A 57,531-nucleotide genomic window follows, 5' to 3' on the forward strand; every position below is an offset into this window, starting at 1 on the left:
CCATCTTGCCCAGCGCCAGGTCGACGTAGCCCAGGCCGTTGCGGCGGCTGGAGATATGGATATGGGTCATGCCCAGGTAGTTGTCGAGGGTCAGTCTGGCCTCGGCCATCGGGTGGCCCTGGCGCAGGGCGCAGACGTAGCGGTCCTGCATCAGCTTGACGTGGCGCACCTGTGGGTCAGTGTTCAGCGGGGCGTCGACAGCGAAGTCCAGGCGCCCGGCGGCCAGCTCCTTGGTGGTTTCGCGGCGCTTGCACAGAAAGCTTTCTATCAGCACTGCCGGCGCCAGGCGGCGCAAACGCTGGAACAGCGGCGGCAAGATCACCGCTTCAGTGAGGTCGGTCATGCTGATGCGGAACGTCTTGTTGGCCTGCTGCGGGTTGAAGATGCGGCTTTCCTGCACTGACGTGCGCAGTAGCGCCAGGGCGTTGCGCACCGGGCCGATGATGTTCTGCGCCATGGGCGTGGGCACCATGCCTTGGGCAGTACGCACGAACAGCGGGTCGTTGAAGGTTTCGCGCAGCCGCGACAGTGCATTGGACACCGCTGGCTGGGTGATGCCGACGATCTGCCCGGCGCGGGTGAGGTTGGCTTCGGTGTAGATCGCATCGAAGACGATGAACAGGTTGAGGTCGACCTTGCTGAGGTTCATGGGCGTCGCTCTTTGTTGGAATTATGGCCCGATCATATATCGGTTATGAATGTTTATACACACGGAAAATAGACTAGGTAGATTGAGGCGCGCTGCTCTAGGCTCTGCCCATGTACTTCGAACCGTGAAGGTAGCCCCGATGGATTTCGCCTATTCGCCCAAGGTCCAGGCGCTGCGTGAGCGCGTCACCGCGTTCATGGACGCCCATGTCTATCCCGCAGAGCCGGTGTTCGAGCGCCAGGTTGCCGAGGGCGACCGCTGGCAGCCCACCGCAATCATGGAGGAACTCAAGGCCAAGGCCCGCGCCGAAGGGCTGTGGAACCTGTTCTTGCCCGAGTCGGAGTACGGCGCGGGCCTGAGCAACCTGGAATACGCGCCACTGGCCGAAATCATGGGCCGCTCGCTGCTGGGGCCGGAGCCGTTCAACTGCTCGGCCCCGGACACCGGCAACATGGAAGTGCTGGTGCGCTATGGCAGCGAGGCGCAGAAGCGCCAGTGGCTGGAGCCACTGCTGCGCGGCGAGATTCGCTCGGCCTTCGCCATGACCGAGCCGGACGTGGCCTCTTCGGACGCCACCAACATGGCCGCCACGGCCGTGCGTGACGGCGACGAGTGGGTAATCAACGGCCGCAAGTGGTGGACCTCCGGCGCCTGCGACCCGCGCTGCAAGGTGATGATCTTCATGGGCCTGTCCAACCCCGAAGGCCCGCGCCACCAACAGCACTCGATGGTGCTGGTACCGACCGATGCGCCAGGGGTGAAGATCGTCCGGCCGTTGCCGGTGTTCGGCTACGACGATGCCCCGCATGGTCACGCCGAAGTGCTGTTCGAGAACGTGCGCGTGCCCTATGAAAACGTGATTCTCGGCGAGGGTCGCGGTTTCGAGATCGCTCAAGGGCGACTCGGCCCAGGGCGTATCCACCACTGCATGCGTTCGGTGGGCATGGCCGAACGGGCGCTGGAGCTGATGTGCAAGCGCTCCGTCGAGCGCACCGCGTTCGGCCGGCCGCTGGCGCGCCTGGGCGGCAACGTCGACAAGATTGCCGACTCGCGCATGGAAATCGACATGGCCCGGCTGCTGACCCTGAAGGCGGCCTACATGATGGACACGGTCGGCAACAAGGTCGCGCGCAGCGAGATCGCTCAGATCAAGGTGGTGGCACCGAACGTGGCCTTGAAGGTGATCGACCGGGCCATCCAGATGCACGGTGGGGCAGGGGTAAGTGGCGATTTCCCGCTGGCGTACATGTATGCCATGCAGCGCACCCTGCGTTTGGCCGATGGGCCGGATGAAGTGCACCGGGCGGCGATCGGCAAGTTTGAGATCGGCAAGTATGTGCCGGAGCAGATGCTGCGCAGCAGCCGATAAAAGCGCGCGCATAGAACGATCCTACGCGCTGCGTGGCCCTCTAACCGACATAAGCAACGTTTAGAGTCAGAACAGGAGCGCTGCCAGGCTCCTTGTCCGGCTAATTACTCGGGGCAGCGCATGAAGGCAATGGACACAGCTACAGCCAGACGCAAAGGGGTCACGCTGCGTGCGACGGTCATCTACCGCAAGGACGGGGAGGTGCTGTTTGTGCGCAAGCGCAATTCAAAGTGGAACTTGCCGGCTGGTAGAGTCGAGCGAAACGAGACGCCACTGCGAAGGCATATGGAGCGGCTTGAAGTCGCTCCTGCAGCCGGGCCACATACGGCTCTGAGGCTGGATGATGAGGTCGAACAGCTCCAGTACTGCAAGGTATTGGGCTTAACTTCAAACCCGCAATTTGGGGTCTTCCTCCGTTTTAATACCCTTGCTTTCACCAGGAACCACCTGCTCCAGATGCGCTTCACCTACCGCTGGCTTCTCCCCCCGCGTCCTGACCAGCGACACCAACACCCCACCTAGCAACAGACCAAACGTCACTCCCAACGACAACAACGCCGGCACTTTGCCCACCATGCCGTGGTAGAAGATCTTGCACCCAATGAAGATCAGCACCAGCGCCAACGCATACTTGAGATAAACAAACCGGTGCATCAATGACGACAAGGCAAAGTACAACGACCGCAGCCCCAGAATGGCAAAGATGTTCGAGGTGTAGACAATGAATGGGTCCTGGGTAATGGCAAAGATCGCCGGCACGCTATCAACGGCAAACACCAGATCAGCCAGCTCGATCAGCACCAGCGCCAGAAACAGCGGTGTGGCGTAACGCAGGGCCTTGCTCTCGCCCGGCGGCGTGAGGCGCACGAAAAAGTGTGAGCCATGAATCTGGTCGGTCACGCGCATGTGCCGCCTGACGAATTTCAATACCGGGTTGTTGGCCAGGTCGACGTGGCTGTCTTCTTTCGACAGGGCCATCTTTACCCCGGTGAACAGCAGGAAGGCGCCGAAGATGTACAACACCCATTCGAAGTTCTGCACCAATGTCGCGCCCACGCCGATCATGATTGCGCGCAGCAGCACCACGCCGAGGATGCCCCAGAACAACACCCGGTGCTGGTAGCGGCGGGGGATGGCGAAAAAGCCGAAGATCATCGCCATGACGAACACGTTGTCCATCGACAGCGATTGCTCGACCAGGAACCCGGTGTAGAACTCCAGTGCCGATTGCGCGCCCAGCTGGTACCAGACCCATGCGCCGAACAGCACGCCCACGCTGAAATAGCCTGAGTAAAGCAGCAGGCTCTCACGCATTTCGATTTCGCGGTCCTGGCGGTGCAGCACCCCCAGGTCGAGTACCAGCAGGCCGATGACGATGGCCATGAACACCAGCCACAACCAGGTGCTGGTGCCGAGAAAGGGCGTTGTGAGGAATGTGTGTAGAGCCGTCATGAGCCCCTCCTTGATTGTCGACGTTGCATGGCAACAGTGATCCGACATGGCGGCGCGGTAGCCGTCAGAGGGGCCCGGTATCACATGGGTTTGAGCCTAGACCCATTTCCCGGTGGTGCCGAATGGCGCGCTGTTACAAAATTTTGCTCGGCCTCAATATACCCACACCTCCACCCGGCGGTTGCGCAAGCGCCCCTGTTCCAGGTCGTTGCCCGCCACCGGTAGTTCATCCCCCATGCCGGCCACCTCTAGCACTTCGACACCACCGCGCGCCAGTTCACGGCGCACTGCCTGGGCCCGCAGGCGCGAGAGCAGGGCGGCGCGGCCTGGTGTTTCCTTAGGGTCGCCAAAGCCCACCAGCACTGCCTTGCGCTGCAGCTTGCCGGCCTGGCGCAGGTAGTCGGCCACACGCTGTACGTCGCGCAGCGCTTTGTTGTCGAGGTTGGCGCTGCCTTCTTGAAAGCGGAAGTTGACGCTCAGGCGTTGCGCCCGCTGCGCGAGGTTGCGATAGCGCGGTGGCATGTCGGCCTGCGCGGGCACCGGCAGCGACTTGATCTGCTGCGAAACGAACCCTTGCTCGGCGACGATGGCCTGGCCGGCCGGGCTTTGCGCGAACTCGGCCAGGGCCTTGGCCTGGGGTTTGGCATTGGTGGGCAGATAGAAGTAAAGCCGCCGCGACAGCGGGTAGTCCTCGCTGGCCACCCTTGGGCGCTCTGGCAGCATGGCGGGGGCGTCGCCTTCGGCAATTGCCAGTACCTTGGCGCCGTGTACCGCCGCCAGGCTGCTGAAACCGATGCCCTGGCGATCCGCGCCGACCTGCTCGGCCAACGCTTCGCTGGATTCGAAGCGCTGCGCCCGTTCTGCCAGTTCGCCATCGTGCGGTTCCAGTACCAACGCCTTGAAGGTTTCAAAGGTGCCGGAGCGGTCATCGCGGGCATACAGGTGGATCGCGCCACCCACCACGCCCAACTGTTCCCACTGCTGGATCTGCCCGGAGAAGATCTGCGCCAGCTGTTCGGTGGTCAGCTGCGGCAAGGAGTTGTCGGGGTGGACGATCACCGCCACGCCATCCAGGCCGATGACCTGCTCGGCACTGGCCGCGCGCAGGTCACCCAGCGCCTTGAGCTGGCGCACTTCGGCCTCGCTGATGGGGCGTGAGGCGGCGGCCAGGTCGGCCTCGCCACGGCCAAGCGCGGCAAAGCCGGTGCTCGACCCGTGCGCCGCGATGTCGATACGCAGTGGTTGGCCCTTGGCATCCACGGCGGTGATCACGGTCTCGTTGGCCACCGCGCCGGGGTTCTGCTCGATGGCGGTTGCATGCTGCGCCCACAGTTGCCCTTTTACCAGCGCAGGCAGCAGGGCCGCGCCGATGGTGTTGGAGCCTTGCACGCGCAGGTGCACCGGCTCGGCGAAGGCCGCAAGGGGGAACAGGGGAAGCAGCAGGAGCAGCAGGCGGAGCATGCCGGGTAACCTTTGGCATAGAAGTGCCCGGCAGATTACGACGGTAGCGTGACCGAAATGTGACGGTCAGGCAGCGCCCAGTACATCGACAATGGCCTGCCCGACTGCCTGCGTCGAACGGCTGCCGCCCATGTCGGGGGTGGTTTCACCTTTGGCGATGACTGCCTCGATGGCCCGCAGGATGTCATCGTGCGCCGCCTGGTAGCGGTTGTCGGGCGCCGCCTTGCCAAGGAACTCGAGCATCATCGCACCGGACCAGATCATGCCGATCGGGTTGGCGATGTGCTTGCCGGCGATGTCCGGTGCCGAGCCGTGCACCGGCTCGAACAGCGACGGGAACCTGCGCGAGGGGTTGAGGTTGGCTGAGGGCGCAATGCCGATAGTGCCGGTGCAGGCGGGGCCCAGGTCGGAGAGAATGTCGCCGAACAGGTTCGACGCCACCACCACGTCGAAGCGCTCCGGCTGCAGCACGAAGCGTGCGCAGAGGATGTCGATGTGCTGCTTGTCCCAGCTGATCTCCGGGTAGTGCCGGGCCACGGCGGCCGTGCGCTCATCCCAGTACGGCATGCTCACGGCCATGCCGTTGGATTTGGTGGCCGACGTGACATGCTTGCGCGGGCGGCTTTGCGCGAGCTCGAAGGCGTATTCGAGAATGCGGTCGACACCGCGACGGGTGAACACCGATTCCTGCAGGACGATTTCGTTGTCGGTGCCTTCGAACATGCGCCCACCCAACGACGAGTACTCACCCTCGGTGTTTTCCCGCACCACCACGAAGTCGATGTCACCCGGCTGTTTGCCCGCCAGCGGGCAGGGCACACCGGGGAACAGGCGCACCGGACGGATGTTCACGTACTGGTCGAAGTCGCGGCGGAACTTCAGCAGCGAACCCCACAGGGAAATATGGTCGGGCACCTTGTCCGGCCAGCCCACGGCGCCGAAGTACAATGCGTCAAAGCCCTTGAGTTGGTCGAACCAATCGTCCGGCATCATCTGGCCGTGGGCCAGGTAGTAGTCGCAACTGGCCCATTCGAAAAATTCGAACGCCAGGTCCAGGCCGTGCTTGCGCGCTGCGGCCTCGAGCACGCGGATGCCTTCGGGCAGTACTTCGTTGCCGATGCCGTCACCGGGGATGGCGGCGATTTTGAATGTCTTGGTCATGGGCCTACCTTGTGTCTGGGGTGCTGAGGTAGCCCATGCTATAAGGCTGCAATTCAGAGATAATCATCGGCTTCATGGATTCTTAGTGTACGTAATGTGAATAATCTGCCCAGCCTCGACGATCTCGAAATCTTCCTGCAGGTGGCCCGGCGCGCCAGCTTTGCGGCGGTGGCCGAAGCGCGCGGCATGTCGGCCGCATTCGTCAGCAAGCGTATTCGCCAGCTCGAAGCGGACCTGGGCGTGCGCCTGCTGCATCGCACCACCCGGCGGGTGACGGTGAGCGAGGAGGGAGAGCGCGTCTACCAATGGGCGCAGCAGATGTTCGAGGCGCTGCAACGCATGGGCGATGACTTGGACGCCGGCCAGCGCGAGCCGGCCGGGCAGTTGCGCATCGCCAGCAGCCTGGGCCTGGGCCGGCGCATGGTGGCGCCGGCGTTGTCGGAACTGGCGGCGCGTTACCCACGGCTGGACATTCGCCTGGATGTGCATGATCGCCTGGTAGACCTGGTTGCCGAGGGCATCGACCTGGACATCCGCGTGGGCGATACCATCGCGCCGAACCTGATCGCCAAGCGCCTGGCGCGTAACCGGCGAGTCTTGTGCGCGTCGCCTGATTATCTGGCCCGGCGCGGCACGCCCAAAACCCTGGCCGACCTGGCTGGCCACGACTGCCTGGTGATCAAGGAACGTGATCACCCCTTCGGGTTATGGCATCTGCAAGGGCCGGAGGGGGAGGAGAGCGTGCGGGTAACTGGCGCGTTGTCGAGCAACCACGGCGAGGTGGTGCACCAGTGGTGCCTGGACGGGCGCGGGATCGTGCTGCGGTCGTGGTGGGATATTAACGACAGCCTCGGCGATGGCCGGCTGGTGCAGGTGCTGGAGGGGTATCAGCAGGCGGCGGACATCTGGGCGGTGTACACCGCACCGCTGGCGGGCTCTGCCAAGGTGCGGGTGGCGGTGGCATTCTTCCGGCAGTATTTCGCCGACCGGTATCGCTTGCCAGAAGGCTGAACCCCCTCGCTGCAGGGTAGCCCTAGGTGTGCGGAACCTGCTTGGGCAACGCGCCACCGGCGTACTGCGGCTTCAGGTGCCCTTGCTCATCCAGCAGGTAGGCATCCATCACCTCGCGCACAACAGGCCCCGCCACACGGCCGCCGGCCTCGCCGTTCTCGATCATCACCGCCACCACCACGCTGGGGTGGTCGGCGGGGGCGAAGCCGACGAACAGGGCGTTGTCGCGGTGGCGCTCCAGGGTCTTGTTGCGGTTGTAGCGTTCACCCTGCTTGATTGCCACCACCTGCGCCGTGCCGCTCTTGCCGGCAATGCGGTACTGGGCGCCAGCGGCGGCGGCACGGGCGATGCCGCGCGGGTCGTGCATGACCATCTGCATGCCTTGGTTGACCTGGTCCCAGGCATGCCGGTCATGCAGCACGATGTCGGGCATCGGGTTGGGGTCGACCGGGGTCTCGCCACCCACGGTCATGGCCAGGTGCGGGCGGTGCCACACACCTTTGCTGGCCAGCAGGCTGGTGGCCTGGGCCAGCTGAAGCGGGGTGACCTGCATGTAGCCCTGGCCAATGCCGAGGATCAACGTTTCGCCTGGGAACCACGCCTGACGGCGGGTGGCGCGCTTCCATTGGGCCGAGGGCATCAGCCCGGCGGCCTCTTCGTTCATGTCCAGCGAGACCTTTTGGCCGAGGCCGAATTCAGCCATGTAGTCGTGCAGCCGGTCGATGCCCAGCTTGTGCGCCAGGTCGTAGAAGTAGGTGTCGTTGGAGCGCATGATGGCGGTGTACATGTCCACCCAGCCATCGCCGCTGCGGTTCCAGTTGCGGTACTTGTGCGCGTAGTTGGGCAGCTCGTAGTAGCCGGGGTCGAACACCCGGTTGGCGGGGGTGATCACGCCGCTGTCGAGGCCGGCGATAGCCACTTCCGGCTTGACCGTCGAGCCCGGCGCGTACAGCCCGCGCAGTACGCGGTTGAACAGCGGCCGGTCGATCGAGTCGCGCAGGGCGGCATACTGCTTGAAGCTGATGCCTTTTACGAACAGGTTGGGGTCGAAGCTTGGGTTGCTGACCATTGCCAGCACGTCGCCGTTGGCCGGGTCGAGCACCACCACCGAGCCACGGCGGTCACCTAGGGCCTTCTCGGCGGCCACCTGCAGGTGGCTGTCGATGCTGAGGATGATGTCCTTGCCAGGGATCGGGTCCTGGTGGTTGAGCACGCGCATCACCCGGCCCTGGGCGTTGGTCTCGACTTCTTCATAGCCGACATGGCCATGCAGCTGGGCTTCGTAAAAATGTTCGATGCCGGTCTTGCCGATCGACTGGGTGCCGCGGTACTCGGTGCTGTCGAGGGTCTTGGCTTCTTTTTCGTTGATACGCCCCACATAGCCGACCGAATGGGCGAAGTGCTCGGCCAGCGGGTACTCGCGAATGAACTGCGGCTCGACGTCCAGGCCGGGCAGGCGGAACTGGTTGACCGCCACCAGGGCGATCTGCTCCTCGGTCAGGCCAACCATCAGGGTGACCGGTTCAAAGGGCTTGCGGCCGCGGCGCAGGTCCTTGTCGAACTGCTTGCGGTCGTCTTCGTTCAGTCCAAGGACCTGCGCCAGGGTATCGAGTACCTTGGCCGAGTCGCCGGCGCGCTCGCGGGTCATGGTCAGGTCGAAGCTGGGTTTGTTGTCGGCCAGCACCACGCCATTGCGGTCGTAGATCAGCCCGCGCTCGGGGGCGATGGGCAGCACGTGTACACGGTTGTTTTCCGATACCGCAGTCTGCTGATCGTGTTGCAGCACCTGCAGCACGTACAGTCGGCCGACCAGGACGGCGACCAGGCTGAAGACCAGGGCGGCGCAGGCCAATAGCCGGCGGTTGACCAGGTTCTTTTCCTTTTCGTGGTCCTTGAGGGGGATCGGTTGCGGCATGGGCAGCTCTGAAGGGTGGCGGTGTTGCCCCGCGAATGGGCTGCGCAGCGGCCCCAGGGGCCGGCGATGCTACGCAACCTGGCACCCACCCTCAAGGCGAGTACTACTGGGCGACCTGCAAGGTTGGCCCCTTCGCCCCGCCATCAGTGCGTCCACAGCCAACATGAAGATTTGTTCATGCGCCTTCAGGCCAAGGTAAGGAAAGGCATTCGCGCTTCGCCATGGCAATCGGCTGCAGACAACGCAAAAGCAATCGACGTGTACTAGGGTAAAGCAGTGCTCCGTGCACTGCGCTGTTCGATCGCGCTCCTGAGGCCTGGGCACCCACAGGTTCGATTGAGCGGTAATAGGGCTACCTGGAGAATCCGATGGTACCTATTCCTGTCAAACGGGACTTCAACCGTGCGCTGCTGGACGTATTCATTCGTGCCGGTTTGATCGCCGCGCTGGTGGTCACCTGCTACGAAGTCTTCCGCCCGTTCCTTGGCCTGATGCTCTGGGCCGTTATCCTGGCGATCACGTTCTATCCCTTGCACGGCCGCTTGCGCCAGCGGCTCGGGCTCAAGGCCGGGCATGCTGCCAGCCTGATCGTGGTGGTCACTTTGCTGATCCTCATGGTGCCTATCTACTTGCTGGCGGTGTCCATCGGTGAGTCGGTGGGCGCGGGTTTCGAGCTTTTTGAGAGTGGCGCGTGGCACATTCCGCCTGCCAACCCCGAGGTGCAGACCTGGCCGCTGATCGGGCCGCGGCTGTTTACCCTGTGGCAGCAGGCCACGACCGATGCAACCGGCCTGGTGCAAGGGGTGGCGCCCCACCTCAAAGGCGTTGGCATGGTCGTGCTGAGCAAGCTGGCCGGGGTGGGCACGGGCTTTCTGCTGTTTGTCGGCGCGCTGATCCTGTCGGGGGTCGTCATGGCCTATGGCGACAACGGCGAGCGCAGCGCCATGCGCATCGGCACGCGCATATCCGGCCCGGAGCGCGGCCCGCAGATCGCCGCGTTGTGTACCGCAACCATCCGCGCGGTGGCCCAGGGCGTGGTGGGCATCGCCTTCGTGCAGATGGTGCTGGTGGGCGTCGGTTTCGTGGTCATGGGCATCCCCGGTGCGGGGTTGCTGGCCATCGTGGTGCTGTTGCTGGGCATCATGCAGCTGCCGGTACTGCTGATTACCTTGCCGGTGGTGTGTTTCGTGTTCTTCACCGAAGGCGTCAGCGTCGCCAGCGTGGTCTTCGCGGTGTACAGCGTGCTGGCGGGCATGGCTGACAACGTGCTCAAACCGTTGCTGCTGGGGCGTGGGGTGAACGTGCCGATGCCAGTGGTGCTGATCGGTGCCCTGGGTGGCATGGTCGCCGGCGGCTTCATCGGTTTGTTCATCGGGCCGGTGATCCTGGCGGTGGGTTACATGCTGTTCTGGCAGTGGGTCAATGACGGGCCTGGCGACAGCCCGCGAGTGGGTGCGCCATGAGTGCCACTGATGACGGGCGCACAGGGCACAGGAACGATGACGTGATCATTTGTGAATACTGCGATGCCGTCTATCAGCGTGCACCTCTGCAACGCCGCCAGCGTGCGGTGTGCCTGCGCTGCGGTGGCGTGCTGTACCGCCACAACCCGTTGACCGTGCAACAGCGGCTGGCCCTGTGCGTGACCGGGGGCGTGCTGCTGGCATTCGCCAACGCGTACCCGGTAATGACCATCAGCATGGGTGGCTTGAGCAATTCGGCAACCTTGTGGGACTCGGTGCTGGTCCTCAGTCACGGCAGCATCACGTTCATTGCCCTGGTGCTGGCGCTGGCGATCATCTTCGCCCCGGTGCTGCAGATTGCCCTGTTGTGCTGGGTGCTCGGGTTCGCCGTGGGCGGGCGCCGCGCACCCGGGTTTGCCAGCTGCATGCGGGCGCTGGAAGGTCTGCGGCCCTGGAGCATGCTGGAGGTGTGCCTGCTCGGTGCGATGGTTGCGGTGATCAAGCTGGCCGGCCTGCTCGATGTGATTCCGGGTATCGGGCTGATCGCTCTGGCGGCGCTCAGCGTGTTGCTGCTCTTCATCGCTGGCCGCGATATCCGCGATTTGTGGGCGCAGGTATGAGCGCCCCGGCGCTGGCCGACGAGCTGAACCTGTGCCTGTGCCATGGTTGCGGGCAGGCCTGTGACTTGCGCCGTGGCCAACACCACTGCGAGCGCTGTGGCGCGCCATTGCACCGGCGCAAGGCCAACCCCATTGCCCGTGGCTGGGCCTTCCTGGTTGCCGCACTGATCTTCTACATACCGGCCAATGCGCTGCCGGTGATGAACACCGAGATGCTCGGACAGGGCAGTGACAGCACCATCGTTGGGGGCGTGCTGGAGTTCTGGGAGGCCGGCGCCTGGGACATTGCCCTGATCATCTTCATCGCCAGCATCGGCGTGCCGGCGATCAAGTTCGTGTCTCTCGCGCTGTTGCTGTTCACCGCCCAGCGTCGCAGCCAATGGGCACGGCGGCAGCGTTCGCAGTTGTTTCGCTGTGTCGAGCTGATCGGCTACTGGTCGATGCTCGATGTCATGGTGGTGGCGCTGGTGGCTGCGCTGGTGCAACTGCGCGGGCTGGGCACCATCGAGCCGCGCTCCGGCATTCTGTTCTTCGGGCTGGTGGTGGTGCTGACCATGCTTTCGGCCATGAGCTTCGACCCACGTCTGATCTGGGACGACCATTCACACCACGGGGAGCATGGCGATGGCGCTGGAGACTGAAAACCCTGCCGGGCCCGGCCAGGCCCAGGTGCGCACACGGCGCTTCAGCGTCTCGCTGGTGTGGATCGTGCCGGTGCTGGCGCTGCTGGTCGGCGCTTCGCTGGTGGTGCGCAACTGGATGGAGCAAGGGCCGGTGATCACCATTTCGTTTCGCAGCGGCGAGGGCCTGGTGGCGCACAAGACCCAGGTGCGTTACCGCAGTGTGGTGATCGGCGAAGTGACCACGGTGGAGTTGACCGAAGATCGCAAGGGCGTGGTGGCCAAGGTCGAATTGTCGAAAGAGGCAGAGTCGTTCGCCACCGATGGCGCGCGCTACTGGGTGGTGCGCCCGCGTATCGGCGCCGGTGGCATCTCGGGGATCGACACGTTGCTGTCGGGCAGCTTCATCGGCGCCGATGCCGGTGAGTCGAAAAAGCCTGAAAAAAACTTTGTCGGGCTCGAGTCGCCGCCGCCCATTACCTATGGCGAGAAAGGCAAGCGCTTCGTGCTCAGCGCCAACGACCTGGGCTCCCTGGATATTGGCTCATCGATCTATTTCCGCCGCATCCCGGTGGGCGAGGTGGTGTCCTATGCGATCAAGCCCGATGGCAAGGGCGTGGACATCGATATCTTCGTGCAAGCGCCCTACGACGCGTTCGTCACGCTCGACTCGCGGTTCTGGAACGCCAGCGGCATCGACATGCAGATCGGTGCAAACGGGCTGAAGGTCGAGACACAGTCGCTGTCGTCGATCCTGATGGGCGGCCTGGCTTTTGGCACGCCTGAATATGCCGCGCCAGCGGAACCCGCCGTCGATCAGCAGGCTTTCGAGCTGTTCGCCGACCGCGATGCGGCCCTGGCTCCGCCGACCGGCAGCCCACAGTACTTGCGCCTGCGCTTCGACCAGTCGATGCGGGGGTTGTCGGTGGGGGCACCGGTCGAGTTCAAGGGCGTAGAGTTCGGCCGGGTGACGTCGATCACGCTGGATTACGACCCGAAGAAACAGATTTTCCCGGTGGTGGTCGATGCGGCTATCTACCCGCAGCGCCTGGGCCCGGTGCACCAGAAAATGCTCAAGGTGTTCAAGCACACCGAGGGCGACGCGGCGGGCGCCCGGCAGCTGATCGGCACGTTCGTCGAGCACGGCCTGCGTGCCCAGGCGCGCAGTGGCAACCTGATCACCGGGCAGATGTTCATTTCGCTGGACTTCTACCCGGATGCGCCCAAGGTCACCTTCGACATGAGTGCCGACCCCATCGTCATCCCTACCGTGCCCGGCAGCCTGGAAAAACTCCAGGAACAGTTGCAGGGGGTGCTTGATCGCATCGGCAAGCTGCCGCTCGAAAGCATCGCCGGCAACCTGGACGGCACGTTGCGCGAGTTGCGCAGTGCGGCCAAACGGGTTGATGGGCAAACCTTGCCGGGCCTTACGACCACGTTGGATGAACTGCAGAAGACCCTGCGCACGGCCAATTCGGCGATCGCCGAAAACTCGCCGCAGCGCGAGAAGCTCGGCGACACGCTGCAGGAGCTGGAACGCATGTCACGCTCGTTGCGCGACCTGGCGGACTACCTTGGCCGTCACCCCGAATCGCTCATTCGCGGCCGGCCAAAAGCCGCAGGCGCGGACGATGTGAAACCCTGAGCACGCCCCAAGGAGTGAGAGCCGATGCGCACACTGCCTACCCTGATGCTGGCCACGCTGGTGGTGCTGACCGCGGGCTGTCGCAGCGCGCCCAATAACTACCACACCCTGGTCGCTGCGCAGCCGAGCCATGGCGCCGGTGAAAAGATCCTGGTCGAGCGGGTCAGCCTGCCGCCGCAGGTGGACCGCCCGCAGCTGGTGATACGTCAGGGCGCAAGCGGGCTGGTGATCCTCGAAACCGAATGGTGGGGGGCCAACCTAGTGGATGAGTTCCGCAGCGCCTTGCAGGACCAGTTGGGCGGTCCGGTTGGCGGGGCAGCCGGGGCAATGTTGCGGGTGGATGTGCAGCGTTTTGACTCGATCCCAGGCCAATACGCGCTGCTCGAAGCGGTGTGGCGGCTCAAACGCCCGGGGCAAAACGAGATGACCTGTCGGACCTCGGTGCAGACCCCGGCGCAGAACAGCATCGGCAGCCTGGTGGGCGCCCAGCAGGTCAATCTGCAGAAGCTGGCCAGCGCCGTGCGTGCCAGCGCATCAGGTTGCCCGAGGTCGTAAAGGGCCGCGCTCAACGCAATCCGGGGCGCCTGGTCCGTGCGGGGCCCGCGCCTGTTGCGCAGGTTATGTGCACCCGGGGCAGGTTTCCGCTAGAATGCACGCCGGGTGCTAGCTGCGCGAAGCAGTGATGCAGGTTAAATAACTACGCAGGTCGGGCCGCCTGCGGGAGTGTTTGCGCCCATGCAAAAACATGTAATGCCCCGCGCCCAGCGCATCGCCTTGCGCGCGTTCGCCAACCTGGAGCGCTTTCTGCACATTGAAGCAGTGAGCGGTATCGTGCTGCTGATCGCCGCCGTGGCCGCGCTGATCTGGGCTAACTCGCCCGCCGCCGACAGCTACGACGCCCTCTGGCACACGCCCATCACCTTCGGCATCGGCTCGCTGGTGTATTCGCAATCCCTGCACTTCTGGATCAACGATGGCCTGATGACCATCTTCTTCCTGGTGGTCGGCATGGAAATCCGCCGCGAAATCCATGAAGGTGCGCTGTCCAGCCTGCGCCAGGCCACGTTGCCGATGGCCGCAGCTGTCGGCGGGGTGGCCGTGCCCGCGCTGATCTACCTGGCGTTCAACCATGGCCCTGCCGACCATCAAGGCTGGGCAGTGCCCACCGCCACCGACATCGCGTTTGCGGTGGGGGTGCTGGCGCTGCTGGGCAAGTCGATCCCTTCCAATGTGCGGGTGTTTCTGCTGGCGCTGGCGATCATCGATGACATCATCGCCGTGCTCATCATTGCCTTCTTCTACTCCGGTGGCCTCGATTACAGCGGCCTGGGTGTTGCCGCAATCGGCCTGCTGCTGGTGCTCGGCCTGCAGAAGATCGGTGTCGGCTCGGCCTACGCCTATATCATCCCCGGCTTCATCACCTGGCTGGGTGTCTTGATGACCGGCGCTCACCCCACCTTGGCGGGCGTGGCCCTGGGCCTGATGACACCGGTCAAGGCGATGCCGCTGAGCGAGCGCCCGCTTGAGGCTGTCAGCCGCTTCACTGACGACTTGCTTGGCCGCGCCAAAGCACCGGAGCGCGACGCCAGCCAGCTCATGAGCCCGCTGAAACACCTGCGCCTGGCCCAGCGTGAACTGGTGCCGCCGGTGACCCGCGTGCAAGGCAACCTGCACCCTTGGGTGGCCTACGCGATCATGCCGCTGTTCGCCCTGGCCAACGCCGGTGTCGGTTTGTCGGGGGTGGACCTGTCTGCCGACGGGCCGTTCTGGGTGATGGTCGCCGTCGCCGTCGCACTGGTCGCCGGCAAGCCGTTGGGCATTGTCAGCGTCAGCTGGCTGATGGTACGCCTGGGCTGGTGTGCGCTGCCGGCAGGCGTCACCTGGCGCGGCATCACCCTGATCGGGCTGTTGGCGGGTATCGGCTTCACCATGTCCATCTTCATCGCCAACCTGGCCTTCGCTGACCCTGGTGCCTTGGGCGCGGCGAAACTTGGCGTGCTGTCGGGCTCCGTCACCGCTGCGGTGATTGGCTTGGCATGGGGTGTCTGGAGCCTGCGCAAGGCAGCCTCCACTGTGCGGGCGCAAGCACACTGATGCCAGCACCCCGCTGAATATTTTTCGGGGGGTGCATCCAATCGGCTTCCTGGCGGGTATTACAGGCAGCGCGAATTCGCGCTGTCGATTACTCGCCAGGAGATTTACACCATGAATACTCCCGTTACCCTGCTGATGCTCAGCGGCGGCCTTGTCCTGATTCTGGCTTCGCAAGGCGCCCAGGCTCAATCTTCCATACCAGATGCGGTCAAGGTGCCGGACGGCCACGCCGTCATGCTCGAGACCGTCGGTGTCGGCCAGATCACCTATGAATGCCGCGATAAAGCCAATGCCCCCGGGCAGACCGAATGGACCTTCGTCGGCCCCAAGGCCGTGCTCAATGACAGGGCCGGCAAGCAGGTAGGGGATTACTTCGGGCCGCCCGCCACCTGGCAGGCGAAAGATGGCTCGAAGGTCACCGGCACCCAGTTGGCCATTGCGCCAGCCGCCAAGGGCGATCTGCCTTACCAGTTGGTCCAGGCCAACCCCGCCGAGGGTAAAGGCGCCATGACCGGCGTGAGCTTCATCCAGCGCCTGGCTACCCGTGGAGGCGTGGCGCCGGCAAGTGCGTGCTCGGTGCAGAACAAGGGCGAGCGGAAAATCGTCGACTACCAGGCCGACTACATCTTCTGGGCGGCAAAGTGAGCGTGATGCGCACAGGCATTTGAGCCTCTGACGTCTACGCTCAACGACAACCCCAGCCATTTGGCTGGGGTGCCGTCCAGGGAACTTGCATTGAACTCACCGTTGCCGCTGTTTGATTTTCAAGGTTGCCTTGAGGCCTGCGCGCAGGGTGATCGGCGAGCGCTGCACGCACTCTACGAGGAGGAGGGCGCGCGCTTGCTCGGCGTCGCCCGCCGCATTGCCCGTGATGACGCCACGGCCGAAGATATCCTGCACGATGCGTTTGTGCGTATCTGGACGCGGGCAGCCAGCTTCGACCCCGCCCGGGGCTCGGCGCGTGGCTGGATCTACAGCGTCACCCGGCACCTGGCGCTGAATTTCATACGCGATACCCGGCGCGAAGTCGTGCTCGATGAAGCGGCTTTTTCCAGCATGCCTTTTGCGGGCGATATCGACCTGCAGGCGGACTCGGCGAAGATTCACCGCTGCCTTGAGCAATTGGAGCCTGCACGCAAGCAGTGCATCCTGCATGCCTATGTCGACGGTTGCAGCCATGCCGAGATTGCCGGTTTGCTGAACACGCCGCTGGGCACCATCAAGGCCTGGATCAAACGCAGCCTGAAAGCGTTGCGGGAGTGCATGGGATGAAGACACCGCAGGGTGAACGTGCTGATGACCTCGACGCACTGGCCGGCGAATACGTGCTGGGTACCTTGTCGGCCGAGCAACATGAGGCCGTGCGTCATCGCCTGGACGTGGATGTGCAGCTGCGTACCGCCGTGGATGCCTGGGAGCAGCGGCTTCTGGCGCTCAATGCACTGGCCGAGCCGGTGGTACCCAGTGCACGGCTATGGAAGCGGATCAACCGCAGCCTCGATGGGCAACGACCCGCACAGCCAGTGCGCTGGTGGCAACGCTTGGCAGTGTGGCAAGGCATGGCCGGCGCCGGTGCGCTGGCCAGCCTGCTGCTGGCATTCTCATTGCTCACAACCCAACCCCCGCCGCCCTCTTATTTGGTGGTGCTGGTTGCGCCGGCTGACAGCGCTGCGGGCTGGGTGGTGCAGGCGAGCGATGCGCGCAACATCCAGTTGATCCCGCTGGGGCAGTTCCCGGTGCCGAGCGACAAGGTGCTGCAGTTCTGGACTAAAGGTGAGCAGTGGCAGGCCCCGGTTTCGCTGGGCTTGGTCAAGCCCGGTGAGCAGTACCGCGTGCCCTCGGATGACCTGCCGCCTTTGGAGCCCAACCAGTTGTTCGAGTTGACCCTGGAGCGGGCGGGCGGCTCGCCGACCGGCCGGCCAACGGGGCCTGTGCAGTTCATCGGCCGAGCGGTGAAGGTGCTGTGACAAGGGCCTCAAAGGGAAGCGGCGCTGGAGCGCCGCCAGGGGTCAATGCACGTGCTCGGGGCGTTTCTTGCGGGGCGCAGGTGCATCGCTGTGGCCCTCGTCGGCCTCGGTGATCGGCACCTCGTTACCGTCACAGTCGAACAGCTTGCCATCGCGGAAGAAGTCGCCGTCGTTCAGCCCGGCAATGTCGCGGTAGCGCAAGGTGCGTTCGCTGGCGGCAACGAACACCGACTGCTGGTCGGAGTTGCCGGCGCGCAGGTGGTTGAACAGCAGGTTGAGCAGGATTGCCATGATCGCCGCCGAACTGATCCCGGAGTGGAAAATGGTCTCGAACCAGGCCGGGAACTGGTGGTAGAAGCCCGGCGCTGCAATCGGGATCATGCCGAAGCCGATCGAGGTGGCGACGATGATCAGGTTCATGTTGTTGCGATAGTCCACCTGGGCCAGGGTGCGGATGCCGCTGGCCGCGACGGTGCCGAACAGCACCACGCCGGCGCCGCCGAGCACGGCGGTGGGCACGGCGGCGATCACGCGGCCCATCACCGGCAGCAGGCCGAGGGTGACCAGGATCAGGCCGGTGGTGGCCACCACATAGCGGCTCTTCACGCCGGTCACGGCAACCAGGCCGACGTTCTGAGCAAAGGCGCTCTGGGTGAAAGAACCGAACAACGGCGCCAGGGCGCTGGAGATCATGTCGGCGCGCAGGCCGTTACCCAGGCGTTTAGCGTCCACGTTGGTGTCGATGATTTCGCCGACCGCCAGGATGTCCGCCGAGGTCTCGACCATGGTGACCACGATCACGATCAGCATCGAGATGATCGCCGCGACCTGGAACTCGGGCGCGCCAAGCGGCAAAGCCTGCGGCAGTGCCACCAGCGTGCCGTTCAGCACGTTGGAAAAATCAGCCATGCCAAAGGCCACCGCCACCAGCGTGCCGATGACCATCGCCAGCAGGATCGACAGGCGCGAGATGCTGGCGCTGCCCAGTTTGCTGAGCAGCAGCACGGTGGCCAGGGTGAATGCTGCCAAGGCGATGTTGGCGGTGCTGCCAAAATCCGCTGCCTGGCTGTTGCCGCCCATGGCCCAGCGCGCCGTGACCGGCATCAGGGTCAGGCCGATGGTGGTGATGACGATGCCCGTCACCAATGGCGGGAAGTATTTCGTGATGCGCGAGAACAATGGCGTGATCAGCAGCCCGATCAGTGACGCCGCGATCACCGCGCCGAACACCACCGCCAGGCCAATCCGGCCTTCACTGCCGATGATCGCGATCATCGTCGCCACGCCGGCAAAGGACACCCCTTGCACCAGCGGCAGCTGGCAGCCGAAGAAGGGGATGCCCATTGTCTGCAGCAACGTGGCCAGGCCACCGGCGAACAGCGAGGCGGCGATCAGCAGGCCAACGTCTGCCGGCGCCAGGCCGGCCGCCTGGCCGATGATCAGCGGTACGGCAACAATGCCACCATACATCGTCAGCACGTGCTGCAGCCCGTAGGCCAGGTTGGCGCCAACGCCGAGGTTCTCGTCTTCGGGACGAGGTGTAGCGGGTGAAGTCATGGTGAGTAGCTCGCTTTTGTTTTTTTAATGCGTCTAACAGCACGGTTTCAGTCGCGGTGGGTGAACGTTTACCTGCGGCTTGGCCGTTGCGCGCAGCGCAGCGCGCAATGGCCTGGTTGTCTTACTCGCCGATGACCAGCTGACGGGCCAGCTGATTGTGGCGCTCCAGCACCCGGGGCAGGTCGACGGTGGTGATGCGGCCGTCATTGACCACCACACGGCCGTTGATCACGCTGGTATGGACCTGGGTCGGGGTGCAGAACACCAGCGCCGCCAGCGGGTCGTGGTGTGCGCCTGCGTAAGACACATGGCCGAGGTCGAAGGCGACCAGGTCGGCGACCATGCCCGGTGCCAAGGCACCGATGTCACTACGGTTGAGCACCTTGGCGCCGCCCAGCGTGGCGATTTCCAGCGCTTCGCGTGCGGTCATCGCATCGGGGCCGAAACCGACACGCTGCAGCAGCAGCGCCTGGCGCACTTCGCCGATCATGCTGGCGCCGTCGTTGGAGGCCGAACCGTCGACGCCCAGGCCCACCGGTACACCGTGGTCGCGCATCTTGCGGATCGGCGCGATGCCCGAGGCCAGGCGCATGTTCGAGCAGGGGCAGTGGGCCACGCCGGTGCCGGTGCGGGCGAACAGTTCGATGCCGTGCTGGTCCAGTTGCACGCAGTGGGCGTGCCACACATCATGGCCGACCCAGCCCAGGTCCTCGGCATACTCGGCCGGGGTCATGCCGAACTTTTCACGGCTGTAGGCAATGTCGTTGACGTTCTCGGCCAGGTGGGTGTGCAGCGACACCCCGTAATTGCGCGCCAGCACCGCGGCTTCGCGCATCAGGTCACGGCTGACCGAAAACGGCGAGCAAGGCGCTACCACCACCCGCAGCATCGAGCCATGGCTGGCGTCGTGGTAGTCCTCGATCAGGCGCTGCGACTCCTTGAGGATGTCACTTTCCTTTTCCACCACCGAATCCGGCGGCAGCCCGCCCTGGCTGCGGCCGACGCTCATGCTGCCGCGTGCGGCGTGGAAGCGCATGCCGATTTCGCCGGCAGCGTGAATGCTGTCGTCGAGCTTGCAGCCGTTGGGGTAGATGTACAGGTGGTCGCTGGAGGTGGTGCAGCCGGAAAGGATCAGCTCGGCCATCGCAGTCTGGGTCGACACTGCGATCATCTCGGGCGTCAGCCGTGCCCAGATCGGGTACAGGTTGGTCAGCCAGTTGAACAGCTCGCCGTCCTGGGCCGCCGGCACCACGCGAGTGAGGCTCTGGTACATGTGGTGGTGGGTGTTGACCAACCCCGGGATGACCACCTTGCCGGTCATGTCGAGGATTTCGTCAGCGTGCTGGGGCAGTTCGTCGCTGGGGCCAACCTGCTTGATCAGGTTGTCTTCGATGTACACGCCACCACGGCGTATCTCGCGGCGCTCGCCGTCCATGGTAACCAGCAGTTCGGCGTTTTTTATCAATAAAGTCTTGGGCATTGGTGTTCCTTTCCCGTGAGGGACGGGTTGCAATCTGTTTGTTCAGACACCCGGTTTTCGATGAGAGCCTGTCCCTGGAAACCAGGCGCTGTGTGGAAAACACGGCGTGGGTTGCAGGGTAGGTCAGAGCACCAGCGCGCGCGTCGAAGCCGCCGAGGCACATAGGCTCGGCGTGAGGCGAAGGGTGGGGCACTGGGAGAACGCAATAGCGGCGAATGCGAGGATTCGCGCTGGGGGCTCGGAGGGGGCGAGCAGGTAGGGGTAATGCATGGCTTTAGCCTGTCGCAATACGCAGCGGCGATTACCACTGTCGTAGGCGCGGGGGTAATGTAACCAGGAATGTCGGTTTTTGTATACGAAAAAATGGGAGGGTTGGCAGGTCCCTGTCCCCAATACAAAAAAAAGAGGCCCGCAGGCCCCTTCGAGGAAACTGGGTTCGCGCTTACGCCGTTTCGACCTTGCGCGGCGCCATGAAGTACAGCCACACCAGCGCAATGAAATACATCGCCGGGATCAGGGTGAACAGCACGGCATAGTTGTTATGGGTGATGGTCAGCACGCTGCCGACGATCTGCGTCATGAACATCCCGCCGATGGCCGCGCACATGCTGCCGAAGCCGAACACCGTGCTCACCAGGTGCTTGGGTGTGTAGTCCATCAGCAGGCTCCAGATGTTCGCCGTCCAGGCCTGGTGCGCACCAACCGCCACGGCAATGGCCAGCACGGCAATCCACAGGTCACTGGCATGGGCGGCGAACGTCACGCTGACGATGGTGCAGGCGAAGATCAGCATCGAAATCAGGCGTGCCCGCGTGGCGCGCACGCCGCGGCCGATCAGCCACGACGAGAGAATCCCGCCGCCGATGCTGCCGACGTCGGCCGTCAGCCAGATGAGGATCAGCGGGATGCCCATCTGGGTGACGCTGATGCCCAGGTTGTACTGCTGGTTGAGAAACGGTGGCAGCCAGTACAGGTAGAACCAGAACACCGGCGCGGTGATCGCGAACGCCACGGCAAAGGCCCAGGTGCCGCGCATGCGCAGGATGCGGCTGAAGGGCACGCGTACGGCCTCGGGCTCCGACTCTTGCTGGATGTAGTCCAGCTCGCTCTGGCGCACGGTCGGGTGCTCTTCGGGGTTGAAGTACTTGAGGCCCCAGAAAATCACCCAGACCAGGCCCAGGCAGCCCATGGCGATGAAGGCGGCCTGCCAGCCCCAGGCGGCGAGGATCACCGGCAGTAGCGCCGGGGTGATCATGGCGCCGACATTGGTGCCGGCGTTGAACAGCCCGGTGGCGATGGCCCGTTCACCGGCAGGGAACCACAGGCGCGTGGTCTTCACGCAGGCCGGGTAGTTGGCGGCCTCGGTCAGGCCGAGGATGAACCGGCAGACCATGAAGCCGGCGGCCGAGGTCGCCAGGCCGTGTGCGCCGGTGGCCAGGCTCCAGAGCAGCACCGCGACGAAGAAGGCGCGTTTCACGCCCACTTTGTCGATCAGCCGGCCTTGCAGCAGGAAGCCGATGGCGTAGCCCACCTGGAACCAGAAGTTGATGTTGGCGTAGTCCATCGCCGTCCAGCTCATGTCCTTGGCCAGCATGGGCTGCATGATGCCGAGGGCGGCGCGGTCGATGTAGTTCAGGGTGGTGGCGAAGAACACCAGGGCGAGCATGCCCCAACGCGTCTTGCCGACGGCAAAGGCGCCGCGAATCTTGCTGCCCATGGAAGCATGGGGAATCGGAGGCATGGCGGATGTACCTGTTTCTTGAAATTGTAATGAGCTGCTGGATGCATCTAGCTCGCGGTTTTGGCTCAAGGCAGGGAGCAATCGCGAGGCCGTGGCATGGTGAGCAGAGAAACCCGGAGCGTCAATGCCAAGTATGGCGCTTGCGTTCGATAACCGAACGAATGCCGTCCGTCATGAATTTAGAGAAAGGCGTGGATATGGCCGCAGAAAGCTGTACAGATAAATATACTTGTACAACATTATCGGCATTTTGGTTTCCAGCGCATGGCTAGGCGATGCGGTATCCCGGCAGTGTTTGTGATGACCGTTCTGCTGGGGGTGGTGCTTCCAGCGACCGCCGACTGGCGCAGTGCGCTGCCCGAGGCGCGACAGGTCGGCAGCGGTGAATTCACCTGGTTCGGTTTGAGCGTCTACACCGCCCGCTTGTGGAGCGCGAGCTCGCCGCAAGGTTGGCAACAGCCGTTCGCCCTGGAGCTGATCTACCACCGGGCGTTGTCACGCGACACGCTGGTGCAGGCCAGCCTGGACGAAATGCGCCGCTTGGCTGAGCGCCCGTTGCCGCCGGCCACCCTGGAACGTTGGACGCAAGCGATGCAGGGCGCATTCGTGGATGTGCAGCCGGGCATGCGTATCTCCGGTGTGTACCTGCCTGGGCAGGGCAGCCGTTTCTATGTCGATGGCCAATTGCGCCACGAAGTCGCCGACCCGGCGTTCGCCCGCGCCTTCTTTGCCATCTGGCTCGACCCGCGAGCCCGTGACCCACAATTGCGCCAGCGCCTGCTTGGCCTGGCCAGGGACGACCGAGGAGACTGATCATGGGTAGAGTGCTGCTGTTGGTCGGCTGCCTGCTGCTGGGCAGCTGCGGCAACGTCGAGGTCGACCACTACGCGGGCGAAAAGCCGGGGCTGGACCTGGTGGCGTTCTTCTCCGTACCGGTACAGGCCTGGGGCATGGTGCAGAAGCGCTCAGGGGAAGTGACCAAGCGTTTCCATGTGCGCATCGACAGCCGGCGCGAGGGTGAAAAGCTGATCCTCGATGAGCGTTTCCTGTACAGCGACGGCACGCGCCAGCAACGTACTTGGACGCTCACCCCCGACGGCCCCGGGCGCTGGCGCGGGCGGGCCGGTGATGTGATCGGCGAGGCGCATGGCCAAGTGGCGGGCAATGCATTGCACTGGCGCTACACACTTGACGTGCCGGTCGACGGCCGGCACTGGGAGATGGACATCGACGATTGGATGTACCTGATGGATGCGGACACGCTCATCAACCGTTCGAGCATGCGCAAGTTGGGGGTGGAGGTCGCGCAGATAACCCTGTTCTTCCGTCGGTTGCCGGCGGGGACGCCATGATCATTCCAGGCAGTGTTGCTTATCTGTGGGAGCCGGCAAGCCGGCTCCCACAGGGGGCAGCGCTGGCCTAGGCCCTTCGCGCAACGCGCAGGGCCACTGGAAATGCGATCGCCCAGACAGGCGCCAGTATCAGTACAGTAGCTGCCTCGCCCATCGGCAACCCCACACCCGCCAACCGCGCCCCCGCCAGATAAGCCAGCGGGCCACCTATCATGCCTAGCACCGCCCCAAGCCAAACCGGCCGCGCCGCCCACGCCAGGCTATGGCGCAAGCCGCTGGCCAGCACCAGCCACAGCAGGGCCAGCCAGAGGGGCAAGGGCCATTGAGCGAAGGCGAACACGCCCAGTGCCCCCAGCACGCTATCTAGCAGGCAACCGGCAAGGGCTACCCCTAACAACGCACGCACTTCACCGGCTCGGTTCTGGCAATAACGCAGGTGCAGCGCCAACCCAATCGGCACGGTCACCAGCAGCCATGGCGTGTTCGCGCCCAGCACGCAGGCCCACCAACCTGCCTGCAACCACAAGGCATTGCCGACCAGCCACCAACGCGACACCGTTCAGGCGCCCGGCAGCGGCGCCCGGCGCGCCAGTGGCGCCGCCCACAGCAACTGCGCCACACCAATCGCGCGCTCCTCGAAACCACCCTGGCAGTAGCACAGGTAGAACTCCCACAAGCGCTGGAAGGTGTCGTCGTAGCCCAACTCCTTGAGCGCTGCGCGCGCTTGGCGTAGGTTGTCGCGCCAATGGCGCAAGGTGCGAGCGTAGTCCTGGCCGAAGTCTTCCAGGTGCACCAGGTTCAGCGCGGTCTGGCGGCTGGCGGTTTCGAGCAGCACGCTCAGCGAGGGCAGGGCGCCACCGGGGAAGATGTACCGCTGGATGAAATCCACCGAACGTCGCGCCTGGGCGTAGCGCTGGTCGCGAATGGTGATGGCCTGCAGCAGCATCAGGCCGTCCTCCTTGAGCAGGGCGGAACACTGGCGAAAGTAAGTGGGCAGGTAGCGGTGGCCGACCGCTTCGATCATCTCGATCGACACCAGCTTGTCGAAACGCCCTCGCAGGTCGCGGTAGTCTTCGCGCAGCACCGTGATGCGCTGCGTCAGGCCCAGTGCCTGCACGCGCTGCAGGGTGTGGGCGTACTGCGCGTCGGACAGCGTGGTGGTAGTGACGCGGCAGCCGTGATGCGTCGCAGCGTGGATCGCCAGGCTGCCCCAGCCGCTGCCGATTTCCAGCAGGTGTTCGTCGGGTTTGAGTTCGAGCTTCTGGCAGATGCGTTCGAGCTTGTTCAGTTGCGCCTGTTCCAGGCTTTGCTCGGCACTTTCGAACTGCGCAGCCGAATACATCATTGTCGGGTCGAGCAGGCGCTCGAACAAGGCGTTGCCCAGGTCGTAATGGGCGAGGATATTGCGCCGCGCGCCGCGCCGGTTGTTGCGGTTGAGCCGGTGCAGCAGGCGCAGGGCCGGGCGTGCCAGGCGCGCCAGGCCGCCCTCCATGGCGTCCAGCACATCGAGGTTGGCGACGAACACGCGGGTGACCGCCGCCAGGTCGGGGGTGCGCCAGTAGCCGTGGATATAACCTTCCCCGGCGCCGATCGAGCCATTGCGGGCGACCAGGCTCCAGGCGGCCTCGTCGACAATTTCGACTTCGGCATAGAGGGCGCTGCCGGCGTCGCCGAAGCTCCATTGCCGGTCATTGCAGATCACCCGCAAACAGCCTTGGGCCAAATGCCGCAATTGAGCGAGCACGGCCGTTCTGGCCAGGCTGCCGAGCAGCGGGGTGCGGCCTGCCGATTTACTAGCGCTCAGGGTGGGTTCGGTCATGTTCGGCCTCCTTACAGGTGTGGCCGAGGCCCAGGTTGCCCTGGCTGGCGCGATGGTCGTGGATGGGCGTGCGCTTGAGCAGCAGCTGCAAGGCTTGCCAGTAGATGGCCGACACGGTGCGCAGGCTCATCCAGGGAAAGTTGAGAATGTGGCGGTGAAGCGCGGCGCGATCCAGTGGCCCGCGTTGCAGGGCCAGGTCGGCTTCGAACACTTTTTGCCCTTCGCGCCAGTTCTCCATGTGCACCTGGACGCGCTGGGCATCGAGCAGAAACCGCAGGCGGTAATCCATGTCCAACGGCATGAATGGCGAAACGTGAAACGCCTTGGCGACAGCAAACCCGGCTTGGAGTCCGTTCTGCACGGGCAGCACATAGTGAAAACGCTCCCGCCAGGGCGTGTTGCGCACCTCCAGCAGAATGGCCGCCAGCTGGCCGGCGCGGTCATGGCAGAAGTAGACGCTCACTGGGTTGAACGACAGCCCCCAGCAACGCGGCTGTGTGAGCAGGTGCACGGCGCCTTCAGGCGTTTGCCCGGTGGCCTGGCCGACCAGTTGCCGTGCGGCCTGGGCCAAGGGCTGGCCATGCCGGGTGAGTGCTGGCAGGTAATCGCCTTCGCGCCAGCACAGCGGTGCCAGGCGCGAACGGCCGAGCCAGCGGCTCAGGCCCAACAAGCGGGGCTGTTCATCCAGGTCCAGGTAAAACATGCCGAGACGGTAGCGGAACACATGCTGCCGAGGGGTCAGCCGCCGGTGGCTGACCCAGCCGTGACACAGACTGCTGTTCACAAGCCTTCTCCAAAAAAATCTGCCACTTTCAGCGCACTGACCACGCCGTCTTCGTGAAAGCCGTTGCCCCAGTAGGCGCCGCAGTAGTAAGTGTGTTGTCGCGCCTGCAGTTCGTCCTGGCGGGCCTGGGCGGCCAGGGCGACCAGGCTGTATTGCGGGTGCGCATAGTCAAAGCGGGCGAGGATCTGCGTGGGGTCCACCAGCGCGGTCTGGTTAAGGCTCACGCAGAAGGTCACCGGCGCGTCGATGCCTTGCAGGATGTTCATCGCGTAGGTGAGTGCGGCAGGTGCCTGCTGCGGGCCGCCGAGGCGGTAGTTCCAGCTGGCCCAGGCCTTGCGCCGGCGGGGCAGCAGCCGGGTGTCGGTGTGCAGCACCACGTCGTTGCTGGCGTAGGTAATGGCGCCCAGCACCGCGCGCTCATCGGCGCTGGGCGCCTCCAGCAGGGCCAGGGCCTGGTCGCTGTGGCACGCGAACACTACGCTGTCGAAGCGCTCGCTGCCCGCCGCACTGAACACGGTCACGCCACCCTCGTCACGGCTAACCCGCTTGACCGGGCAGTTGAGGCGGATGCGCTCGGCGAAGGGTTGGCACAACGGCGCCAGGTAGCTGCGCGAGCCACCTTCGATTACCCGCCATTGCGGGCGGTTGCTCACCGAGAGCAAGCCGTGGTTGCGGCAAAACCGCACGAAGAACTGCAGCGGAAAACCAAGTATGTCGGCACGCGACGTCGACCAGATGGCCGAGCCCATCGGCACGATGTAGTGGTCGATCACGCGCTGGCCATAGCCCTGCATCTGCAGGTAGCTGCCCAAGGTGGTGGCGTCGTCGATACGCTTGTTGTCGAGGTCGGCGATGGCCTTGCGGTTGAAGCGCAGGATGTCGCGCAGCATGCCCCAGAAGCCGGGGTCCAGCAGGTTGCTGCGCTGGGCGAACAACGTGTCGAGGTCATGGCCGTTGTACTCGAACGCGCTGCACGGGTCATGTACCGAAAAACTCATCTCGGTCGGCCGCGAGGCCACCTTCAGCTGGTCGAGCAGGCGGATGAAGTGTGGGTAGGTCCAGTCGTTGAAGACGATGAAACCGGTGTCTACCGCGTACTGCTGGCCACCCCATTGCACATCGACGGTGTGGGTATGGCCACCGATCCAGTCGGCGGCTTCGAACACCGTGACGTCATGCCGGCGTGACAGCAGGTAGGCACAGGTGAGGCCGGCAATTCCGCTACCGATGATTGCGATGCGCATGGGGGCTATTCCTGCTGCTTGCGCGCCAGGCGCTGGCCTAGCTTCAGTCGCCAGCGCACCGGCAGCGCGCCGAGCAGGCGCAGCACCTGGGTGAAAACACCGGGGAAGTTGATTTCCAGCGGCCGGCGCGGCAACCGCGCGGCGATGTGCCTCGCGGCGCGTTCGGCACTCCACAACTGGGGCATGGGGAAGTCGTTGCGGCGGGTCAGCGGCGTGTCGACAAAGCCAGGGCTGACCAGCGTGACGTCGATGCCCTCGTTGATCAGGTCGATGCGCAGCGATTCGATCAGGTAACGCACGGCTGCCTTGGATGCACCGTAGGCCCCGGCACGCGGCAGTGCCAGCCAGGACACCGAGCTGCCGATCACCACCAGGTGCGGGCGATGGCCACGGCGTAGCAAGGGCAGGGCGGCGTGCAGGCAGTGGCTGAGGCCGAGCAGGTTGGTGCGCAGCACACGCTCGACCAGCAGCGGGTCGAAGTGGCCGGGTTCGAGGTATTCACAGGTGCCGGCGTTGAGAATCACCAGGTCTAGCGCGCCCCAGCGTTGCTCGATTTGCTCGGCGATTGTTGCGACGTGCAGCGGGTCGTCGATGTCGCCGACGGCCAACATGGTCTGCGGCCCGAACTGCGCGGTCAACGGCGCCAGGCTCTCTGCCCGGCGCGCGCCAAGTGCAACCTGATGGCCTTGTTCCAGCAGGCGTGCCGCCAGCGCAGCGCCAATGCCGCTACTGGCACCGGTCAGCCAGCAGCGGCTCATGCCAGCCTGCCCTTGAGCCAGCGAACTGCGCTGCCCAGCACTGGCACGTGCTCATAAAGCAGTGCGCCTGCGTCGAAATAATCCTGATGAAAGTACACCCGCTCGTGCCAGCGCACGTGGCTGCAGCCCTGCAGGCTGATCAGCCGCCCACTGTTCAAGCGCGGGTGACGAAAATGCAGGGTCCAGCGAATATAGCCGTGGCCTGGCTGCACCTCGTCAGTGCCCTCGAAGGTGTAACGCACTTCCTGGGCATTGCCGTATAGCTCGGCGAAGTAGGCGCGCAGGGCGGTGAGGCCGCTGATCTGGTGCAGTGGGTCGCGAAAGATGACGTCGTCGCTGTACAAGTCACTCAGCTGGTCGAGAGTACGCGCATCGAGCTGGGCAAAGCGTTTGGCGAAGGTTTGCAGGTAGCTGGACATGCGCGATCCTGTACAAATTTGGTTTCTTGTACAGGTATAGTCCAGCTCCCAACATAAAGCTATACATAGTCATATTTTTGTACAGTTTATTGCGCGTGGTTGCAGGTGCCAACGTCTCACCGTTGAGTGGCCTTTTGGCGTCAGGGGTTGATACTTCTCTGTACAGGCGGGCGTGCTTCGGGTTTCGCGCGCCGCGGGAGGTTGCAGATGAACAAGCTTTCGATTGTAGGTGCCGGCATGGTGGGCGAGGCGGCGGCTCAGATCATCGCCCGGGAAGAGTTGTGTCGCGAGTTGATGTTGATCGATGTGCAGGGCGAGTTGGCGCAGGGCAAGGCGCTGGACGTCTGGCAGGCGGCAATCGAGTCAGGGTCCGATACCCGGGTCCATGGCGGCGGCAATGCCGACATGCTGCAAGGTTCCGACCTGGTGGTAATTACCGCAGGCGTGCCGCGCAAGCCAGGCCAATCCCGTCAGGATGTGTTGAGCATCAACCTGCCCATTCTCGACAGCATCCTGCTGGATATCAGGCGCCATGCGCCGGCAGCGACGCTGTTGGTGGTGTCGAACCCGGTCGATGTGCTGACCTATCGCGCCTGGTCCCTCAGTGGGCTGGGGCGCGACAAGGTGTTCGGGCAGGCGGGTGTACTGGATACAGCGCGCATGAGATGTTTCATTGCCGAGGAGACCGGGTTTTCCGCGCGCGATATCTCGGCGCTGGTGCTCGGAGGCCATGGCGACAGCATGGTGCCGCTGATGCGCTACTGTGCGGTGGGTTCGGTGCCGTTGTCCCACTTCCTGTCCACTGAGCAGATAGAGCGCATCGTGCAGCGCACACGCCAGGGTGGCGGCGAGATTTTGGGCCTGAAGAAGCTGGGAAGCGCCTGCGACGCACCGGGCGTGGCCATTGCACAGATGGTCGATGCCATCGCCAAAGGGCGAAACCGTATTCTGCCGACGGTGGCGATCCTCGACGGCGAGTACGGCCGAAAGGGTATCGCCATGGGTGTGCCCTGCGTGCTGGCAGAGACGGGGATTGCACGGGTGATCGAACTGCCTCTGGATGCGCAGGAGCAGTGCATGTTCGATCACTCTGCCGATCAGGTGGTGCGTGATATTGCCGAGATGAACGCTCTCTGAGCAGGCGCGCGCACCTGCCGGCGGTGCTACGTTTTTTACCGAGGACTGCTCTGGGTCGAGAGCAGCCCTCCCGCGACCGGCAGCTTTCGGCTCATAATGGCGCCTTGGATTACTGACAAGGAGCGTTGAAATGCAACACCCAGGAAGACTCACACCCGGCCAGCACGAAGCCTTCATGACACGCTATGGCCCAAGCTTCGCATTGGGCACCTTGCTGTGCATGGTGGCAGCAGGGAGCGGTATTGGGTTATGGGACAGCAGCTACCTGCGCAATCTGCCGGACAGGGTGAATTACGTCCTTGCAGCCGGGCTGACGCTGTTTGCGCTGTTCTGCATGGGGCAGTTCGCGATGATCCGCGGCTTTCGCTGGGGCATCTGGCTTGTCTTGCCCAGCCTGTTAGGGCCTGCGATCACGGCGGTCAGCCTGTTTGGCACCCGCCATGCCGGTGCTCCGCAGTTGGTCATCCTGTGCCTGGCCTTGCTGGGCTTACTGGTGTTGAACAGCAAGCGGCACCGCGCCATGCGTCAGCGCTTGGTGGACTTGCGCCTGCAACGTGCCGGCGCACTGCCGCCGACCCGTGTTGATGATTTCCCGGACGGCCTCCCGCCCAAAAAGCCCTGGTTCAGTATTTCGGTACTGGTATTGGCCGTGGTCATCGTGATTGGCAAAGTTTACGTGGTGGTCGTGCGCTGACTGGGGCAAGCCTGAAGCACTTGGGCATAACCATATACCCTTTAATTCTTTGTCTCCCGCGAGCAGCTGTTTTCAACTAGCGCCTTTTTGAGCGAGCGCTGCCCGTGGAACACTGTGAAGTCGTCGTCGTCGGTCTTGGTGCAATGGGCGCCGCCACCACGTATCAGTTGGCCAAGGCGGGTGTCGATGTGGTGGGCATCGACCGCTACCAGCCACCGCACACCTTTGGTTCCAGCCACGGTGACACGCGTATCACCCGGCTGTCCGTGGGCGAGGGTGCGCAGTATGTGCCGATCGTCAAAAGGGCCCAGCAAATCTGGCGGGAACTGGAGGCGCAGTCTGGCGAATCGTTGTTCGAGCAGTCCGGTTTGCTCGCGCTGACGTCCAGCCCCGACTTCGACCCCGCCGATGAAACCGACTTCACCCTGCGCACCATCGGGTTGGCCCAGGCCTACGGCATCGAACACCAAGTCCTCGAGGCTGAACAGATCCGCCAGCGTTTCCCGCAATTCGCGCACGTACGCGATGACGCGATCGGCTACTTCGAGCCCGGTGGCGGTTTTGTGCGCCCCGAACGTTGCATCGACGTGCAGTTGCGCTTGGCCGCGGCGCACGGTGCGACTTTGCACACCGGCGAAACAGTGACGGCGATCAGCGCGGATGAGCACTGCGTCACGGTCACTACCAACCTGCGCACGGTGCAAGCCCGCAAGCTGGTGTTCAGCGCCGGTAATTGGGCTGGCGGGTTGCTGGGTGCGCCCTTCGACCGTTTGCTGAGTGTCTACCGGCAGAAACTGTTCTGGTTCGAACTTGAAAAAGATGCGGGCCTGGAGGGCGCATCGCCTACGTTCATCCTCACCCATGGGCGCGGGGACGACAAGATCAATTATGGCTTCCCCGCGCAACCCGGCGAGGGGAGCCTGAAAATTGCCACCGCCCAGTACCACACGGCCTCGCAACCCGACGTGCTGGACCGCACGGTTTCTGCGGCAGAAGCGCGCGAGATGTACGAGCAGCAAGTGCAAGGCCGCATTGCCGGGGTCACCGACAAGGTGCTCAAGTCGGCGGTTTGCGCCTACACCGTTACGCCTGATCGGCATTTCATCATCGACCAGCACCCCACGCTCAAGCACACCCTTGTGGTGTCCGCTTGCTCTGGCCACGGCTTCAAACACTCGGCTGCCTTGGGTGAAGCCTTCGCCCAATGGTGCATGCGTGGCACCACCGACCTTGACCTGTCCTCGTTCACCCTTTCACGATTCGAAGGAAAACACCTGTGAAGCGCATTGCACTTTCCCTTGCCCTGCTGGCCGCCTCAATCGGTGCTGCACAGGCCGAAACGCTCAAGATTGCCGTGGTGCCGGTGCCACACGCCGAGATCCTGGAGTTCCTCAAACCTGATCTGGCCAAGCAGGGGGTGGAGCTTGAGGTGAAGGTGTTCACCGACTACATCCAGCCGGATCGCCAGGTGGATGAGGGGCGGCTGGATGCCAACTATTTCCAGAGCAAACCCTATTACGAGGCGTACCAGAAAGATCGGCCGAGCAGCGACCAGGTACCGATCGTGGCCGTTCACATCGAGCCGTTCGGTGCGTATTCGAGCAAGGTAAAATCGGTCGCAGAACTGCAGGACGGTGCCACCGTCGCGATTCCCAACGACCCTACCAACTCCGGGCGTGCACTGCTGTTGATCGCCAAGCAGGGGCTGATCACGCTGAAGGACCCCAGCAACATCATGGCCACTGCCGCCGACATCACCAGCAACCCGAAACACCTGAAGTTCAAGGAACTCGAAGCGGCCATGCTGCCGCGCGTGCTGGGCCAGGTGGACATGGCTCTGATCAATGCCAACTACGCGCTGGAAGCCAAGCTTAAGCCGCACAAGGATGCGTTGTTCATCGAAAGCGCCGAGTCGCCTTACGCCAACTACCTGTACGTGCGCCGGGATAAAGCCAACGACCCGGCAGTGCAAAAACTCGGGGCGTTGTTGAACTCGCCGCAGGTGAAGCAGTTCATCCTTGAGCGCTATCACGGGGATGTGGTGCCAGCGTTCTGATCGGTTGAATGACAGGCACTAGAACTCCACCTTGCCCCGACCCGCCTTGACAGTGCTGCGCCTGGCTTTCCCTTCCAGGCGGCGGGTTTTCGAGCCGAGGGTCGGCTTGGTGGGGCGGCGTTTCTTCTCGGTCTTGCCGGCAGTGATGATCAACTCGGCAAGACGCGCCAGTGCATCAGTGCGGTTCTGCTCTTGGGTGCGGTACTGTTGGGCCTTGATGATCAACACGCCGTCGCCGGTGATGCGACTGTCACGCAGTGCCAGCAGCCGCTCCTTGTAAAACTCGGGCAGCGACGAGGCGGGAATGTCGAAGCGCAGGTGCACGGCGCTGGACACCTTGTTGACATTCTGCCCACCTGCGCCTTGCGCGCGGATGTAGGTCAGTTCGATGTCGGCATCTGGCAGATGCACGTTATTTGAGATGGTCAGCATCGCATGGCCCTTGTGATTGCCCCCCATTATCACAGCCTTCGCCGCTCGCGCACACGGCGTTGTGGTCCAGGGGCGACGACACACAGCCTCCGGAAGGGCAGGCGGTGTCTTGGGGTGATGCTGCGACAGCTGAAACCCAGGCTTCAGGCCGCAGGTCTCGGGCTGTGGGGGTTGATGCATGGCGGTGCGGTGCGGGCAGGGGGCGGTGAGTGCCGTTTTCGCTCTGCAGCTGTCAGGCAGTGGCCCCTGACACCACATTGACGCCTTCCAATGTTGCAAAGGAAATGTCTTTTGCGGTGAGTAGGAAATCACTCATGTAAGGCACTTCGAGCATGTCGCTGCGAACAGCCGCAAACAGCGTGGCCTGCAACCCATTCTCGCCCAGGCGCTTGGCAATGACATAGCCGCGGGCGGTGTATTCATGCACTGCCCAGTTCGGCAGGCAGCAGACGCCGCGGCCGCTGGCCACCAACTGCATCATCATGACGGTCATCTCTGCCGTGCGTACCTCGGCGGGCTCGAGGTCGGCCGGGTCGAAGAAACGGGTGAAGATGTCCAGGCGGTTGCGCTCGATCGGGTAGGTGATCAGGGTTTGGCCGGCGATGTCGGCAGGTTGCAGATACGCCTTTTCGCGCAGGGGGTGATGCTTGTCGATGGCCAGCATGGCCTCGTATCCGAACAGCGGCACATAGGTGATACCTGGCAACGTCACCGGGTCGGAGGTCACCACGAGGTCAATTTCCCCTCGTTCCAGCGCCGGCAGCGGCGCGAACGACAACCCTGAGGCCAGGTCCAGTTCAACCTCCGGCCAGGCGGCGCGAAAATCGTCTACCGAGGGCATCAGCCATTGATAGCAGCTGTGACACTCGATGGCGATGTGCAGGCGGTCGGCCGTACCGCCAGCCAGTTTGCCCAGGTTGCGTTCGGTCGTGCGAATCAGCGGCAGCACCTGGTCGGCCAGCTGCAGCAGCTTGAGGCCGGCAGTGGTGAAACGCACCGGTTTGGACTTGCGCACGAACACAGGCATGCCGATGCGGTTTTCCAGCTCGCGGAACTGGTGCGACAGCGCCGACTGGGTCAGATGCAGGCATGCAGCGGCTTCGGGCAGGCTGTCCGTTTCGCGCAAGGCATGGAGGGTGCGCAGGTGTCTCAAGTCGATCATGGGGAGAGGACAACCCTCAAGCCGCGGCATGCGCGGCGAGGTTGCACGAGTGTCCTTTGAAATACACCCACCTTAATGGGCCGAAAGTTCGCTGCGTACGATGGCTGCGCCGGCACTCAGGGCAATCAGCTTGCCTCTGGCGACGTCACGGGGCAGGGGCGCCATGCCACAGTTGGTGCAAGGGTAGAGATTGTCGGCATCCACGAATTGAAGTGCTTTTCGCAGGGTATCGGCGACTTCTTCAGGTGTTTCCACGGTATGGCTCGCCACGTCGATGGCGCCTACCATCACTTTTTTTCCGCGGATGAGTTCAAGCAGGTCCAAGGGGACATGCGAGTTGTGGCATTCCAGCGAGATGATATCGATGCTGGATTTCTGCAGTTTGGGGAAGGCCTGCTCATATTGACGCCACTCGGACCCCAGTGTCTTTTTCCAGTCGGTGTTGGCTTTGATGCCGTAGCCATAGCAAATATGCACGGCCGTTTCACACTTCAGGCCCTCGATGGCCCTTTCCAGCGTGGCAACCCCCCAGTCATTCACCTCGTCGAAGAACACATTGAAGGCGGGCTCATCGAACTGGATGATGTCAACGCCGGCAGCCTCTAGCTCACGGGCTTCTTGGTTGAGAATCTTGGCGAATTCCCACGCCAGTTTTTCGCGGCTTTTGTAGTGGCTGTCATACAGCGTGTCGATCATGGTCATGGGGCCTGGCAGCGCCCACTTGATGGGTTGCCCGGTTTGCTGGCGCAAGAACTTGGCATCTTCGACAAACACCGGCTTTTGCCGAGCCACCGCACCCACCACCGTCGGTACGCTTGCATCGTAGCGATCACGGATCCTGACTGTTTCACGTTTCTCGAAGTCAACGCCGCTCAGGTGCTCGATGAATGTCGTCACGAAGTGTTGGCGCGTTTGCTCGCCATCACTGACGATATCAATGCCTGCCTGTTGCTGTTCCTGCAGTGACAACCGCAGGGCATCCTGTTTGCCTTCGATCAATGCTTGGTCTTGCAGTTTCCAGGGTGACCAGAGTGTTTCGGGTTGAGCGAGCCAGGAGGGTTTGGGCAAACTGCCGGCAGTCGACGTGGGCAACAGCTTTTTCATGAGGGAAAACCTTGTAGTTCCAATGGGTCAGGCGGCGTAGTTGGAGGACCACTGCTCAAGCATCGCGTGGTACGGCTTGATGAAATGCTCCTCGACAAAACGGCCCTGCTCGATGGCCAGCCGGCTACGCTCCTCTCGGTCATACACAATGCGAGTCAGCGAATAATCCTCATGCTTCAGGCTGGGCTGGTAGGTTTTGCCTGCCACAGAGTTCGCGTTGTAGATTTCGGGCCGGTAGATTTTCTGAAAGGTATCCATCGTGCTGATGGTGCTGATCAGCTCGAGGTTGGTGTAGTCACCGAGCAAATCGCCAGCATGGTAGAACGCCAACGGTGCAACGCTGTTCGGCGGCATGAAGTAACGAACCTTCAGCCCCATTTTTGCGAAATAGTCATCGGTCAGCGAGTAGTCATCCTGCTGATATTCATAGCCCAGCACAGGGTGTTGGTTTTCAGTGCGGTGATAGGTCTTGCTGCTCGAAACACTCAGACAGATGACGGGCGCTTTGTCGAAGTGGTCTTTATACGTACGTGAGTTGACGAAGCGCTTGAACAACTTTCCATGCAGCTCGCCGAAATGATCGGGGGTGCTGAACCCTGGCTGATTTTTATTGTGGCCCAGCAGCAGTACGCTGAAATCGTAATCCCGCACATAGGAAGAAAAGTTATTCCCCACCATGCCCGCAATGTGCTCGCCGGTTGTGCGATCGACAATCTGTGTTTTCAGTATTTCAATCAAGGGCAGGGCGTTATCGCTGTTTTCAGCACCGATGGTCACCGCGACGGAAATAATTTGAAGTTCGACGGTGTAACGGTCACCCTTGGAGTTATCCCAATGCGCCAGGGCGTTGAATCGGTTGTTGATCATCGCCAAGGTGTTGCGCACATTTTCCTGCCGACGCGGGCCCCTCGCCAAGTTGGCGAAGTTGGTCGTGATGCGCGTATTGTCGGCGGGGCGATAGTGCTCGTCGAAGTCGATGCGCTTGAGGGAGAACGTGAAATCCATGTTCGTCATGATCGGGTGTGCCACTCAAATATTCATAGGCTCTACAAGTAAGGCCTAGTCTAGGTTGAGGGGTTACCGCAGGGAACTGAATTGATTTCACAAAACCTTTAGTCATCCTCATGATGCGAGAGGGTTATTGCGAAAGTGAGCCATCCCTTGCAGATGGCTCAGCCTTTCGACCATCGCTTATTGCTGGCGATGGTCGAAGCTGGACTTTGTTACTTGCAGCGTGCTGTCAGCAGGGCTGGGCCGCCAGGCTATTGCTGACATTGCGCCCCAGCACCAGCACCGTGGCAAAGCCGCAGCCCACCAGCGCCGTGGCCAGGCTCAACAGCACCGAGGTGCCCAGCTGGTCGACGATCTGCCCGCCGAAGAACGAACCCAGGGCAATGATCACCTGGAACATGGCGACGAACAGTGGCATGCCGCGTTCGACATCTTTGGGCGCCACCACGAACATCCAGATGCTGGCGCAGGCCGGGAAGGCGCCGAAGGCGAAGCCCCACAGGGCGATCAGCAGCGCAGCACCGGTCATGCCGGTGGCGAAGTAAGGGAACAGGGCGGTGCTGAGGGCGATCATCAGCGCGACCAGCAACAGCGTGTGCCGCACGCTGCGGTTGGCGGCAAAGCCTGCGAAGATATTGCCCATTACCCCGGCCACGCCATACAGCAACAGCAGGGAGCCAATGGTCGGCCCATCGAAGCCGGCACTCTGCTTGAAGAAGGGCGCCACATAGGTGTAAGCGGCAAAGTGCGCCAGGCCGATCAACAAGACCGCGATCAAGCCAACCCGCGCTTGTGGGTTGATGAACAAGGCCGGCAGGTCGCTGATGCGGATGGCTTTGTCCGGGTTGAGCCGCGGCAGCAGGAAGATCTGCGCCAGCAGCACCGGTACGCCCACCAGCGCGGTAACCAGGAAGGTCATGCGCCAGCCCATCAGGCCACTCAGCCAGGTGCCAACGGGCACGCCTAGCACGGTCGCCAAGGTCACACCGACCATGATGATCGAGGTGGCCTGGGCCACGCCCACGCCCTTGGGTGCCAGGCGCCCGCTGAGGGCAATGGCTGTCGCCCAGAAGCCGCCGATACTGACGCCCAGCAGTACGCGGCCGAACAGCAGCAGGCCGAAGTCGTTGGCATAGGCCACCACCGCGTTGGCGATGATCATGATCAGCGTCAGGCCGATCAGCAGGTAGCGACGGTCCAGGGCACCAATGCCCACCGACAGCAAAGGGGCGGCGAGGGCGGCCATGATCCCAGGCAAGGTCACCATCAGGCCGGCGTGGCCCGCACTGATACCGAGGTCGCTGGCGACATCATTGAGGACGCCCACGGGGAGAAACTCGCTGGTCACCAGGGCGAAGGCGCCCACGGCGACCGAGAGAATCGCCAGCCACTGCTGTTTGACGCTTTGCTGATCATGTTCTGGAAGGCCGTGAGGGGCCTGGTTGTCACTTGGCATGGTGCTGGGTTCCAAGGGGAATGTCGCCTGTTGCAGGCGAAAAAAAAAACGGGGGGATTGGCGGGGATTATAGGGGCGGGTTAACGTAATCGGGCAGGCACGCCTTTCGATAGTCATCATCAGCGTGATCGATAAGACAGCCCGGGCAGTGCGCCCGCGCTCGCATTGGAGCGGGCGTTCGGCCGTGACGGGCGAGTGAATTGAACGCCAGCACCCGGCCCGCTGGCGCCAGGTCAGAAGCTGATGGGGTATTAACGGCATCGGTGCAGGCGCCGATCTGCCAAATTGCTGGGGGCAGTCCAGAGCTGTGGGAGCGGGTTTACCCGCGAACACGGGCGAAGCCCGTGCCAAGCACCGCGTTGCCTGCTTCGCGGGTGAGCCCGCTCCCACAGCAATCGCGCAAATTTTTTGTCAGTGCCTGTCGGGATAATGGTGGGGGTACAGCACCTTGTCTTTCTCCAGTTTTTCAGCATCCCCCACGCGTTTGCGAACTTCCGCATAAAACTGCTGGCTCTGGTTCTGGAACCTGACGTAGTCCCGGGTGCACACCTTGAGCGCGCAGCTGAGTTGTTCTCCGGTCAGGCCTTCGGCGCGCTTTTGTGAGGCGAGATACGCCTGCCAGCTGTTTTCCACCTGCAGCAGCCCCTGTGCGAACACTGTTGTCTCGATTGTCGCCATTGTGCTGCACCCTCGTTGAGCCGCCCGAGCGGCAAATGAGCCATCGAAGTACCGAGCGTAGTCTGTTTTGGCTGGCACGCCTGGGCGGGCTGCTAGACGGGTGGCAGGTAGGGCAGCAGGCGTTCGGTTTCTTTCTTCACCACCGCGTAGCATTCGCAACTGAGCTGTTCCAGGCGTGTTCGGTCGAGCACCCGAATATGGCCGCGGTTGTATTCGATTACCCCCAGCCGCTGCAGTTTGCCGGCGGCATCGGTCACGCCTTCACGGCGTACGCCGAGCATGTTGGCAATCAGCTCCTGGGTCATGCGCAACTGGTCACCCGGCAAGCGATCGAGTGACAGCAGCAGCCAGCGGCACAGTTGCTGGTCGATGGCGTGGTGCCGGTTGCAGACTGCCGTCTGCGCCATCTGGGTGATCAGTGCCTGGGTATAGCGCAGCATCAGCATCATCAGCTCGCCATGGCGGTTGAATTCGTCCTTCAGCCGCTGGCCTTCCAGGCGATAGCCGTGCCCTGCGCTTTGCACGATCGCGCGGCTGGGCGTGCTTTCACCGCCCATGAACACCGCGATGCCGACCAGCCCTTCATTGCCCACCACGGAGATTTCGGCCGAGGCGCCGTTCTCCATCACATACAGCAGCGAGACGATCGCGTCGGCTGGGAAATAGACATGGCGCAAGGTGTCGCCGGACTCGTACAGTGATTTGCCCAGCGGCAGGCTGACGCGCTCCAGGTGCGGTTCGAGGCGGTTGTAAGTCTGCGCCGACAATGCCGCCAGCAGGTAATTCTGTTTGGGGGTGGACACCGGTTGCATGCTTGTGACCGTCGAGTGTAGCGGCTGTGGCAACAAGACTAGACCAGGTGCAGCTCAGTTCATGGGCAAGGGCGACGGTTGGCACTGGGCGATCACGTGGTGCAGCACGCCGTCATCCTTCAAGGGCAGCGTGGCCTGGTCGAGCAACTGGCCGTCCAGGCTCAGGGTCAACTCGGCGTTGGCACCATTGCGCACGTCGATACGGTAGTGGGTACTGCCAAATCGATAGTGCAGCGTGTAGCCGGGCCAATCGGCCGGCAGCAGCGGCTGTATGCGCAAGGTATCACCGCAGCGTTGCAGGCCCAGCAGGCTCTCGACGATGAACCGGTACATCCAGCCCGCCGAGCCGGTGTACCAGCTCCAACCGCCGCGGCCGACATGGGGCGCCAAGGCGTAGACATCGGCGGCCATGACATAGGGTTCGACCTTGTAGGTGTCGATCAGCTCATCACTGCCCTGGCGCACCGGGTTGATCAGGCGCAGCAGTTCCCAAGCCTTGGCGGCATTGCCCAATTGCGCATAGGCCATGCCGGCCCAGATCGCCGCATGGGTGTATTGCCCGCCATTCTCACGCACCCCGGGCAGGTAGCCTTTGATGTAGCCAGGGTCGAGGTTGCCGCGGTCGAAGGGCGGGTCGAGCAGTTTGACCACACCGAGGTCGCGGCGCACCAGATGGTGCTCGATGGCGGTCATGGCGGTGCGGGCGCGCTCGGCCGGGGCGACCCCGGAAAGCACCGCCCAGCTTTGCGTCAGCGAGTCGATCCGGCATTCCTGGTTGCTCGCCGACCCCAGCACCTGGCCATCGTCGAACCATGCCCGGCAGTACCAGTCACCGTCCCAGGCGTGCTGCTCGAGGTTTGCCGCCAGGGCGGCGGCCTGCGTTGTGCAGTGCACGGCAAAGCTGCTGTCGCCATGGCGCAGGGCGAGGCTGCTGAACGCGCGCAGCACCTCATGCCCGAAGAAGCCCAGCCACACGCTTTCGCCCCGGCCTTGTTCGCCAACGCGGTTCATGCCGTCATTCCAGTCACCGCTGCCCATCAGCGGCAGGCCGTGAACCCCGCATTGCAGGGCATGGTCCAGGGCGCGCCGGCAATGCTGGTACAGGCTCTCGACCAGGCGCGAATGGGCGGGCAGGTCGTAATAAGACTCTTCACCGGCATTCAGTGCACGCCCTTCCAGGTAGCCGACCGGTTCGTCCAATACCGCGTAGTCGCCGGTGATCACCACGTAGCGGCTGGTCGCCAGCGGCAGCCAGAGCATGTCGTCCGAGCAGCGGGTGCGTACCCCGCGCTGCATCGGTGGGTGCCACCAGTGCTGCACATCGCCTTCGACATACTGATGTGCAGCACACGTAAGCAAGTGCTGACGCGCCGCTGTTGGCGCCGCGTGGAGCATGGCCATGCTGTCCTGCAACTGGTCGCGAAAACCGAATGCGCCACCTGACTGGTAAAAACCGCTGCGCGCCCAGAAGCGGCAGGCAATCACCTGGTACATCAACCAGCCATTGGCCAGGACATCCAGCGCAGGTTCAGGGGTTTCGATCTGCACGGTACCGAGCGTTTCGCGCCAATAGCGCTGGACCTTGTCGAATTCGTCCATGGCCACGCGTAGCCCGCGGTGCTGCTGCACACAGCGGCTGGCGGCCTTGGCGTCGCGCTCGGCGCCAAGGCGGAACACCACTTCAAGCCGTTCGCCAGCCGCCAGCAGCAGGCCGACCTGCAACGCGGCACACGGGTCCAGCCCGCCGCCCGTGCGCCCGGACAACCGTCCTTGGCGCATGCCGGCCGGTGCCTGGGTATCACCGTTGCGCCCAAGGAATTCACTGCGATCACAGGTGATGCCTTGCGACGGCAGGTCGCAATCGAGAAACGCCACATGCCCGGAAAACTCGATGTTGTAGGCGTTACGGGCGAACAAGGCGCCGCTGACCGGGTCGGTCTCGCTGACCACGTGCAGCGCCGACTTGCTGCGCAGGTCGCCCAGCACCCATTCCACGAAGCAGGTCACCGACAACCGTCGTGCCCGGTCCGAGCGGTTGTAAAGCTTGAGCCGGCTGAACTTGACCGGCGCATCCAGCGCGGCATGTACACACAGCTCACTGTCCAGGCCGTCATCGGCGTACTCGAACACGCTGTAGCCAAAGCCATGCCGGGTGCGGTATCGGCCAGGGCCCGGGCAGGGCTGCGGGGTTGGCGACCAGTACTGGCCGCTGTCCTCGTCGCGCAGGTAGAAGGCTTCCCCGCCAGGGTCGGCGACCGGGTCGTTGTGCCAGGGCGTCAACCGGTATTCGTGGGCGTTCTCGCACCAGGTATAGGCACTGCCAGCCTCCGATATCACGCTGCCGAACCGCGGGTTGGCCAGCACATTGACCCACGGCAGCGGTGGCGGCGCCCCGGGTATGTGAGCAATGACGTACTCGCGGCCATCGGCGCTGAAGCCGCCGTAGCGGTTGGCAAGCAGCAGCGCAGGGGCGTCTGGCAGGGGCGGGTTGGCGGGCACGGGCTGGTTGTAGGCCCGAGTAGGCTCGAAGGCGGCTGGCACCGGCGCAGGGCGGCGGTGATGCAGCTGCTCGGCCAGCGTGCCCTGGCTGTCGCTGAGTACCAGCCTGGCCACCGACAGCGTCAGCACCCGGTCTTCTTCGGACAGCTGCTGCGCAGGGCGCACGAAGATGCCCCCGGGCCGGTCGAGCAGTGCGGCTTCGCTGCCGGAGGTGACGATACCAACGATCATTTCCTGCAACTGCTGTCGATAGCCTGCCTGGTCTTCGTTCCAGATCACCAGGTCCAGTGCCAGGCCTTTCAGTCGCCAGTAGGTATGGGCCAGCACCATTTGCCTGACCAGCTGGATATTGGCGAGGTCGCCAATCTGCACCAGCACGATCGGCAGGTCCCCCGACAGCCCCTGGCCCCACAGCCCGGACTGGCTGCGCCGGTTGCTCGCCAGCAAAGGGCCGCCGGCACGCAGCGCCGCATTGGGGTAGATGATCGACGCGGCCATCTGCTCGAACAGGCGGGCATCGGCCAGCGAACCGTTGAGCTGGCGCAACAGCACCTGGCTGTGTGGCCAGGCGAGGTCGAACACCCGGTCGGCCAGGTGGCGGTCGCGGTATTTGGCCACCTGTTGCAGGCACGCGTCGCGGCTGTCGGCCACGCCGCTGACCAGGTCGACCGTGGCGGCCTGGCCTGCTTCCAGGGTGATGCGGCAGCGGATTGCGACGATCGGGTCGAGCACCGGCCCCGCGCTGCCGGACAGCGTCGCGGTGTGCCGGTCCAACGCCGCAGGGGCCCGCAGCGTGCGGCCGCGGCCGATGAAGCGCGCCCTGTCGGTCTCATAGGAAATGGCATCGATATCGACCCCATGCACCGCCATTACATGGCACATCCACGGCGTGGCATCGAGCAACGAGCGTGGCCGCCGGGTGCACAGGATGGCCTGCAGCGGGCGGATCAGTTCGGTCTGCACGAACAGCTTGCTGAAGGCCGGGTGCAGCGCATCGCTCAGCGCCGGCGCAAGCACCACTTCGGCGTAGCTGGTCAGCTCCAGTGTACGGCGCTGGTCGCCATGGTTGGTCAGGTGCAGGCGCCGCAGTTCGATGTCGTCTTCCGGGGACACGGCGATCTCGGTGTGGCAATCGAAGTCCCGTTCACGTACGCGAAATTCCGCCCGGCCATCGCTGAAAATCGCCTCCTGGTTGTGTGTGCGGTGCTGCGTCGGCTGGTAGGTCGTGGACCAGTACGCACCGCTGGCGACGTCGCGCAGGTAGCAGAAGCTACCCAGGTCGTCGCGCGTGGCGTCTTCCCGCCAACGGGTGACCGCCAGGTTGTCATGGTGGCTGTAGCCACTGCCCACGTGGTTGACCATGACGTGGTAATGGCCATTGGAGAGCAGCTGCACGGCGGGGTGGCGCCGGTTGGGCTCGGTGAACACGCGCAGCCGCGTTTCACCGCCCTGGCTTCCACCTTCCGCGGCCGGGGATTGAAGGGTATGCAGGTACGGAGCGGCAGTTTTCGGTACGCGTTCCTGTAGCAACAGCATGCTGGCCTGGAACTGTGGGTCCGAGGCAAAGCGCCGTTGCATGGGGTTGTCCAGCAGCACGGCGGTGAGGGCAAGAAAACTCATGCCCTGGTGATGCGCCATGAACGAGCGAATGACCACCGCTTCCTGCCCCGGCGGCAGCCGTGCCTCGCTGTAATCCACGGCCTCGTACAACCCGAAGCGGCCCGCCACGCCGAGCGCGCTCAGGCGTTGCAGGTTATGGCAGGCGGCGCTGGGGGCCACCATCAGGGCCAGTGCGCTGGCGTAGGGCGCCACCACACGCTCTTCGCCCAGGCCGCGCTTGAGGCCCAGGCCTGGAACGCCGAACGCCCGGTACTGGTAGTTGAAGTGGGTGTCCAGCGCGTTGTAGGCCGACTCCGAAACGCCCCACGGGATGCCCAGCAGGTGGCCATGTTCGATCTGCCGGCTGACGGCGGCCTGGCAGGTCTGGTCGAGCAAGGTACCCTCATAGTTGGGCATGACCAGCAGCGGCATCAGGTACTCGAACATCGAGCCGGACCAGGACAGCAGCACTGGCACCCCGGCATTGCTGGTGAGCAGCCGGCCCAGCGCGAACCAGCTGGCCTGGGGCGCCTGGCCCTGGGCGATGAGCACGAAATTGGTCAGGCGCATCTCCGACGCGAGCAGGTCGTAGAAGGCGGCATCCAGGCGATGCTCGTCGACGTTGTAGCCGATCGCGAAGAGGTCGCGGTGGCTGTCGTAAAGGAAGCTGAAGTCCATGTCGGCCAGGGCACTGATGCGCGTTGCCAGCCGTTGCGCCTGGTCGATACGCTGGTGGGCGAGGGTACGGACCTTGGCCACTGCAGCCTGATCGGCGGGTGGCCACCGGTCAAGTTCCAGCTGTGCCAGTTGTCGCCAGCTCGGCGCCTTCTGCAGCGCCAGGTCACCCCCAGCAGGCAGGCGCAAGGCCTGCAATTCGCTGGCCAGGTCCAGGCACTGGCGCAGTATCGCTTGCAGCCAGAACACGCATTCGTCTGCCTCCGCGCCCTCGGGTGCCAGCGGTGCGTACTTGCCGAGCAAGCCCTGCAACTGACCGGCAAGCAATGCCATCAGCGCGGCGGGTGGCGCCTGCGCTCGCGCATGGGCTTGCCCTACTTCGTGGTGCAGCGCCTGTATTTCACCGACCTCCCGGCCGGCCTGGGTAAATGCTTCGAGCAGGATGTCGAGGGTATCCAGCAGCCCTTGGGTCACACGCCTGTCGTGCACCGGGGTATCGGCCATCGCCAACAGCCCGGGCCTCAACGTCAGCAGCAGCGCGGCCAGGTTGCCGCTGTCCACGGAGGACACATACAGCGGCGGCAGCGGCTTGAGGGTCTGGGTGTCGTACCAGTTGTAGAAGTGCCCCTTGTACCGCTCCAGGCAATCCAGGCTGTCGAACACGTTGCCCAGGCGCTCGAACAGGCGGCCGGCAGACAGGTAGCCGAAATCATGGGCCGCCAGGTGCGCAAGCACGGCCATGCCGATGTTGGTGGGCGAGGTGCGATGGGCGAAGTTGGGGAAGGGCGGCTCCTGCAGGTTGTCGGGTGGCAGCCAGTTGTCGCCAGGGCCGACATGCCGCTCGAAGAACGCCCAGTTGCGCCGGGCCAGCCGATGCAGGAAGCGCAGGTCGCCTGCGGAGGGCGCGAACACGCTGCGCACCTGCGCGCGGCTGAGCCACCAGGCCAATGCTGGGCCGAGCAGCCAGAGCGCGAGGATTGGCGAGGCCAGCAGCAGGGTACTCGGCCGCATCGACAGCGCGCCGGCCAGGGCCAGCGCCAGTGCAGGTTGCAGCCATTGCTCGCGATAGACCGCCTGCAGGGTATCGGCGCTGGTGCGTTCTTCAGCTTGCGAGGGGTTCCATTGCAGCAAGCGGCGTTTGCTGACGGCCAGCCGCCACACGGTGCGGGTGATGGCGTCCAGGCTGTAGCTGGCCTCGAAAGGCAACCAGGCCAGCAGCAACCCGGCGCGTACGAAGTAGATGCCCGACGTATGCAGGGCTGCAAGCAGGTGTTCGGAAAACGCCACGTCGGTGGTCTTGTGCAGCAGCTCCAGCAGTGCATCCAGCAGCGGGCGCACCAGCAGCAACCCCAGCAGTGCAAGGGTCCATATCAGCGGCGAGGCGCTCGCGAGCCAGCCCCACAGCAATACCGTGAGCAGGGCAGCGGGCTCTAGGCTGCGCCGCAGGTTGTCGAAGATTTTCCAGCGCGACAATGCGCTCAGCGGGCTCTGCACGCCACTGCGGCGGCGCTGCAAAAGCCACGGCAGCAGTTGCCAGTCGCCGCGGATCCAGCGGTGGCGCCGCTTGGCATCGGCGCTGTAGCGCGCAGGGTAACCCTCGAACAGCTGCACATCGCTGAGCAGGCCGGAGTGGGCATAGCAGCCCTCGATCAGGTCATGGCTGAGCACGCGGTTGTCGGCAAAGCGCCCCTCCAGCGCCTGCTCGAAGGCATCCACCGCGTAGATGCCTTTGCCGATGAACGAGCCACTGAGGAACAGGTCCTGATAAACATCCGAAACGGCCTGGGTGTAGGGGTCGACCCCCGCATCGGCGGCGAACAGGCGGGCATAGGCCGAGCGCGACACACTGGGCAGGCTGATGCCTACCCGCGGTTGCAGTATCGCGTAACCTGACAGAAGGCGGCCGGTGCGGGGGTCGAAGCGTGGGCGGTTCAGCGGATGTTGCATGGCGCCGACAAACTTCTGCGCCGCATCGCGCGGCAGCAGGGTGTCGGTGTCGAGGGTGATGACATAACGCACAGTGCCCAGCGTGTGCACATCGCCGACGCCGCGCATGAAACAGTCCGCGCCGTGCCCGCGCAGCAGGGCATTGAGCTCGGCGAGCTTGCCGCGCTTGCGTTCACGGCCCATCCAGCAGCGCTCGGTCGCGTTCCAGACCCTGGGCCGGTGGAACAGGAAAAAGCGCGCGCAGCCCGGGCTCGGGTACTTGCCGTTCAGGGCCTGGATGCCGTCGCGGGCGAGGTCGAGCAGGGCCTGGTCGTCGGGGCATGTCTGTTGCTGGGCATCGATGAAATCACTCAACAGCGCGAAATGCAGGTGCTCATCCCGGTTGGCCAGAAAGCGCACCTCAAGGCCTTCGACCAGCGCCTCGACATCGCTGGCGCTGCCCAGCATGCAGGGCACCACCACCAGCGTGAGGGCATCGCCTGGAATGCCATCCTTGTAGTCCAGGCGTGGCAGGAACGACGGTTTCACCGTCAGCGTGACCAGCCAGTTCACCAGGCCAATGGCCAGGCGGCTGGTGGCCAGCAATACCGGGATGGCCATGCCCGCCGCGAGCCACAGGGGCCAGCCTTCACCGACAATCGCGCCGATGAAGCCCCAACCCAGCAGCCCCGACAGCAGCGCCACCGGCACCAGGTAGAACGCCAGCGGCGCGCGGTGCAACAGGCGCTGCCAGCGCTCGGCCAGTGCAACCCGCGCGCCAAGCCGGCGTTCGAGCACGGGCAGGCCGTCACCTGCCAGGTAGTAGCCGACATGCCCGGCCTGTTCCTCCGGCCCGCCGCCAGCGGCCTGGGCAAGCTCGATGGCCTGGCGCGCGACCTGCTCTTCCCGAAATGCACTGTGCCGCGCCAGGCGCTCGACGATGTGCCGGTAGTGGTCGCGGCTGGCGAAGTCCATGGCCGGGTAGACGGTGGCCGGGTCCTGGCAGAGGGTTTGCTCGACCTGGCTCAGGTGCTCGACGAACAACCGCCAGTCGATGGTCGACAGCAGGCGCAGGCTGCCGATGCTGTTACTGATGGACAACTGGTCGATGGCCTGCTGTTGCGCATCGAGCTGCACACTGCGTTCGATGCTCAGCGCCGACTCGCTGAGCACCTGTTCGATCCACGCCAGTGGCTGAGTCAAGGTGCTGCTGTGGCCTTGCAGGCGCCTGGCCAGTTCGGCGACGAAGGCCGCGGTCATCGGCGGCTTAGAACGGGCCATGTCGGCCACCACCAGCACCACGCTCTTGGCGTCACGCTCGGCGGTTTCGCTCAGCGTGTCGGCCCAGCCGTTGGCCAAGTCACGGTCAGCCCAGTTGGCCATGACCCGGGCCGCCACCCGGCGCAGGTTTTCGATCAGCGCCAGGCGCAGCATGATCGGGATCGCCCAGAGCTCGCCGAGGGTCAGTGTGGCGGCCTGCTGATACGTCTCGACGAAGCAGCTGAGGCTTTCTGCGTCGACCCGGCCATCACCGTGGGAGATGGTTTCCAGCGCAATGTCATAAACCCTCGGCAAGCCGCTCGACGGCCCATTGTCGAGCCGCGGCAGTTGCAGGCTGTAATCGGATGGCAAATGCCGCTTGGCGATACGGATATGAGTTTCGACCAGGTAGAAATTGTCGAGCAACCATTGCGCGGCCGGCAATGCTGGGCGTGAGCCGGGCAGGCTGGCGGCCAGTGCAGAGCAGCTGGTGTAGAGCATGCGCTCGTTATCGGCCAGGCGGTCGAGCAGCGCGTCGTCGGCCGGCAGTTGGCTCAACCGATGCTGGCTGGCCAGCCAGGTGCCGTGGTCGGCCAGCTGCTTTGCGCTGTAGAGCTCCGAGCGCAGCAGGCTCTCGTAGGTGAACGTGTGCCGCGGCGTGCGCCAGCGCCGGGCACGGCTGGCCAGGCGTTGAAGGTAGGCGAGTGGGCGAAACCAAGGGGTGTCCATGGGGTTCGGGGTTGCCGTGGGCTGGCCGGTCAGGCCCTCAGTCTGCGCGGCGGGCACCTGGCGGGTCTGTTCGGTAGCGAACAGACCCAGGCAGAGGTCAGCCGGTGCGCTGGTTTGCTGCCTCAGGCTTGAATGGACGCTGCGGCAGCACCGCGGCCTGCAGCTGCTTGCCAACCCCGTGAGCGAACCGCAGGCTACCGTCCACCGGGCGGTCTTCGACGATGCGCCCAGCGTCCAACACCACCACCCGTTGGCAGAAGTAGCGCACCAGGCTCAGGTCGTGGGTGATCAGCACGAACGCAGTACCGCTTTCGCGGCGTAGCATTTCCAACCGCTGCAGCAGCTGCAATTGCAGCACCCGGTCCAGGTTCGACAGGGCTTCATCGAGCACCACCAGCTGGGGCGATACCGCCAGCGCCCGGGCAATGTTGGCGCGTTGCAACTGCCCGCCACTGAGTTGATGGGGCAGGCGCTCGGCGTGCTCTTCGCGCAAGCCCATTTGCTGCAGCAGGGTCAGCACACGCTGCTTGCGCGCTGTGCTGTCCAGGCCACTCAGGTGCCGCAGCGGCTCGGCGATGCTCCAGCCAATGCTGCGCTGCGGGTTGAACGCACCTGGGGCATCCTGAAACACCAGTTGCACGGCGCGCTGGAAGTCCCGGGCCTGGGGGCCGCGCAAGCGGCTGACGTCCTGCCCGGCAAAGGTGACGTGGCCATGGGTGGGCTTTTCCAGCCCCAGCAGCAACCTTCCCAGGGTGCTCTTGCCACTGCCGCTGCTGCCCAGCAGCCCGAGGGATTGGCCGGCCTGCAATTCGATCGAGATGCCATCGAGCACCTGCAGCCAGTGGCGCCTGCCCAGCAGCCCGCCGGTGCGGTAACCGTGGCCTATGTTATCGATGTGCAGCAGGCTCATGGCGGGCTCCCGGTAAGGATCTGATGGGCTTCAAGCAGGGTGCGGGCAGCCGCGCTGGCCGGGCGGTCGAACAGGCCGTGAACCGCCTGCCGCTCGACGATGCGCCCAGCGTCCATGACCACGACCTGATCGGCGCAGCGGGCCACCACGCCCATGTCGTGGGTGACCAGCAGCACGCCGAGCCCGTGCTGCTGCACGAGGTTCATCAGCAGGTCGAGGAAGCGCGCCTGGCTCAGGGCGTCCAGATCGCTGGTGGGTTCGTCCGCCAGTAGAAACGGGCTCTCGGCCATCAGCGCCAGGGCGATCATCATGCGCTGCAGCATGCCGCCGCTCAGTTGGAACGCGTAGGCCTGCAGGACCCGCTCATGTTCATCCAGGCCCACAGCCTCCAGGCATTGCACCATGCGCGCTCCGGCGGCGGTGCCGACGATACCACGCAGTTGCAGGGTTTCCTGGGCGTGGCTGGCCATGTTGCGCACCGGGTTGAACGCGCTGCGTGGGTTTTGCAGCACCAGGCTGGCCACCCGGCCGCGAATTTGCGCCGCCGGCAACGGTTGGCCGTCCAGCAGCAACTGGCCGTGGGTGCGGGCCAGGCCTGCCGGCAGCAGGTCGAGCAGGCCCAGGCAACTGAGCGATTTGCCCGAGCCGCTGCTGCCGACCAATGCGCAGACTTCGCCCCGGCGCAGTTGCAGATCGACGTCATCGACCAGTACACCCGCTCGCCCCTCGATGCGCAAACCCTGAAGCTCCAGTGTCGAACGTGCCACTCAACGCACCTCCTGGGTGGGGTCCAGGCGATCACGCAGCGCATCGCCCAGCAGGTTGAAGGCCATTACCGAGAAAAAGATCATCAGCCCGGGCCACAGCAGCAGTTGCGGGTGGGTCCAGATGAACTCCTTGGCATCGTTGATCATTACCCCCCATTCGGCGGCCGGCGGTGTCACGCCAAGGCCAAGGAAGGACAGCCCGGAAACGTGCAGCATCATGTGCCCGATATCCATGGTCGCCAGCACCAGCAAGGGGCCCGCGATGTTCGGCAACACGTGTTCGCGCAGGCGCGCCCAGCGTGAAGCACCGGCCAGGCGCGAAGCCATGACGTATTCGCGGCCGCGCTGGGCGATGACCATGCCGCGCACCATGCGTGCGTACCAGGCCCAGTGCGACAGGGCGATGGCGATGATCACATTGCTCAGGCCCGTGCCCAGCAAGGTGACGAAGAAGAACGCCAGCACCAATGTGGGGAAGGTCATGAACATGTCGCACAGGCGCATCAGCAACAGGTCGACCTTGCCGCCAACGAAGCCGGACACTCCGCCCACCAGCAGGCCGAGGCACAGCACCAGGGCCAATGTCAGCATCACGCTGCCAAGCGACAGCCGGGTACCGACGATCAGCCGGGAAAGCAGGTCGCGGCCCAGGTGGTCGGTGCCTAGCCAGTGGCTGCTGTCAGGGGGCAGCAGCCGTTGGCCGAGGTCGACAAGGTCAGGGTCGTGCGGGGCGAGCCATTGGCCGAACACGGCCAGCAACAGCAGCACGCTGACCAACAGCAGCCCGACAACCAGGCTGGGCTGGCCCGCCAAGGCAGGGCGGCGCAGCAGGGACAGAACACTCATGCGCCAACCCCTTCCAGGCGGCTGCGCGGGTCGAGCCAGGCGTAGCACACGTCCACCACCAGGTTGCAGACCATCAGTAAACCGGTCAGCAGCAAGGTGAAGCATTGCATCACCGGGAAGTCGCGGTTGAGCACCGCCGACACGGCAAAGCGCCCAACGCCAGGCCAGGCGAAGATGGTCTCGATCACCAGCGCGCCACCGATCAGTTCGCCGATATGCATGCCCGTGGCGGTGACGAAGGGCAGCCAGGCGTTGCGCAATACATGCGAGCCCCACACCTGGCGCTCAGGCAGGCCGCGTGCGCGGGCATAGGTGACATGGCGCTGGCCGCTGGCCTCCAGCAGGCTGGCGCGCAGCAGACGGGCATTGATCGACATCGACATCAGCGCAATCGCCAGTACCGGCATCACCAGGTGCGCGGCGCCGCCACGCCCCAACGGCGGCAACCAGCCCAGCCACAACGAGAACAGTGCGATCAGCAGAAACGCCAGCCAGAAGTTGGGCATCGACACGCCGAGGAAGGTCACCGCGCGTACCACGTGATCGGGCCAGCGACCGTGCCAGCCGGCCGCGACCAGGCCCAACGGGATCGACAACAGCAGCGTACAGGCCAGGGCCAGCCCGCCCAGTTGCAAGGTGGCGGGCAGGTAGTAGAGCAGGTCGTCGAATACCGGGCGGCCGGTCAGGTAGGAGGTGCCGAAGTCCAGCTGCAGCGCCTTCCACAGCCAGCTCAGGTACTGTGCGTACAGCGGCCGGTCTAGGCCCAGGGCATGGCGCACTTCGGCCACGGCCGCATCGGTCGGCGGTATGTGCGACAGGCGCAGGTAGTCCAGTGCCGGGTCAGTGCTGCCCAGGTGCAGCAGCACGAACACCAGCAGGGATACGCCGAGCATCACCGGTACCAGCAGCACCAGCCGCAAGAGGATGTAGCGCAGCATGTCAGTGCTCCTGTTTCGGTGTCATGGTTTCGAACGGCACGTCGAACAGGGTGCTGCCGAACTGCACGTGGGCTACCGAATCACGGCGCACGCTGATGGCCGTGAGGTAGGAAATGGGCAAGTACACCGCCTGCTCGTGCAGCGTGGTGAGGATGAAACGGTACTGTTCTGCACGTTGTTGCTCGTCGGTGCTGGCCAGCACCTGGCCGATGCGCCGGTCGAGGTCATCCTTGATCGGCAAGCCGCGCTGGGCCATGTAGTCGGCATGCCCGGCATAGCGCATGGAACTGACGAAAGAGTGCGGGTCGTAAGGTGCGCCCCAGGTATCGGCGAAGATCATGCCGAAGTCGCCGTCGCGCTGGCGGCGCACCAGCGCGCCTTCTTCCACGGCGCGCAAGTCGATGTGCATGCCGACCTTGGCCAGCTCGCCTTGCAGCACTTCGGCCAGACTCTTCTGCAAGGCGCTGGTGCCGAGGAACACAAGCTCGATCGCCAGCGCCTCGCCGCCCTTGCTGCGCACCGTGGCGCCAGGGGCCAGGCGCCAGCCGGCGGCGTCGAGCGCGTGGGCGGCAAGGGCAGGGTCGTAGGCGTAGGGCGCAAGGCCCAGGTCGGCATAGGGCATGTTGGGCGCGAACAGGGTGTCGGCGCGGGGTTCCAAACCGTAGAGGATCTTGTCGATGATCGCCTGCTTGTTCACCGCCTGGTTGATCGCCTGGCGCACCGCGAGGTCGCGGGTGGCGCCACGGCCGGTGTTCAGGGCCAGCGTGCGGGTGGCCAGCGGCGCCGACAGGGCGGTGGCGAAGCCTTGGTCGCGCAAGCGCCCGAAGGTGGCGGCGGTGATCTCGCCCGCCGCGCCCTGGATCAGTTCCAGCTCCCCAGCCTGCAGGGCCAGGGCGCGGCTGTTGGGGTCGGGGATGACCTTGACCAGCACCTCGCCATAAGCCGGCTTGGCGCCCCAGTACACGGGGTTGCGGGCGAAACGGTCGTATTCGCCCAGGCGTGAATCGACGCGCATCCAAGGCCCTGTACCGGCAGGTGCACCTGGCTTGGCCTGCGGCGACGCGAAGCGCAGCGGGCGCACCTGGGCCAGCTCCATCAGGGTCGGGTAGTAGGGGTGTTTGAGCACCAGCCGCAGGGTCAGCCGGTCCGGGGCTTCGACATGGTCGAGGGTGGTGACCAGTTCCATCCAGCGGTGGCGTTGGCTGTTGGCCAACACCGCATCCAGGTTGGCTTTGGCCGCTGCCGCGTCGAACGGCGTGCCGTCACTGAAACGCACGCCGTCGCGCAGGGTGAACGTGTAGGTCTTGCCATCATCGGACAGCTGCCAGGCCGTGGCCAGCCAAGGTTCGACACTGCCGGCCGCGCTGTAGCGCACCAAAGGTTCATAGACCATCGCCTGGGCATACATCTGGTTCGGCGCATAGCCGCGAGGGTCGAGCGGGCCGGCATTGACGGGCCAGGAGTACACCAGCGTCGGTGCTTGCCGGGTGCCGGAATCAGCATGAACGAGGGCGCTTGCGGCAAGCAGGAAGAGGCCCCATAGGGCGGGCTTTGGTTTACCTGGTTGCTGCATCACACGGGGTCCCCCTTTCAACGGAGGCGGTAGGCTAAAGAGGCCCGGGGGTGATGTCCATGTAAAATCATCGGGTCGGAAGTTACAAAATGCGACAGCTGGCGATTCGCCTTGTGCAGCTTTTTGCCAGCTGTCCGATTCAGCTCACATTCCCGTGCAACCGGGTTGCAGCGCTGCCGCCTGGGCTCTTCGAGTGGCTGTGGCGTCACGTGCCGCTGGTGACCCGCGTCCACAAGCGCGTGCTCAAACGCATGCCGGCAGGCGACAGGGTCTTGATCGGGAACAGCGTGTCGAGCACCGCACTGTCCTCGAACGGCTGATACACGGCGAAGTGGTAGCCGGCGGCGTCGTATTCGCAGTCGATGGCCAGTTCGCAGAGGCGTTGGCGGACTTCTGGCACACCCTCGAGGCCTGTGAGGCAAAGGATTTTTTTACGCACTTTTTACGGCGCCCAGCCAGGCGTGTAACGATACTACCCGCACTCTTGTGCCCGCAGCCGGGCACCGTCAACCGTGCAGAGACGTCATTCGTGAGTGCAACAGCGACCACCGCAAATTCATCCAGCCATTCCACAAGCTCAGGTGTCGGCCTGCTCATCGCTGCCGTGGGCGTGGTGTACGGCGATATCGGTACCAGCCCCTTGTACACCCTGAAGGAGGTGTTTTCCGGGCACTATGGCGTGCAGCCCAGCCATGACGGTGTGCTGGGGATCCTGTCGCTGATCTTCTGGTCGCTGGTCTGGGTGGTGTCGATCAAATACGTGCTGTTCGTGCTGCGCGCCGACAACCAGGGCGAGGGCGGGATCATGGCGTTGACGGCATTGGCGCGCCGGGCGGCGGCGCCGTTTCCGCGCTTGAGCAGGGTGCTGGTGCTGTTGGGCCTGTTCGGCGCCGCGCTGTTCTACGGCGACAGCATGATCACCCCGGCGATTTCGGTACTGTCGGCCGTCGAGGGTTTGCAGCTGGCGTTCGACGGGATCGACCACTGGGTGGTGCCGTTGTCGGTGATCGTGCTGGTCGGGCTATTCCTCATCCAGAAGCACGGTACGGCACGCATCGGTACCCTGTTCGGGCCGGTGATGGTGCTGTGGTTCGTGGTCCTGGGCGCGCTGGGTGTCCACGGCGTGATGCAACGCCCTGAAGTGCTGCAGGCACTCAACCCGGCCTGGGCCGTACAATTCTTCATCGTCCACCCGGGCATCGGCGTGGCCATTCTGGGCGCCGTGGTGCTGGCCTTGACCGGCGCCGAAGCGCTGTATGCCGACATGGGCCATTTTGGCCGCAAGCCGATTGCACGCGCCTGGTTCATGCTGGTGCTGCCAGGGCTGGTACTGAACTACTTCGGCCAGGGGGCATTGATACTCGGCAACCCCGAGGCGGTGCGCAACCCGTTCTACCTGCTGGCGCCGAGCTGGGCCCTGCTGCCGATGGTCGCGTTGTCTACCCTGGCGACCATCATTGCCTCGCAGGCGGTGATTTCCGGTGCCTTTTCGCTGACCCGCCAGGCCATCCAGCTGGGCTATGTGCCGCGTATGTTCATCCAGCACACATCCAGCCAGGAGCAGGGGCAAATCTACGTCGGCACGGTGAACTGGGCACTGATGGTCGGGGTGGTGTTGCTGGTGATCGGTTTCGAGTCTTCCAGCGCGCTGGCCGCCGCCTATGGCGTAGCGGTCACGGGCACCATGCTGATCACCACGCTGCTGTCTTCGGCGGTGGTGTTGCTGCTGTGGAAAACCCCACGCTGGTTGGCGATCCCCATGCTGCTCGGCTTTCTGCTGGTGGACAGCCTGTATTTTGCGGCCAATGCGCCGAAGATTGTCGACGGCGGGGCCTTCCCGGTGATTGCTGGGGTGTTGTTGTTCATCACCATGACCACCTGGAAGCGTGGCCGCAACATCATCGTCGAACGCCTGGACGAAACCGCGCTGCCGTTGCCGCTGTTCATCAGCAGTGTTCAAGCGCAACCCCCGCATCGGGTGCAGGGCACGGCGGTGTTCCTCACGGCGCGTACCGACGCCGTGCCCCATGCGCTGCTGCACAACTTGCTGCACAACCAGGTGCTGCACGAGCAGGTGGTGCTGCTGACCGTGGTCTTCGAAGACGCGCCGCGGGTCAGCACCGCGCAACGCGTCGAAGTCGAAGCATTTGGCCATGGGTTCTTCCGCGTCAGCCTGCATTTCGGCTTCATGGAAGAGCCGGATGTGCCGCTGGCCCTGGCCCAGTGTCGACGCGCCGACCTGGATTTCAGCCCGATGCGCACCACGTACTTCCTCAGCCGCGAAACGGTGGTACCGACCCAGCGCATCGGCATGGCGAAGTGGCGCGAGCACCTGTTCGCGTTCCTGCTCAAGAATGCCAACAGCAACCTGAAGTACTTCAAGCTTCCGCTCAACCGGGTGATTGAACTGGGCACCCAGGTTGAGATGTGAAACCCCTCACTCCCGGGCTTGCGCACCGGCGATATGCCGCCCAGCCACGTAGCCGAAGGTGAGTGCCGGGCCCAGGTTGATCCCGCCCGAGGGGTACCAGCCGCCGAACACGCTGGCCATGTCGGTACCGGCCGCATACAGGCCGCCGATGGGTTGCCCCTGGTGGTCCAGCACGCGGGCATGGCCGTCCGTGCGCAGGCCGGCGAAGGTGCCGAAGCACCCGGGCTGGACTTTCACTGCATAGAACGGCCCGCGCTCGATGGGCGCAACGCACGGGTTGGGGCCTTTGTGCTGTGGGTCGCCTTGCTTGCGATTGAACGGCGTCGAGCCGCGGCCGAATGCAGGGTCCTGGCCGAGGCGCGCATGGCGATTGAATTCGGCTACCGTGGCGCTCAAGCCGGCAGTGTCTATGCCGCAGGCGCGGGCCAATTGTTCAAGGTCGTTACCGCGCTTGAGGTAGCCGCTGCGCAGGTGCGGCCCTAGCGGCAGCGGTGCGGGACGGGCGTGGCCGAGGCCGTAGCGGCGCAGGAAACGGTGGTCGCAGACCAGCCAGGAGCAGGCTTCCTCGCCCTCGGGTACTGCTTCGAGCATCGCCGCCACATAGTCGTAGTAGCCGTGCGCTTCGTTGACGAAGCGCTTGCCGTCGGCGAGCACGCCGATGATGCCCGGCTTGCCGCGTTCGATGATGTGCGGAAAGTGGCCGACGCTGCCGTCGCGGTGCGGCACCTTCGATACCGGCGCCCAGGCCACCGGCGATTTCAGGTCGGTGGCTACCACGCCGCCGGCAGATTCGCCCAGGCGCAGGCCATCGCCGGAGCACGACGCTGGCGGCAGGGCGAGGTTGTCGTGGCCGCTGGCGTCGCGCGGGAACAACTGCCGGCGCCGCGCCGGGTCATTGGGAAAACCGCCGGCAGCGAGCACCACGGCCTTGGCGCGAAGGGTCTGCTCGCCGCGCGCCGTGCCGATGACCGCGCCGCGCACCTGGCCGCCTTCCACCAGCAGCCGCTTGGCCGGAGCCGACTCGACCAGGCGCACGCCAAGGTCTTCGGCCGACTTGGCCAGGCGTGCCACCAGTGCCACACCGTTGACCAAGTGCATGGCCCGGCCATGGCGGGCGAGGTGGTACAGGTGGCGGCCCAAGCGTTTGCACACATGCAGGAAGGCCCGGGGCGAGCGGGTCATGTTGAGGAACGCAGCCAAGTCGGCCCCGGCCATGATCGGCATGCCCATGAACGAGGTTTCACGCAGGGTCTTGCGCAGGCGCGGCAACAACGCACCGAGTTCACGGGCCGCGTAAGGCGCGGCGATCACCTGGTGGCCGCCGGTTGCCGCACCGGGGGTGTCGCCATGCATGTCGGGGATGGCGTTGCCATCGACGAACTGCAGCGTGGTGTGTTTTTCGAAAAACGCGACCATGTGCGGGCAGGCTTCGAGGAAGGCGTCGACCCGTTCAGCGTCGAAATGTACCCCCAGTTCGTTGCGCAGGTAGGTGCGTGCTTGCTCGATGTCCTCGACGATCCCCGCCCGTTGCGCCAGCGGGTTGCGCGGCACCCAGGCCCAGCCGCCGGACCAGGCGGTGGCACCGCCGAACACCGGGTCCTTTTCCACCAGCGTGACCCGCTGCCCATGCCAGGCGGCCGTGACGGCGGCGGCCAGGCCGGCGGCGCCAGAGCCAATGACCAGGACGTCGCAGTCAGTTTGCAAAGAGTCGGTAGGCATCGCGGGTCTCCAGTATTATTATTGGAACTGAGTTCCATATTCTTCTGGGTTGGCGCAGGGCGATGCAAGCCACGCCGACAAAGTAGTGGTCGATAACCGGACACTTCGGGTCCAGGCCGCTGCGTCGGCCTGGGCCTGTATGGAATCATCGTCCATCATTCGTCACTTTTCAGGGATCCCACCATGGCCGGTAGCCAGATCGAACGCGCCTTCAGCCTTGTCGAAAGCCTTGCTGCGGAGCCCCAGGGCCTCGGCCTGCAAACCCTGGCCGAGCGCCTGGAGATCCCCAAGAGCGCGGCCCACCGCATGCTCACCGAACTGATCCGCCTCGGTTACGTGCGCCAGCACCGCGACACCAGCCGTTACCAGCTGTCTGCCAAACTGGTGGCGCTGGGGTTTCGCTACCTGTCCAGCAGTGGAGCCGACATCATCCAGCCGATTCTTGATCGTTTGGCCCAGGACAGCGGTGAGCTGGTGCGCCTCGGTGTCATCGACGGCAGCCGCCAGACGTGGATCGCCAAGTCCCAGGGCGCCCG

48 protein-coding genes and 1 pseudogene (2 of these 49 cut by a window edge) are annotated in these 57,531 nt (G+C 64.2%); 20 read left to right on the forward strand and 29 right to left on the reverse strand.

Annotated features, from left to right (window positions below):
* Positions 1-649, reverse strand: the 5' portion of a protein-coding gene (locus ACIPIJ_RS08775; protein WP_401075005.1) for a LysR family transcriptional regulator. Its footprint begins 278 nt before the window's first position; the window shows 649 of its 927 coding nt (coding positions 1-649); it begins with the start codon at positions 647-649; its stop codon lies beyond the left edge, outside the window.
* Between the two features lie 139 nt (positions 650-788).
* Between ACIPIJ_RS08775 and ACIPIJ_RS08780 the strand changes: the two genes are divergently transcribed.
* Complete coding sequence (locus ACIPIJ_RS08780; RefSeq protein ID WP_401075008.1) at positions 789-2,018, forward strand: acyl-CoA dehydrogenase; 1,230 nt, start codon at positions 789-791, stop codon at positions 2,016-2,018.
* Between the two features lie 129 nt (positions 2,019-2,147).
* Positions 2,148-2,279: pseudogene (locus ACIPIJ_RS08785) on the forward strand (NUDIX hydrolase); the annotation flags it as partial.
* Between the two features lie 126 nt (positions 2,280-2,405).
* Here the strand turns inward: ACIPIJ_RS08785 and ACIPIJ_RS08790 are convergent.
* The 3 genes from ACIPIJ_RS08790 to ACIPIJ_RS08800 form a co-directional block, all read right to left on the reverse strand.
* Positions 2,406-3,470 (reverse strand): TerC family protein, encoded by a 1,065-nt coding sequence (locus ACIPIJ_RS08790; protein WP_401075011.1) that lies wholly within the window; start codon positions 3,468-3,470, stop codon positions 2,406-2,408.
* A gap of 153 nt (positions 3,471-3,623) precedes the next feature.
* Positions 3,624-4,931 carry a substrate-binding domain-containing protein gene (locus tag ACIPIJ_RS08795; protein ID WP_401075014.1) on the reverse strand — a complete coding sequence of 436 codons (1,308 nt, stop codon included), beginning with the start codon at positions 4,929-4,931 and terminating at the stop codon, positions 3,624-3,626.
* 66 nt (positions 4,932-4,997) lie between these two features.
* Positions 4,998-6,092 (reverse strand): tartrate dehydrogenase, encoded by a 1,095-nt coding sequence (locus tag ACIPIJ_RS08800; RefSeq protein ID WP_401075015.1) that lies wholly within the window; start codon positions 6,090-6,092, stop codon positions 4,998-5,000.
* A 96-nt stretch (positions 6,093-6,188) separates the two neighbouring features.
* On the opposite strand from ACIPIJ_RS08800, the gene ACIPIJ_RS08805 reads away from it, so the two are divergent.
* Positions 6,189-7,103 carry a LysR substrate-binding domain-containing protein gene (locus ACIPIJ_RS08805; protein ID WP_401075018.1) on the forward strand — a complete coding sequence of 305 codons (915 nt, stop codon included), beginning with the start codon at positions 6,189-6,191 and terminating at the stop codon, positions 7,101-7,103.
* Positions 7,104-7,125: 22 nt separating this feature from the next.
* Here ACIPIJ_RS08805 and mrdA read toward each other — a convergent pair whose 3' ends face one another.
* Entirely contained in the window at positions 7,126-9,018 is a 1,893-nt protein-coding gene (gene mrdA, locus ACIPIJ_RS08810) for a penicillin-binding protein 2 (RefSeq protein WP_401075021.1), read from the reverse strand.
* Between the two features lie 368 nt (positions 9,019-9,386).
* On the opposite strand from mrdA, the gene ACIPIJ_RS08815 reads away from it, so the two are divergent.
* The 9 genes from ACIPIJ_RS08815 to ACIPIJ_RS08855 all read left to right on the forward strand — a co-directional run bounded on the left by ACIPIJ_RS08815 (position 9,387) and on the right by ACIPIJ_RS08855 (position 17,427).
* Entirely contained in the window at positions 9,387-10,481 is a 1,095-nt protein-coding gene (locus ACIPIJ_RS08815) for an AI-2E family transporter (RefSeq protein WP_401075024.1), read from the forward strand.
* Positions 10,478-11,101, forward strand: a complete 624-nt coding sequence (locus tag ACIPIJ_RS08820) for a paraquat-inducible protein A (protein ID WP_401075027.1) — start codon at positions 10,478-10,480, stop codon at positions 11,099-11,101. Before ACIPIJ_RS08815 ends, ACIPIJ_RS08820 begins: the two co-directional genes overlap by 4 nt.
* Entirely contained in the window at positions 11,098-11,742 is a 645-nt protein-coding gene (locus ACIPIJ_RS08825; protein ID WP_401075030.1) for a paraquat-inducible protein A, read from the forward strand. The genes ACIPIJ_RS08820 and ACIPIJ_RS08825 overlap by 4 nt, the downstream gene beginning before the upstream one ends.
* Positions 11,726-13,366, forward strand: a complete 1,641-nt coding sequence (locus ACIPIJ_RS08830; RefSeq protein WP_401075033.1) for an intermembrane transport protein PqiB — start codon at positions 11,726-11,728, stop codon at positions 13,364-13,366. Before ACIPIJ_RS08825 ends, ACIPIJ_RS08830 begins: the two co-directional genes overlap by 17 nt.
* Before the next feature lie 24 nt (positions 13,367-13,390).
* The gene (locus tag ACIPIJ_RS08835; RefSeq protein ID WP_401075035.1) at positions 13,391-13,921 is read left to right on the forward strand and encodes a membrane integrity-associated transporter subunit PqiC; all 531 of its coding nucleotides are present in this window, start codon (positions 13,391-13,393) and stop codon (positions 13,919-13,921) included.
* 180 nt (positions 13,922-14,101) lie between these two features.
* The gene (gene nhaA / locus ACIPIJ_RS08840) at positions 14,102-15,460 is read left to right on the forward strand and encodes a Na+/H+ antiporter NhaA (protein WP_401075038.1); all 1,359 of its coding nucleotides are present in this window, start codon (positions 14,102-14,104) and stop codon (positions 15,458-15,460) included.
* Between the two features lie 135 nt (positions 15,461-15,595).
* Positions 15,596-16,105, forward strand: a complete 510-nt coding sequence (locus tag ACIPIJ_RS08845; protein ID WP_401075737.1) for a DUF3455 domain-containing protein — start codon at positions 15,596-15,598, stop codon at positions 16,103-16,105.
* A gap of 90 nt (positions 16,106-16,195) precedes the next feature.
* Complete coding sequence (locus ACIPIJ_RS08850) at positions 16,196-16,732, forward strand: sigma-70 family RNA polymerase sigma factor (RefSeq protein WP_401075041.1); 537 nt, start codon at positions 16,196-16,198, stop codon at positions 16,730-16,732.
* Entirely contained in the window at positions 16,729-17,427 is a 699-nt protein-coding gene (locus ACIPIJ_RS08855) for an anti-sigma factor domain-containing protein (protein WP_401075043.1), read from the forward strand. Before ACIPIJ_RS08850 ends, ACIPIJ_RS08855 begins: the two co-directional genes overlap by 4 nt.
* A gap of 42 nt (positions 17,428-17,469) precedes the next feature.
* On the opposite strand, the gene ACIPIJ_RS08860 is transcribed toward ACIPIJ_RS08855, so the two are convergent.
* From ACIPIJ_RS08860 to ACIPIJ_RS08870, 3 genes are all read right to left on the reverse strand, one after another.
* Complete coding sequence (locus ACIPIJ_RS08860; RefSeq protein ID WP_401075046.1) at positions 17,470-18,984, reverse strand: nucleobase:cation symporter-2 family protein; 1,515 nt, start codon at positions 18,982-18,984, stop codon at positions 17,470-17,472.
* A gap of 121 nt (positions 18,985-19,105) precedes the next feature.
* Positions 19,106-20,464 carry an 8-oxoguanine deaminase gene (locus ACIPIJ_RS08865; RefSeq protein ID WP_401075049.1) on the reverse strand — a complete coding sequence of 453 codons (1,359 nt, stop codon included), beginning with the start codon at positions 20,462-20,464 and terminating at the stop codon, positions 19,106-19,108.
* Positions 20,465-20,906: 442 nt separating this feature from the next.
* Positions 20,907-22,205 carry an MFS transporter gene (locus tag ACIPIJ_RS08870; protein ID WP_401075052.1) on the reverse strand — a complete coding sequence of 433 codons (1,299 nt, stop codon included), beginning with the start codon at positions 22,203-22,205 and terminating at the stop codon, positions 20,907-20,909.
* Between the two features lie 300 nt (positions 22,206-22,505).
* Between ACIPIJ_RS08870 and ACIPIJ_RS08875 the strand changes: the two genes are divergently transcribed.
* Both ACIPIJ_RS08875 and ACIPIJ_RS08880 read left to right on the forward strand, forming a co-directional pair.
* Positions 22,506-23,018 carry a chalcone isomerase family protein gene (locus ACIPIJ_RS08875; protein ID WP_401075055.1) on the forward strand — a complete coding sequence of 171 codons (513 nt, stop codon included), beginning with the start codon at positions 22,506-22,508 and terminating at the stop codon, positions 23,016-23,018.
* A 2-nt stretch (positions 23,019-23,020) separates the two neighbouring features.
* A complete protein-coding gene (locus ACIPIJ_RS08880) occupies positions 23,021-23,557 on the forward strand; it encodes a DUF3833 domain-containing protein (RefSeq protein ID WP_401075058.1) in 537 nt (178 codons plus the stop codon).
* A gap of 67 nt (positions 23,558-23,624) precedes the next feature.
* Here the strand turns inward: ACIPIJ_RS08880 and ACIPIJ_RS08885 are convergent, their stop codons facing one another.
* Genes ACIPIJ_RS08885 through ACIPIJ_RS08910 form a run of 6 tightly spaced genes read right to left on the reverse strand, consistent with a single transcriptional unit; the run spans position 23,625 to position 28,581 of the window.
* Complete coding sequence (locus tag ACIPIJ_RS08885; protein ID WP_401075060.1) at positions 23,625-24,113, reverse strand: DUF2878 domain-containing protein; 489 nt, start codon at positions 24,111-24,113, stop codon at positions 23,625-23,627.
* A 3-nt stretch (positions 24,114-24,116) separates the two neighbouring features.
* A complete protein-coding gene (locus tag ACIPIJ_RS08890; protein WP_401075063.1) occupies positions 24,117-25,376 on the reverse strand; it encodes a class I SAM-dependent methyltransferase in 1,260 nt (419 codons plus the stop codon).
* A complete protein-coding gene (locus ACIPIJ_RS08895) occupies positions 25,351-26,160 on the reverse strand; it encodes a DUF1365 domain-containing protein (protein ID WP_401075066.1) in 810 nt (269 codons plus the stop codon). The genes ACIPIJ_RS08890 and ACIPIJ_RS08895 overlap by 26 nt, the downstream gene beginning before the upstream one ends.
* A complete protein-coding gene (locus ACIPIJ_RS08900; protein WP_401075068.1) occupies positions 26,157-27,404 on the reverse strand; it encodes an NAD(P)/FAD-dependent oxidoreductase in 1,248 nt (415 codons plus the stop codon). The genes ACIPIJ_RS08895 and ACIPIJ_RS08900 overlap by 4 nt, the downstream gene beginning before the upstream one ends.
* A 5-nt stretch (positions 27,405-27,409) precedes the next feature.
* Positions 27,410-28,162, reverse strand: a complete 753-nt coding sequence (locus tag ACIPIJ_RS08905; RefSeq protein WP_401075071.1) for an SDR family NAD(P)-dependent oxidoreductase — start codon at positions 28,160-28,162, stop codon at positions 27,410-27,412.
* Positions 28,159-28,581 carry a nuclear transport factor 2 family protein gene (locus ACIPIJ_RS08910; RefSeq protein ID WP_401075074.1) on the reverse strand — a complete coding sequence of 141 codons (423 nt, stop codon included), beginning with the start codon at positions 28,579-28,581 and terminating at the stop codon, positions 28,159-28,161. The genes ACIPIJ_RS08905 and ACIPIJ_RS08910 overlap by 4 nt, the downstream gene beginning before the upstream one ends.
* 207 nt (positions 28,582-28,788) lie before the next feature.
* Between ACIPIJ_RS08910 and ACIPIJ_RS08915 the strand changes: the two genes are divergently transcribed.
* The 4 genes from ACIPIJ_RS08915 to ACIPIJ_RS08930 all read left to right on the forward strand — a co-directional run bounded on the left by ACIPIJ_RS08915 (position 28,789) and on the right by ACIPIJ_RS08930 (position 32,468).
* Positions 28,789-29,718, forward strand: a complete 930-nt coding sequence (locus ACIPIJ_RS08915; RefSeq protein ID WP_401075077.1) for a malate dehydrogenase — start codon at positions 28,789-28,791, stop codon at positions 29,716-29,718.
* Between the two features lie 130 nt (positions 29,719-29,848).
* Complete coding sequence (locus ACIPIJ_RS08920; protein ID WP_401075080.1) at positions 29,849-30,412, forward strand: hypothetical protein; 564 nt, start codon at positions 29,849-29,851, stop codon at positions 30,410-30,412.
* A 104-nt stretch (positions 30,413-30,516) separates the two neighbouring features.
* Positions 30,517-31,692 (forward strand): N-methyl-L-tryptophan oxidase, encoded by a 1,176-nt coding sequence (solA, locus tag ACIPIJ_RS08925; RefSeq protein WP_401075082.1) that lies wholly within the window; start codon positions 30,517-30,519, stop codon positions 31,690-31,692.
* Entirely contained in the window at positions 31,689-32,468 is a 780-nt protein-coding gene (locus ACIPIJ_RS08930; protein WP_401075085.1) for a MetQ/NlpA family ABC transporter substrate-binding protein, read from the forward strand. The genes solA and ACIPIJ_RS08930 overlap by 4 nt, the downstream gene beginning before the upstream one ends.
* 18 nt (positions 32,469-32,486) lie before the next feature.
* On the opposite strand, the gene arfB is transcribed toward ACIPIJ_RS08930, so the two are convergent.
* From arfB to ACIPIJ_RS09000, 14 genes are all read right to left on the reverse strand, one after another.
* Complete coding sequence (arfB, locus tag ACIPIJ_RS08935; RefSeq protein WP_401075087.1) at positions 32,487-32,900, reverse strand: alternative ribosome rescue aminoacyl-tRNA hydrolase ArfB; 414 nt, start codon at positions 32,898-32,900, stop codon at positions 32,487-32,489.
* A gap of 232 nt (positions 32,901-33,132) precedes the next feature.
* The gene (locus tag ACIPIJ_RS08940) at positions 33,133-34,062 is read right to left on the reverse strand and encodes a LysR substrate-binding domain-containing protein (protein WP_401075090.1); all 930 of its coding nucleotides are present in this window, start codon (positions 34,060-34,062) and stop codon (positions 33,133-33,135) included.
* 72 nt (positions 34,063-34,134) lie between these two features.
* Positions 34,135-35,166 (reverse strand): methionine synthase, encoded by a 1,032-nt coding sequence (locus ACIPIJ_RS08945; RefSeq protein WP_401075093.1) that lies wholly within the window; start codon positions 35,164-35,166, stop codon positions 34,135-34,137.
* A gap of 27 nt (positions 35,167-35,193) precedes the next feature.
* Positions 35,194-36,180: a DUF1852 domain-containing protein gene (locus ACIPIJ_RS08950; protein ID WP_401075739.1), complete on the reverse strand. Its 987-nt coding sequence runs from the start codon at positions 36,178-36,180 to the stop codon at positions 35,194-35,196.
* A 226-nt stretch (positions 36,181-36,406) separates the two neighbouring features.
* Positions 36,407-37,633, reverse strand: coding sequence for an MFS transporter (locus tag ACIPIJ_RS08955; RefSeq protein ID WP_401075096.1), 1,227 nt, complete (start codon positions 37,631-37,633; stop codon positions 36,407-36,409).
* Between the two features lie 411 nt (positions 37,634-38,044).
* Positions 38,045-38,311: a hypothetical protein gene (locus ACIPIJ_RS08960; protein ID WP_401075099.1), complete on the reverse strand. Its 267-nt coding sequence runs from the start codon at positions 38,309-38,311 to the stop codon at positions 38,045-38,047.
* A gap of 92 nt (positions 38,312-38,403) precedes the next feature.
* On the reverse strand, positions 38,404-39,123 hold the full coding sequence (locus ACIPIJ_RS08965) for a Crp/Fnr family transcriptional regulator (RefSeq protein WP_401075101.1): 720 nt from the start codon (positions 39,121-39,123) through the stop codon (positions 38,404-38,406).
* Positions 39,124-39,177: 54 nt separating this feature from the next.
* On the reverse strand, positions 39,178-47,811 hold the full coding sequence (locus ACIPIJ_RS08970) for a GH36-type glycosyl hydrolase domain-containing protein (RefSeq protein WP_401075104.1): 8,634 nt from the start codon (positions 47,809-47,811) through the stop codon (positions 39,178-39,180).
* Between the two features lie 97 nt (positions 47,812-47,908).
* On the reverse strand, positions 47,909-48,721 hold the full coding sequence (gene nikE, locus ACIPIJ_RS08975; RefSeq protein WP_401075106.1) for a nickel import ATP-binding protein NikE: 813 nt from the start codon (positions 48,719-48,721) through the stop codon (positions 47,909-47,911).
* Entirely contained in the window at positions 48,718-49,488 is a 771-nt protein-coding gene (nikD, locus tag ACIPIJ_RS08980) for a nickel import ATP-binding protein NikD (RefSeq protein WP_401075109.1), read from the reverse strand. The genes nikE and nikD overlap by 4 nt, the downstream gene beginning before the upstream one ends.
* On the reverse strand, positions 49,489-50,334 hold the full coding sequence (gene nikC / locus ACIPIJ_RS08985) for a nickel ABC transporter permease subunit NikC (protein WP_401075112.1): 846 nt from the start codon (positions 50,332-50,334) through the stop codon (positions 49,489-49,491).
* Entirely contained in the window at positions 50,331-51,272 is a 942-nt protein-coding gene (gene nikB / locus ACIPIJ_RS08990) for a nickel ABC transporter permease subunit NikB (RefSeq protein ID WP_401075115.1), read from the reverse strand. The genes nikC and nikB overlap by 4 nt, the downstream gene beginning before the upstream one ends.
* Before the next feature lies 1 nt (position 51,273).
* The gene (gene nikA, locus ACIPIJ_RS08995; RefSeq protein ID WP_401075118.1) at positions 51,274-52,845 is read right to left on the reverse strand and encodes a nickel ABC transporter substrate-binding protein; all 1,572 of its coding nucleotides are present in this window, start codon (positions 52,843-52,845) and stop codon (positions 51,274-51,276) included.
* A gap of 205 nt (positions 52,846-53,050) precedes the next feature.
* Positions 53,051-53,245: a hypothetical protein gene (locus ACIPIJ_RS09000; RefSeq protein ID WP_401075801.1), complete on the reverse strand. Its 195-nt coding sequence runs from the start codon at positions 53,243-53,245 to the stop codon at positions 53,051-53,053.
* A gap of 129 nt (positions 53,246-53,374) precedes the next feature.
* Between ACIPIJ_RS09000 and ACIPIJ_RS09005 the strand changes: the two genes are divergently transcribed.
* Positions 53,375-55,276 carry a potassium transporter Kup gene (locus ACIPIJ_RS09005; RefSeq protein WP_401075120.1) on the forward strand — a complete coding sequence of 634 codons (1,902 nt, stop codon included), beginning with the start codon at positions 53,375-53,377 and terminating at the stop codon, positions 55,274-55,276.
* Positions 55,277-55,282: 6 nt separating this feature from the next.
* Here the strand turns inward: ACIPIJ_RS09005 and ACIPIJ_RS09010 are convergent, their stop codons facing one another.
* Positions 55,283-56,995, reverse strand: coding sequence for an FAD-dependent oxidoreductase (locus tag ACIPIJ_RS09010; protein WP_401075123.1), 1,713 nt, complete (start codon positions 56,993-56,995; stop codon positions 55,283-55,285).
* Positions 56,996-57,178: 183 nt separating this feature from the next.
* Here ACIPIJ_RS09010 and ACIPIJ_RS09015 point away from each other — a divergent pair, with 183 nt between their 5' ends.
* Positions 57,179-57,531: the start of an IclR family transcriptional regulator gene (locus tag ACIPIJ_RS09015; RefSeq protein WP_401075126.1), read on the forward strand. Its footprint extends 424 nt past the window's final position; only the first 353 of its 777 coding nucleotides appear in the window; the start codon lies at positions 57,179-57,181; its stop codon lies beyond the right edge, outside the window.

Origin of the sequence: Pseudomonas sp. NPDC087185 (genome assembly GCF_044744955.1) — a bacterium.
Classification (GTDB): domain Bacteria; phylum Pseudomonadota; class Gammaproteobacteria; order Pseudomonadales; family Pseudomonadaceae; genus Aquipseudomonas.

Coding starts and splice junctions, on each gene's coding strand:
- ACIPIJ_RS08780 (WP_401075008.1), top strand. CDS start 789: ATGGATTTCGCCTATTCGCCCAAGGTCCAGGCGCTGCGTGAGCGCGTC.
- ACIPIJ_RS08790 (WP_401075011.1), bottom strand. CDS start 3,470: ATGACGGCTCTACACACATTCCTCACAACGCCCTTTCTCGGCACCAGC.
- ACIPIJ_RS08795 (WP_401075014.1), bottom strand. CDS start 4,931: ATGCTCCGCCTGCTGCTCCTGCTGCTTCCCCTGTTCCCCCTTGCGGCC.
- ACIPIJ_RS08800 (WP_401075015.1), bottom strand. CDS start 6,092: ATGACCAAGACATTCAAAATCGCCGCCATCCCCGGTGACGGCATCGGC.
- mrdA (WP_401075021.1), bottom strand. CDS start 9,018: ATGCCGCAACCGATCCCCCTCAAGGACCACGAAAAGGAAAAGAACCTG.
- ACIPIJ_RS08815 (WP_401075024.1), top strand. CDS start 9,387: ATGGTACCTATTCCTGTCAAACGGGACTTCAACCGTGCGCTGCTGGAC.
- ACIPIJ_RS08820 (WP_401075027.1), top strand. CDS start 10,478: ATGAGTGCCACTGATGACGGGCGCACAGGGCACAGGAACGATGACGTG.
- ACIPIJ_RS08825 (WP_401075030.1), top strand. CDS start 11,098: ATGAGCGCCCCGGCGCTGGCCGACGAGCTGAACCTGTGCCTGTGCCAT.
- ACIPIJ_RS08830 (WP_401075033.1), top strand. CDS start 11,726: ATGGCGCTGGAGACTGAAAACCCTGCCGGGCCCGGCCAGGCCCAGGTG.
- ACIPIJ_RS08835 (WP_401075035.1), top strand. CDS start 13,391: ATGCGCACACTGCCTACCCTGATGCTGGCCACGCTGGTGGTGCTGACC.
- nhaA (WP_401075038.1), top strand. CDS start 14,102: ATGCAAAAACATGTAATGCCCCGCGCCCAGCGCATCGCCTTGCGCGCG.
- ACIPIJ_RS08845 (WP_401075737.1), top strand. CDS start 15,596: ATGCTCAGCGGCGGCCTTGTCCTGATTCTGGCTTCGCAAGGCGCCCAG.
- ACIPIJ_RS08855 (WP_401075043.1), top strand. CDS start 16,729: ATGAAGACACCGCAGGGTGAACGTGCTGATGACCTCGACGCACTGGCC.
- ACIPIJ_RS08860 (WP_401075046.1), bottom strand. CDS start 18,984: ATGACTTCACCCGCTACACCTCGTCCCGAAGACGAGAACCTCGGCGTT.
- ACIPIJ_RS08865 (WP_401075049.1), bottom strand. CDS start 20,464: ATGCCCAAGACTTTATTGATAAAAAACGCCGAACTGCTGGTTACCATG.
- ACIPIJ_RS08870 (WP_401075052.1), bottom strand. CDS start 22,205: ATGCCTCCGATTCCCCATGCTTCCATGGGCAGCAAGATTCGCGGCGCC.
- ACIPIJ_RS08875 (WP_401075055.1), top strand. CDS start 22,506: ATGACCGTTCTGCTGGGGGTGGTGCTTCCAGCGACCGCCGACTGGCGC.
- ACIPIJ_RS08880 (WP_401075058.1), top strand. CDS start 23,021: ATGGGTAGAGTGCTGCTGTTGGTCGGCTGCCTGCTGCTGGGCAGCTGC.
- ACIPIJ_RS08890 (WP_401075063.1), bottom strand. CDS start 25,376: ATGACCGAACCCACCCTGAGCGCTAGTAAATCGGCAGGCCGCACCCCG.
- ACIPIJ_RS08900 (WP_401075068.1), bottom strand. CDS start 27,404: ATGCGCATCGCAATCATCGGTAGCGGAATTGCCGGCCTCACCTGTGCC.
- ACIPIJ_RS08905 (WP_401075071.1), bottom strand. CDS start 28,162: ATGAGCCGCTGCTGGCTGACCGGTGCCAGTAGCGGCATTGGCGCTGCG.
- ACIPIJ_RS08910 (WP_401075074.1), bottom strand. CDS start 28,581: ATGTCCAGCTACCTGCAAACCTTCGCCAAACGCTTTGCCCAGCTCGAT.
- ACIPIJ_RS08915 (WP_401075077.1), top strand. CDS start 28,789: ATGAACAAGCTTTCGATTGTAGGTGCCGGCATGGTGGGCGAGGCGGCG.
- ACIPIJ_RS08920 (WP_401075080.1), top strand. CDS start 29,849: ATGCAACACCCAGGAAGACTCACACCCGGCCAGCACGAAGCCTTCATG.
- arfB (WP_401075087.1), bottom strand. CDS start 32,900: ATGCTGACCATCTCAAATAACGTGCATCTGCCAGATGCCGACATCGAA.
- ACIPIJ_RS08940 (WP_401075090.1), bottom strand. CDS start 34,062: ATGATCGACTTGAGACACCTGCGCACCCTCCATGCCTTGCGCGAAACG.
- ACIPIJ_RS08945 (WP_401075093.1), bottom strand. CDS start 35,166: ATGAAAAAGCTGTTGCCCACGTCGACTGCCGGCAGTTTGCCCAAACCC.
- ACIPIJ_RS08950 (WP_401075739.1), bottom strand. CDS start 36,180: ATGACGAACATGGATTTCACGTTCTCCCTCAAGCGCATCGACTTCGAC.
- ACIPIJ_RS08955 (WP_401075096.1), bottom strand. CDS start 37,633: ATGCCAAGTGACAACCAGGCCCCTCACGGCCTTCCAGAACATGATCAG.
- ACIPIJ_RS08960 (WP_401075099.1), bottom strand. CDS start 38,311: ATGGCGACAATCGAGACAACAGTGTTCGCACAGGGGCTGCTGCAGGTG.
- ACIPIJ_RS08965 (WP_401075101.1), bottom strand. CDS start 39,123: ATGCAACCGGTGTCCACCCCCAAACAGAATTACCTGCTGGCGGCATTG.
- ACIPIJ_RS08970 (WP_401075104.1), bottom strand. CDS start 47,811: ATGGACACCCCTTGGTTTCGCCCACTCGCCTACCTTCAACGCCTGGCC.
- nikE (WP_401075106.1), bottom strand. CDS start 48,721: ATGAGCCTGCTGCACATCGATAACATAGGCCACGGTTACCGCACCGGC.
- nikC (WP_401075112.1), bottom strand. CDS start 50,334: ATGAGTGTTCTGTCCCTGCTGCGCCGCCCTGCCTTGGCGGGCCAGCCC.
- nikB (WP_401075115.1), bottom strand. CDS start 51,272: ATGCTGCGCTACATCCTCTTGCGGCTGGTGCTGCTGGTACCGGTGATG.
- nikA (WP_401075118.1), bottom strand. CDS start 52,845: ATGCAGCAACCAGGTAAACCAAAGCCCGCCCTATGGGGCCTCTTCCTG.
- ACIPIJ_RS09010 (WP_401075123.1), bottom strand. CDS start 56,995: ATGCCTACCGACTCTTTGCAAACTGACTGCGACGTCCTGGTCATTGGC.